Source organism: Enterobacter cloacae complex sp. IR5458 (assembly GCF_049238025.1).
Classification (GTDB): domain Bacteria; phylum Pseudomonadota; class Gammaproteobacteria; order Enterobacterales; family Enterobacteriaceae; genus Enterobacter; species Enterobacter kobei.
The window spans coordinates 1-45707 of sequence record NZ_JBMKIF010000030.1 but is presented as its reverse complement, the minus strand read 5'-3'; the positions used below and the strand labels follow the sequence as shown (position 1 = coordinate 45707).

The 45707-nt window shown below is 42.5% G+C and carries 42 protein-coding genes and 1 pseudogene; 34 read left to right on the top strand and 9 right to left on the bottom strand.

Translation table 11 applies throughout. The annotated features are described in order from the left end of the window. Nucleotides 1-404 precede the first annotated feature (404 nt). From hdtA to trhN, 8 genes are all read left to right on the top strand, one after another. Entirely contained in the window at nt 405-857 is a 453-nt protein-coding gene (gene hdtA, locus ACOTYN_RS20485) for a H transfer determinant A (protein WP_000952689.1), read from the top strand. Beyond that, on the top strand, nt 847-1272 hold the full coding sequence (locus ACOTYN_RS20480) for a hypothetical protein (protein ID WP_000836981.1): 426 nt from the start codon (nt 847-849) through the stop codon (nt 1270-1272). The genes hdtA and ACOTYN_RS20480 overlap by 11 nt, the downstream gene beginning before the upstream one ends. An 8-nt stretch (nt 1273-1280) precedes the next feature. Next, entirely contained in the window at nt 1281-1835 is a 555-nt protein-coding gene (locus ACOTYN_RS20475) for a plasmid transfer protein (protein WP_000235773.1), read from the top strand. A 119-nt stretch (nt 1836-1954) separates the two neighbouring features. Further along, complete coding sequence (rsp, locus tag ACOTYN_RS20470; protein ID WP_001232109.1) at nt 1955-6259, top strand: IncHI-type conjugal transfer protein RSP; 4305 nt, start codon at nt 1955-1957, stop codon at nt 6257-6259. A 277-nt stretch (nt 6260-6536) separates the two neighbouring features. Continuing rightward, on the top strand, nt 6537-7049 hold the full coding sequence (gene trhF, locus ACOTYN_RS20465) for an IncHI-type conjugal transfer protein TrhF (RefSeq protein ID WP_001286760.1): 513 nt from the start codon (nt 6537-6539) through the stop codon (nt 7047-7049). After that, nucleotides 7036-8547 (top strand): TrbC family F-type conjugative pilus assembly protein, encoded by a 1512-nt coding sequence (locus ACOTYN_RS20460; RefSeq protein WP_058685157.1) that lies wholly within the window; start codon nt 7036-7038, stop codon nt 8545-8547. Before trhF ends, ACOTYN_RS20460 begins: the two co-directional genes overlap by 14 nt. Nucleotides 8548-8691: 144 nt before the next feature. Next, on the top strand, nt 8692-9747 hold the full coding sequence (gene trhU, locus ACOTYN_RS20455; protein WP_181231580.1) for an IncHI-type conjugal transfer protein TrhU: 1056 nt from the start codon (nt 8692-8694) through the stop codon (nt 9745-9747). A gap of 18 nt (nt 9748-9765) precedes the next feature. Beyond that, a complete protein-coding gene (gene trhN / locus ACOTYN_RS20450) occupies nt 9766-12954 on the top strand; it encodes an IncHI-type conjugal transfer protein TrhN (protein WP_000776701.1) in 3189 nt (1062 codons plus the stop codon). 28 nt (nt 12955-12982) lie between these two features. Here the strand turns inward: trhN and ACOTYN_RS20445 are convergent, their stop codons facing one another. Next, entirely contained in the window at nt 12983-13855 is an 873-nt protein-coding gene (locus ACOTYN_RS20445; protein ID WP_000771834.1) for a hypothetical protein, read from the bottom strand. A gap of 179 nt (nt 13856-14034) precedes the next feature. On the opposite strand from ACOTYN_RS20445, the gene trhI reads away from it, so the two are divergent. From trhI to ACOTYN_RS20325, 24 genes are all read left to right on the top strand, one after another. After that, on the top strand, nt 14035-15819 hold the full coding sequence (gene trhI, locus ACOTYN_RS20440) for an IncHI-type conjugal transfer helicase TrhI (protein WP_000517885.1): 1785 nt from the start codon (nt 14035-14037) through the stop codon (nt 15817-15819). Between the two features lie 394 nt (nt 15820-16213). Next, nucleotides 16214-17086, top strand: a complete 873-nt coding sequence (locus ACOTYN_RS20435) for a hypothetical protein (RefSeq protein ID WP_000041927.1) — start codon at nt 16214-16216, stop codon at nt 17084-17086. 57 nt (nt 17087-17143) lie between these two features. Then, entirely contained in the window at nt 17144-17521 is a 378-nt protein-coding gene (locus tag ACOTYN_RS20430) for a hypothetical protein (protein ID WP_000120822.1), read from the top strand. A 60-nt stretch (nt 17522-17581) separates the two neighbouring features. Further along, nucleotides 17582-18559 carry a hypothetical protein gene (locus ACOTYN_RS20425; RefSeq protein ID WP_000810361.1) on the top strand — a complete coding sequence of 326 codons (978 nt, stop codon included), beginning with the start codon at nt 17582-17584 and terminating at the stop codon, nt 18557-18559. Nucleotides 18560-18616: 57 nt separating this feature from the next. Continuing rightward, on the top strand, nt 18617-19675 hold the full coding sequence (locus ACOTYN_RS20420) for an ATP-binding protein (protein ID WP_000063335.1): 1059 nt from the start codon (nt 18617-18619) through the stop codon (nt 19673-19675). Nucleotides 19676-19806: 131 nt separating this feature from the next. Further along, entirely contained in the window at nt 19807-19980 is a 174-nt protein-coding gene (locus ACOTYN_RS20415) for a hypothetical protein (RefSeq protein WP_001176645.1), read from the top strand. Nucleotides 19981-20043: 63 nt separating this feature from the next. After that, complete coding sequence (locus tag ACOTYN_RS20410; protein WP_000174396.1) at nt 20044-21171, top strand: DUF3150 domain-containing protein; 1128 nt, start codon at nt 20044-20046, stop codon at nt 21169-21171. 77 nt (nt 21172-21248) lie between these two features. Further along, nucleotides 21249-23255, top strand: a complete 2007-nt coding sequence (locus ACOTYN_RS20405; protein WP_000762700.1) for a VWA domain-containing protein — start codon at nt 21249-21251, stop codon at nt 23253-23255. Between the two features lie 72 nt (nt 23256-23327). Then, nucleotides 23328-23549 (top strand): hypothetical protein, encoded by a 222-nt coding sequence (locus ACOTYN_RS20400; protein WP_000192120.1) that lies wholly within the window; start codon nt 23328-23330, stop codon nt 23547-23549. A gap of 113 nt (nt 23550-23662) precedes the next feature. Then, nucleotides 23663-24895, top strand: coding sequence for a DUF7146 domain-containing protein (locus ACOTYN_RS20395; RefSeq protein WP_000220379.1), 1233 nt, complete (start codon nt 23663-23665; stop codon nt 24893-24895). A gap of 269 nt (nt 24896-25164) precedes the next feature. Next, the gene (locus ACOTYN_RS20390) at nt 25165-25686 is read left to right on the top strand and encodes a hypothetical protein (protein WP_001011130.1); all 522 of its coding nucleotides are present in this window, start codon (nt 25165-25167) and stop codon (nt 25684-25686) included. A gap of 78 nt (nt 25687-25764) precedes the next feature. Then, nucleotides 25765-26643: a hypothetical protein gene (locus ACOTYN_RS20385; protein WP_000762003.1), complete on the top strand. Its 879-nt coding sequence runs from the start codon at nt 25765-25767 to the stop codon at nt 26641-26643. Between the two features lie 69 nt (nt 26644-26712). After that, complete coding sequence (locus ACOTYN_RS20380; protein ID WP_000691119.1) at nt 26713-27648, top strand: hypothetical protein; 936 nt, start codon at nt 26713-26715, stop codon at nt 27646-27648. A gap of 68 nt (nt 27649-27716) precedes the next feature. After that, nucleotides 27717-28637 (top strand): hypothetical protein, encoded by a 921-nt coding sequence (locus ACOTYN_RS20375; protein ID WP_000991697.1) that lies wholly within the window; start codon nt 27717-27719, stop codon nt 28635-28637. A 66-nt stretch (nt 28638-28703) separates the two neighbouring features. Further along, on the top strand, nt 28704-29642 hold the full coding sequence (locus tag ACOTYN_RS20370; RefSeq protein ID WP_000472041.1) for a hypothetical protein: 939 nt from the start codon (nt 28704-28706) through the stop codon (nt 29640-29642). 171 nt (nt 29643-29813) lie between these two features. Continuing rightward, entirely contained in the window at nt 29814-30770 is a 957-nt protein-coding gene (locus tag ACOTYN_RS20365) for a hypothetical protein (protein WP_000149830.1), read from the top strand. A gap of 263 nt (nt 30771-31033) precedes the next feature. After that, on the top strand, nt 31034-31309 hold the full coding sequence (locus ACOTYN_RS20360; protein ID WP_001004201.1) for a hypothetical protein: 276 nt from the start codon (nt 31034-31036) through the stop codon (nt 31307-31309). 44 nt (nt 31310-31353) lie between these two features. Beyond that, nucleotides 31354-31944 (top strand): hypothetical protein, encoded by a 591-nt coding sequence (locus ACOTYN_RS20355; RefSeq protein WP_000578891.1) that lies wholly within the window; start codon nt 31354-31356, stop codon nt 31942-31944. Nucleotides 31945-31951: 7 nt separating this feature from the next. Next, nucleotides 31952-32209 carry a hypothetical protein gene (locus tag ACOTYN_RS20350; protein WP_001371933.1) on the top strand — a complete coding sequence of 86 codons (258 nt, stop codon included), beginning with the start codon at nt 31952-31954 and terminating at the stop codon, nt 32207-32209. A gap of 73 nt (nt 32210-32282) precedes the next feature. Then, a complete protein-coding gene (locus ACOTYN_RS20345; RefSeq protein WP_000107167.1) occupies nt 32283-32819 on the top strand; it encodes a hypothetical protein in 537 nt (178 codons plus the stop codon). A 16-nt stretch (nt 32820-32835) separates the two neighbouring features. Beyond that, nucleotides 32836-33282 (top strand): hypothetical protein, encoded by a 447-nt coding sequence (locus ACOTYN_RS20340; protein WP_259408563.1) that lies wholly within the window; start codon nt 32836-32838, stop codon nt 33280-33282. A gap of 90 nt (nt 33283-33372) precedes the next feature. Continuing rightward, a complete protein-coding gene (locus tag ACOTYN_RS20335) occupies nt 33373-34335 on the top strand; it encodes a DNA replication terminus site-binding protein (RefSeq protein WP_000119428.1) in 963 nt (320 codons plus the stop codon). A 9-nt stretch (nt 34336-34344) separates the two neighbouring features. Next, nucleotides 34345-35250 (top strand): hypothetical protein, encoded by a 906-nt coding sequence (locus ACOTYN_RS20330; protein WP_001198595.1) that lies wholly within the window; start codon nt 34345-34347, stop codon nt 35248-35250. Beyond that, nucleotides 35186-35530, top strand: a complete 345-nt coding sequence (locus ACOTYN_RS20325; protein WP_001805195.1) for a hypothetical protein — start codon at nt 35186-35188, stop codon at nt 35528-35530. Before ACOTYN_RS20330 ends, ACOTYN_RS20325 begins: the two co-directional genes overlap by 65 nt. A gap of 21 nt (nt 35531-35551) precedes the next feature. On the opposite strand, the gene ACOTYN_RS20320 is transcribed toward ACOTYN_RS20325, so the two are convergent. Beyond that, a complete protein-coding gene (locus ACOTYN_RS20320) occupies nt 35552-36727 on the bottom strand; it encodes a tyrosine-type recombinase/integrase (RefSeq protein ID WP_000795949.1) in 1176 nt (391 codons plus the stop codon). A 169-nt stretch (nt 36728-36896) separates the two neighbouring features. On the opposite strand from ACOTYN_RS20320, the gene ACOTYN_RS20315 reads away from it, so the two are divergent. Further along, nucleotides 36897-37109: an Hha/YmoA family nucleoid-associated regulatory protein gene (locus tag ACOTYN_RS20315; protein ID WP_001285422.1), complete on the top strand. Its 213-nt coding sequence runs from the start codon at nt 36897-36899 to the stop codon at nt 37107-37109. A 360-nt stretch (nt 37110-37469) separates the two neighbouring features. Continuing rightward, nucleotides 37470-38552, top strand: coding sequence for a hypothetical protein (locus tag ACOTYN_RS20310; protein WP_001232447.1), 1083 nt, complete (start codon nt 37470-37472; stop codon nt 38550-38552). A gap of 165 nt (nt 38553-38717) precedes the next feature. Here the strand turns inward: ACOTYN_RS20310 and ACOTYN_RS20305 are convergent, their stop codons facing one another. The 7 genes and pseudogenes from ACOTYN_RS20305 to terW form a co-directional block, all read right to left on the bottom strand. After that, entirely contained in the window at nt 38718-40217 is a 1500-nt protein-coding gene (locus ACOTYN_RS20305; RefSeq protein WP_001284318.1) for a helix-hairpin-helix domain-containing protein, read from the bottom strand. Nucleotides 40218-40242: 25 nt separating this feature from the next. Then, nucleotides 40243-41880: a PP2C family serine/threonine-protein phosphatase gene (locus ACOTYN_RS20300; RefSeq protein ID WP_000081060.1), complete on the bottom strand. Its 1638-nt coding sequence runs from the start codon at nt 41878-41880 to the stop codon at nt 40243-40245. After that, on the bottom strand, nt 41880-42920 hold the full coding sequence (locus ACOTYN_RS20295) for a TerY-C metal binding domain-containing protein (protein ID WP_001253656.1): 1041 nt from the start codon (nt 42918-42920) through the stop codon (nt 41880-41882). Before ACOTYN_RS20295 ends, ACOTYN_RS20300 begins: the two co-directional genes overlap by 1 nt. A gap of 84 nt (nt 42921-43004) precedes the next feature. Then, complete coding sequence (locus ACOTYN_RS20290; protein ID WP_001253658.1) at nt 43005-43643, bottom strand: vWA domain-containing protein; 639 nt, start codon at nt 43641-43643, stop codon at nt 43005-43007. Then, nucleotides 43643-44284 (bottom strand): TerD family protein, encoded by a 642-nt coding sequence (locus ACOTYN_RS20285; RefSeq protein ID WP_000116681.1) that lies wholly within the window; start codon nt 44282-44284, stop codon nt 43643-43645. Before ACOTYN_RS20285 ends, ACOTYN_RS20290 begins: the two co-directional genes overlap by 1 nt. A gap of 22 nt (nt 44285-44306) precedes the next feature. Beyond that, nucleotides 44307-44945: a vWA domain-containing protein gene (locus tag ACOTYN_RS20280; RefSeq protein WP_001253657.1), complete on the bottom strand. Its 639-nt coding sequence runs from the start codon at nt 44943-44945 to the stop codon at nt 44307-44309. Nucleotides 44946-45407: 462 nt separating this feature from the next. After that, nucleotides 45408-45707: pseudogene (gene terW / locus ACOTYN_RS20275) on the bottom strand (tellurium resistance protein TerW); the annotation flags it as partial.

The following is a 45707-nucleotide window of genomic DNA, read 5'->3' as shown; positions in this document are numbered from 1 at the left end:
AAAAGCAGATCCATCTGCTTTAGTACACTTTATACACGTTTAAGTTAACTGTATATAAATACTTGCTGGCCTTTTTTTTGTTATAATAAACTCAGGCTTCAGCTGAATCTGTAAAATTACTGTTAATGAAACGGTATTTTAGGTTAATTTGGATGCTGTTACAGGAAGTGCGGATTTTTCCTAAATTTGTAAAAAACCTAAGAATTATCTTAATAAATCTGGTACTTAATTATTATTTTACGTAAAAAGTCTTTGTGGTTTAATGGTTATGTAAGGATTTTTTGATACCCTTATACCCGATGGACCTAAGGTCACTGACAACGATGTTCATGTAGAATCTTCGTTTCTGTAATCCCTTTTGTCCTTGTCCCAAATGATTGATTATTATAATAAAGGCTGATCGAATGCTATCTCGCAACTCACTAATACATGGTTTACGCCGAGACCAGTTAATCGGAGTTCTGACTATTTCAGAGTTTCCGGTAGTTATGGTAGAAAGCCACTTCATTCAGTCTGAGGTTATGGGAATAAAACCCGTAATTTTTAATATTGATGAGCTTCTTGTTTCTATATCCCCAATTTCCTCTCTTAAGTTCGATTGGGAGTGGGCCCCAGTTGATACAATACTCATTGAAGTTATCATTCCACCTGTAGAGTCAGACCTTGTAAGTGCAGAAAATGACTTCCTCCGTGATTCTGGTATTGGCCATATCCAGTGCGAGCCTGGCGGAGCATCAATACGACGTACAGTTACCTTCGTTGGTGGAATAACCGCTGATAACTTACTGTATCAGTTGAGGCTTATGTGCGTAAGCGCGTTAAAACTTTTAGGAGAGGAACTGGGGGATGAAGTCTAAGATTAGATATGTTTTATCTGGTTTTGTTGTGTTATGTGCATTTGCTGGAGTTTATAAAATCCTAAACAATGTTCCGGTTAAACCTGACCTTTTGGACTTCACTGGAAACACATTTAAAAAGACATCACTCTTCCTGCCATGTGATAAAAGCTCGCCTTCTTTAAACATTAAAATTGCTGATAACGAGAAAATCGTGATCAACGGCATCGCTTCAAAAGTAACTTTTGTTGAAAAGGCTGACCCCGTCAAAAGCCCTGGTTTTTGTGATGATCTTGATCTAAACAATTCTCGCCTTGTACATACGGCATCTTACAGCCTGGTGATTTCTGAAACCAAAACAGGATTTACACTATCAAATTTCAAGCATCTTGCCGATGATGAATCATTAGGCGGTATGTGGTTTTATCAAAAGTGACTTTTTATATGGCAACTTCAGACTTCGCTCTTAAAAACCATAATGTTAAAGCATTTGGTCAGGATGCAGCCCTTGTCATTGAGATGAACAATGAAGATGTTAGCTCATCAAAACCTTCACCTTTTTCAAATGAGATTGATAATTATTATCTTACATTGCACGTCGCTCCAAGGAACGCAAAAAAAGATTATGACTGGGGCTCAAACCGTTCTGTACTTCTAAAATTGTCGACGAATGAAGTTATGCAGATGGCATCTGTATTTCTTAGAATCATGCATACTTTAAAGATTGATAAGAGGAAAACCTCACATCATGGCCACGTCGTATACAAAAATATAAGCGTTACCCCAAACGAGAGGGGCGGTTTGTTGTTATCCGCAGGGATAGTTCCAGTCGATAAAGATGGCTTAAAACCCTTCATGCACATGGTCCCCGTCTCACAAATGGATTGCGTTAAAATTGGCCTCTACATACTTGGATATCTTGCTCAAAAAACGCCCTGGGTAAGCTCCGAGTCTATAATTACCGCGCTTCGCTTATCTGAAGCCAAGAATTCAAAATAGCGCATTAACATACGGAATATACGGAAAAATACAGGTTTTTTTAAATGTTATACGAACGGATATTTCTGTTTTTCATCGTAAAGTGAGTTTAATTTTGCTCAGAAAAACAGGTATTCGTCATGAGAAAATCAGGTTTAGGTTTAGCCCTGTTGTTTTCTTTAATTGCTCCGATTAAAGCGGTCTATGCTGAAGCGATTATGATTTCAGGAAAGCTACAGGCTGATTTGCCAGCCGTATCCTTTGACCCGGGGCCGGGCGACTTTGTTGCATACGTTAATTCTAACACTATCACTGCCTCAGGTGCAGGCACAGCCTGTAATGTAACGGTTGATGATCGAGCGACTTCCTCTGTTGATAACCTCGTTTGTTTTTTTGAGTGGTTACCCAATACCTTGGGATTAACTTCTAACGGCTTCACTCTTTCAGGCGTTCCCAACACCACCGGTGATTTAAAACTACCTTACAAGATTTCTTACTTCTCTGGTTCTGAACGGAAAAAAGTTGAAATAGTAAAAGGTGAATATTCAATCAAAAGTGTGGCACCGGTAAAACCAACTATCACCGGTCTTAAATCATCCCTGAACGGATTAGTCTATGACGGCTTTTCTTTCAAATCGTATTTAAAGGATGAAGCGATCAAAGATATCGCTGTTTCTGTTGAACCCCGCAATTATATTCAATACATCTCAATAGGTTCAGGCTCCGCCTGTGAAGTACCTATTGGCGGAACTTCCTGTACCATTGAAGTTGGAAGCATTAAGGCCAGTGATACAGATGAACTTTTGGGTTCACGTGATATCACAATTACAGCAAACTCTAAGAATAATTATTTCGCACCTCCTGAATCCAAAAAGCTTGTTGTTAACTGGGATTATCGGCCTCCTGTAGTAGACCATACACTTTGGAATTTTACCGATGAGGCTAAAACAATCAAAGTAGGTGGCCAGGACATCTATACCGGAGCCAAAACCGTTGCTGTGGCCGTTAAGGTACCCCAGCAAGAAACAGAAGGTGAATGGTGGCTCCCAACAGCTATGTCGCTCACTATGACTCCGGATGGCGTGTTTAAGCCGACGACTAAAGTGACTTTAGATGATGGCACTGAGATTGATTTCAAACAGTCCTGGGCAACCCCTTTACGTAGAACTTTACAGCCGGTAAGTGGACCTCAAAAAGTCGGTGATGAGTACCTCTATATCTTTGACTTAACGGATCTTATAAACGGGTCCTACGCAGCGACTTTTACAGTAGAAAATACGAGCAAAAACTCTTCTACGTACACTGAGCCTGAAAGCAAACTGATGCTGTCTGATAACCCAACGCTTATGGTTCTCAAAGATGGGCAGGTATTAACTAAACGAGCACCCGTATACTTCCTGAACGAGATTATCGTTGCAGCTTTCCAGGGGCAGGCTGGGGTTGCTGACATAAAATCAGTAACAATAGACAACAAAGTAGTTTCGTTAACACCTACAAATTATAAAGGTATTTACTACCTGCCGGTTGGAGACGATTTAGCAGTTAATTCGGATCACGAGATTACTGTGGTGGCTGAAAACCTTTATGGAAAAAACGTAAATTTCAGTACCGTGTTCACTTATCAACCTACTGGATTCACTCTTAAGAATCTGGAAAAAAACGTAACTCTTTACTCGCGCGTACGTCAGTATACGGACCTGCTTAGTCAAACAGCTGGTGATAAATGCACTCTGTTTACCACAGAGGAAAATGCGAATGCTTACCTCGCCTGGTATGGGGAAAAATCAGATGTTACAGCATGCTACCCTCAGTGGAACAATGTCCCTGATGGGTTGGAGTTCTATTTTAAAGGACGTACCCCGGGTCTAACTGGATTCTTTAATAAAACAGGTGAGAATCTGCTCGACTATCAAGTCTATATGATTAACGGGAAGGGCTCTAAAGCGGTTTCCGCAAGGAATCGCCGTACTCTGACCACACAATTACCATACAACCCGATCATCTCTTACAAAAAGAATAAAGTCATAGCAGGCATCAATCCGAACACTGCTCTGGCTTATACGACCGGGGGGGAGGCCGCTCGAATATTAGCGAAGGTGGTACCAGCTGACGTTACGATGATCGTCTCTCAAAACGGCTCTGAGGCTGTCAAAACGTCATTTAAAAATCGTTCCTCAAACAACGATGCAACGACCTTTGTACAAAGGGTCAAGGTTGCTGCTGCACCATTGTGGACAAAGAACGTCTTTGACATAGCTGTAGAATACTCAAAGGATCCAGAATTAAGAACTACAGACACCCTCAACGTATATACGGTGCCTGATTTCAATATTCGAGCATCGATGGAAGTGGATGACAAAAAAACAGCCACATCTCTTGAAGTGCCCTTAAAGGTAACAGTGGGGCGTTATAACAACTCCACACGTAAAAGTGCATTTGACCGTAAAACAATGGGAGAATGGGACGTCACGATATACTCTCAAAAAAGTGTATACGGCAAAGATCCAGAAACAGGCCGTTATAAAACTACATACGAAAGAACTGCGCTGACTGAAGCATTGCCGGTCAATGATGCGGGCATTGTCGAAACCAAGATTAAAATTGAAAATATGGATCTGGGTAATATGCGTCTGGTTGGTGTGGCTAAGGTCAGATCGCCATTCTCTGATTTTGAAATGAAACGTGAGACCAGTGCTGTAGGCATTCGAATCTATAAAGGTGAGGAACTGGAGGGTAACCTGTCGAAAAGCCTTATTATCGGAAGGATCCCACTTAGTACTCTGGTAAGCTTCAAATCTGCCAGTACGGCTAACTCTGATGCACTCGCCCCCACCGAATGGCAGCAGTCCTCTGATAATGGTCAAACCTGGACCATGCTTTCCGACATGACCGGAAAGAGAAGTGTAAGTATCAAAAAGACAGAAGTAGGAAAGTGGCTTTATAGGGCAAAAATGACTAATAAATTCACATCCAAGATTTCCTACACAGATGCCTTAACGGTAGTTACCTACAAGCAGCCTAAGCTCAGTATAGATGTTACAGACATTCTTCAGGGCTCAGATATACCTGTAACCCTGCTTGATAACGATGAACCTATACCAGCAGGCACCGCTGAGGTTCTCTGGTCAGAGGATAAAGTCAACTGGGTGCAGGGAGATACAACTTACACTGTGGCTTCAGCTGATACCCTACCGTCTACGATTTATGCCCGGATGCGTTACCTTGATTCCGATGAACTGGCAGAGGAGTCTTCATGGAAGGAAACGTCTGCTCGGTTGGCAGCCGCAAAACCCAAGCGCCTTTCTGTCTCGGTAACGGGGGTTTCAAAGGTAGAGGTTGGTCAAAAAGTTACTTTGGAAGGTAAGTTCACGAACCCTAACAGTAAGTACCAGAATGGTAATAACGTAGTTGAAGAATGGAAAACACCGGATGGCCAGACATTTAAGGGCTCTTCACTGTCTGTTACCCTTACTGAGCAAATGTTGGATAAACAGGGATATGCTGCTTTTGAATACAGTGCATGGTTAGCGGACAATAAGGAGAATACGGTTTCTACCCGTAGAGTTTCTGTCAAATCGTGGGTTTATAAATTTCCCGAGATGAAAATAAGCTCCAAACTTAAATACGACATGGCACCGACCACCCTACGCGTTGCGTTGAGCGGTATTAAGGATGGAGACTATCCTGGTGTTACTTATTCCCGTGAATGGATCTACGACAAAGAGAATCTGGTAATCACTAAAGATGAAGGTGACACCAAAGAATTTACAATTGAAAATCCTGGCAAATATACATTGATGGTTGTTTTCAAAGATAACCGAAACAATGAACAGCGTATCGAAAATACCTTTGTTGTCGATGAACAAACGCCAATGAACGTTGAGATGACACCCAAGTTCTCTAACAAATATATGAGAGCTCCACTCGATGTAACCTTAAGGTCAAACATCAAGCTATCTCATTCGGCGGACTCGATAGATACGGTCACATACAAGGTGAACGGTGAAGTAATACCCAGCGGCAAAAATTATTGGGCTCAACTGATCTCGGGTTTAAAAGAAAAGAAATACGAGATTACAATTGATGTTGTTAGTAAACTTGGACAGAGAGGTTCAGCATCTGTTGAGTTTGATGTCGTTAAAAACGCAGTGCCTAATTGTACATTGAGCTACACGGAAACCAACCTAAGCTGGAGCTTTACCAATAAATGTGATGATACTGATGGAAAAATGGTTAGATATGAATGGTTCATCAACGGCGAATTAAGGAACGTTTTCGGTAGTACGGCTACACTTTCTAAAAACCTTAACCGTGGTAAGCAGGACATAAAAGTAATTGCTTATGATGATAGTGGAGACTTTGCAACACAGCACGTGACAGTTTTCGGACCGGCTGAAGAGGCAAGTAAGTCTGAAAACACTGTATCAATACCAAGCAGTGAGTAGTTAATTTTTAAATATAAAGCCGGGACATTATGTCCCGGCTTTTTTATACCCAATAATTGGACCTTTGAAAAATTAATGTCGGAAAGTAACTTTGCTCCAAAGGCATCTTTCATGGCCGCTAACAAAGCTGCGTATACATGCTGAGGAATTAACATTCTTATAGGTGAATATTAGGTTAGTTTGCAGACTTCCGAGCGTTGAAAAACATGGATAATAGTTACTTGGATAGAGGTGCATCTGCCTAGTAAAAATATTCTTCAGTGCCAGTGAGAAAAATATGAGCGACTACATACCTAAAAAGAGAGGGCTGCTTATACTGGATTGGTATGTCCCCCTTAATATTTTATTGCTGATTCTCGTTATGTGTGTCTTTTTCACCCGTTATACATTTGGATACGGTTTATTGAATGGGTGCCTGCCTGCTGATTTTTATATGATTGATCATTCGGATAAAAGTATTAAAACTGGTGAACTCATAGCATTTAACATGCCGAAATCGGTACGTTTTATCCCAGAAAATGAACGAGTCATAAAAATTGTTGCCGGTGTGGGCGGTGACAAACTTAAAGTAACAATGGATGGGGTTTATAACGGGGACAAATTTTTTGAAGCTAATGCACGTCGTATTTCGAAGAAATACAATATTCCGTCCATTTTGATTGAAAAAGAATTGATAATTCCTGAAGGCGAAGTTTTCCTAATTGGGCAAACCGATCACTCATGGGATTCCCGTTTTTGGGGAACAGTAAAGCTGAATTCAGTAATTGGGAAAACATATGCGATCTTTTAATGTAAATAAAAAATATTTACCAATACTTCCTGGACTTGCGTTATGTGCAGTTTTAAGTAATACAAATGCAAGCACTGAGTATCAACATGATGCTGACCTAATCGCTCAGCAAGCAAAAGGGCTTGGGGCACAGGCTAAAGGTGCACAGCAGCCAGATGGGGCTCTTAGCCTTGATGCTACGCTAAAATCACCAGATGTGCAGAAGTACATAGCGCAAGCTGAAGCACTCCAAAAAAACCAGGACCTGAGCAAGCAAATAAACCGTGGTTACGTCCCCGGTATGAATGCGGATAGTGTTCAAGCAGTTATAGACCATACCCAGGCTATCAGGGCCCAAAGTAATAACTCTGAAGCTGTCAACGATATAATTAGAAGACGTGATGAAATTCAAGAAAACGCCAGCCTTAATGAAGCGGCTCTGAAAGCTGCGGAAAATAAGCCGGAAGTCATGCGAGGACAATCTAAAAATATCGAAAAATTGTTTGGTTCCTCGGGCATCACAGCTGCTGACTTCGAAAGAAAAATGGATAGCACACGTGAAGAAGCACTATCAACTGAAAATGGAATAACGATCTTTGCTTCATTTAGCTTGCCGGATTATGTACTGGAAGACCTTCTACGTACGGCCTCAGAGCATAAAGCTCGTGTAGTTTTCAATGGTCTAAAGAAAGGAACTACTCGGCTACCAGAGACACAGGCAGCAATAAACCAAATGATTGTCAAAGGAAAATTTGAATCTCCTTTGATTACAATTGATCCTGATAGCTTCAGTCAGTATCAAGTAACTCAAGTACCGACAATTATTTCTAGGGAGCAAGCTCGTTTTGCAAAAATGGTAGGCTCCTTCAACGTTGAGTTTTTTCAGCGAGAACTTGCTAAAAAACCCGATCAGGATATTTTCCCGGTTGCTGGTACCACTTATCCCGTTGAAGAAAAGAGCATCATTAAAGAACTGGAAGAACGTGCACAAAAATATGACTGGGAAGGTGCAAAAAAAAGGGCCGTTTCTGACACATGGAAAAATCAATGGATGGTCGACCTCCCTCCTGCCCAGGAACACAAAGAATTTTTAATTGACCCTACAGTGAGGGTCACTCAGGACGTAAAAGATAAGCAGGGCCGTGTAATAGCTTCCGCCGGTGAGTTGATTAATCCACTTTCGAGATTTCCTCAAAACCTGACGATGATAATTTTCGATCCACTCAATCCGGGCCAGCTGGTATGGGCTGAGCAGCAGTATCGACAACGTCTGGGTAGTGGAAAAGTAATGCCAATGTTTACCCGTATCCAAAAAGATAATGGATGGGATCACCTAAATGATTTACGTGAAAAATTTAACGGTAAGGTGTTTAAAGTTAACGAACAGATCATCTCACGCTTTCAGATTAAAAACACACCTGCGCTTATAACTACTGACCAAGATAAATTCCGGATCACCCTGTTTAGCGAGGCAGAAGTCCGTGGTATCGGAGCCCCAAATCTTTCAGAGGAAAAATAAGATGAAACTCGGATTTATTATAGGCGCTCTCTTTGCAACATGGCTGACGCTAAATTATCCGGACCAGATGAGAAGTTATTTTACCAAAGCCGTCGACTATATCGAAAGTGTTGCAACATATATTACATCCAAGTGAGCATGATGGTGAAAAAATTCAAAAAGTTACTTTTAGAGTTCATTGTAGCAGTTATGCTTTCGCTTTCTATACCGGGTATGGCTATGGCAGCAGATGCTGGAGTCCCTGGGGCTATGTGTCAGTCAGCTGGAGTGTGGCAGGGCTTGATTAAGAATATCTGTTGGAGCTGCATTTTTCCCATGAGGATAATGGGCATAGGGGCAGCTCCAGAAGGCGCTGCTCCTTCACGTCCGGGTTGCTACTGCACAGATCAGAACGGCGTACCGGAAATAGGTTGGCAATTGAGCTTCTTTCAGCCGGTGAAGATTGTTGAAGTTGTAAAGAGCCCCTGGTGCAGCCCCTTTCTTGAAGGCACGATGCTTCAAAAATCGCAGTTTGATATTGGTAAAAGCAACACAAATCAGCCAATGACAGCAACTGAAGCCGGATTTTACGATGTTCATCTTTGGGAGTTCCCAATCATGACAATGCTCAAATTACTGATTATTGGCGAGTGCACTGCTGAACCCTATATAGATGCCAGCCTGACCTATATAAGCGAAGTGGACCCTATGTGGGAAAGTGATCTGCTTACACTCGTCCTGAATCCAGAGGCAGTAGTTTTTGCAAACCCAATTGCCTCAATGGTGTGCGCTGCTGACTGTGTAGCAGTAACAGCAGGAAAGGATAATCTCGCTGCATACTTTTGTGCCGGATGCGATGGCAACCTTTATCCATTAACCGGCCACATTTACGCAAATGATGACGCTGTAAGGACGAGTTCACTGATAACCCAGCGTCTTCTGACTAAACTACATCGCCAGGGAATGCTGATGCGAACGATGGGAGCAGACGCAATGTGTGAGAAAACGTGGGAATACTTTACACCTCGTTCCCAGTATCGGCTTTCAATGCTTTTCCCAACTCCTGAGGCGAAAGGGCCGGATTGCTGTCATCGTCTTGGTGATTCGGTACATGACTGGTCAACCCTTAAAGGTGGGCGCAAAAAAATAGGCAATGATAATTATGTCTATATGTTGTGGCGTTACAATGACTGTTGCGTCAGATATATACCAGGCGCTTGATTTCTAAGGGTAAAAATAATGAAACTTAGAAAAACGATAGCTTCAACTATTATTGCATCAATGATTGCCAATACTATGAGTTGGGCTTTTTATATCTCTCTCATAAATATGGTAATGACTCCTCGTATTTATGCGGCAGACGCTATATTTGACCAGCTCGAAAGTAACTTTAATCTTGCTAATCCTAACGCAAATCGCAATGCGACAACCAGTGCTCAGGACATTGTTGAGAAGTACAAGAATGCGGATTCAGGCGAGAATGTCAGTGGGAAGATCACCGAGAAATACGTGGGTAAAGCCGAATCCGCTAATCTTAATCTCGGAAAGTATGGGGCAGGGAACTCAAATGAAAGTGTCATGAAAAATGCCGCATCCGATGGAAAGTCCATTGGTAGCGCCGTACAACTGCCGAGTATGTCTGGAGGGACAATCAATTCAAACTATACCAAGGAAGGGGCAAAGCTGCTCTCTCGGGATGCTAATGGCAACATTGGTATAAGCAGTAATCCCAATACTACTCCTGGAACCAAAACAAATACCGGAGAGATTTTCAGCTCAGAGCAAAAGCACAGCGATATTAAGTTCAATGCCGCAGATCGTTATGGGGATGAGGATGGCTTTGTAAACGATATAAAGAATCGGAAAAGCCAGTTATTTGATGCTCAAAGTTATGATGGCGTTGCCTACCGCACCCTCGTAAATGCTAACAAGGACAACCCGGCATCATCTATAAAGCCTAACGATCCCATGTTTACTGCGGGGAGAAATGAGATAACAAATGCTGTTGCTGGTACTGGAAACTGGCTTCAGAACTGTAATGTTGAGACCTCTAAAAAAACAGTAACCACACACTATCCTGATTACAAAGAGTTCTACTGTAACTCGCCTAAGCAAGATAACTTCAGCAGCTGCACGATAACCCGTGATTTTTCAGTCCCTGTTTACATTTCAGGCGGAAACGGAGACATGTCGATGTGCGGCGATAATTGTGTGCGTATATGGTTTGGTCGCCGTGATGACAACTACTGGAGTGACGGGGTATATGATAACGAACTGACATTAAAATTCCATCCGGATGCAAAATTGGCCTCAGCAAAGATTGTTAACGCGGAGTGGGATGACCACATGCGGGTAACACTTGATGGCACGCAGATTTTTGCTCACATAGATGGTGCATATCGAGAAAGTGACTATCCGGCTCCTAAGGGATCTTGGGAGTTAAAAAAATCGTGGAAACTCGACAAGGTTTACGATGTGACTGATAAGGTCAGAAAATCGGTGTATGAGGAGCCTGATCGAGAAGTGACAATGGCATCCAGAGTATGGGTTGGTGGGAAGGGTGAAGGGTATTTTGAGGTTGAGCTGACTTTTGAAAATATGAAGCTCGAAGATAAGCACGTCCAGGAACCAGCTGGTTGTTACGATGCTGTACAAGCTCCGAATACATTCTGCCGTTTCGATCGGTTTAAAGATATGGATGTTGGCACAAAACGGCTTCCGGAAAGCGTGCTTTCATTGGCAAAGCCTCTGTATGAAGGTGATAAAGGATTTCTTACCTGGAAGACAAACCTTGAAGGCTACTTTTGTGATCCATTGGCCAAAGACAAAATTTGCTCTTATGACGCTAGTGGAAAAATTATGAAAGACGCTAATGGAAAGGACCTCTGTTACAACTATGAAGAAATAAAGAGTATGCCTGATGCATGTAGTGCTTATAAAAATGATGCAGCATGTGTACTCGATAAACAAACATGTGCAGAGGGTTGGTTCGATGAGGGCACTAACAGTTGCTACATGTATGAACAGAAATACACCTGTGACAGAGGGAAGGATGTAGTTCGGGAGGTTGAATCTTCTACAAATGCCTGTGTTGGCATGATCCCATGTTCAGGTGGAACATGCGAAACTGGGCCAAAGGAAGAGAACAACGATTTTGGAAAAGTTGCGGCTTATTCAAACATGGTTCAGTACATGCAGGGCGAAGCCAAATGCGAAGACCCTAACGATGCCAATTCATGTTCCGTCTTTGAAGGAAAACCTGAATGGTGTGGTCGTTCAGTAGGCTTTGTAAATGGCCTGGCAAAGACGGACTGCTGCGAAGCACCACAGGGAACCGCAGGAGCACTTGAAGGTATCATGCTTGCCGGATCTATGATCAGAAACACAAACTGGACCAGAGTTAATGCTCAGCTAATAAAATGGACCGGCGGTGATACAGGTACATGGGCTTCTATGTCTAATGCGGTCGGAGAGTGGACTGCATCAGCTGGTAAAACAGTAGGGCAAATGTGGAACAACGTCACGAGCTCCTTAACGAGCGTATATGAAAACGTCGCTGGTAATCTAAGCAGGGCAGTTGGGTCTTCCGCAACTTCTGGAGGGGCAGGAGGTGCTGGCCAGTTGGCACAGGAAACAATGTCCAGCTTCGGTATAGGTCAGCTTAAGCAGATGGCAATGAAGAAAGCCTACGAATTGCTACCAGATACAGTTCGTGACTTTGTCTTTAAGAACGTTGCTACTACCGGAGGAGAGGTTGTCTTCTCGGCTGCGGTTCAAAACTTTATGCTTGCATTAAACGTGATCGGTTGGATTTATACAGCCTATCAGGTCACTAAAATGCTTTTAGAAATGTTGGTAGCATGCGACCAGAAAGAGATGGAAGCTTCTATTCATAAGAATCAAAAATCCTGTTTTACATTAGATACGGAACGATGCGTCAAATATCTGAATGTTGGTTTCACAAAGAAATGCGTTAAAAAAGCAACAGACATGTGCTGTTATAATTCCATGTTGTCACGCGTTATTATGCAACAAGCTTATCCGCAATTAGGAATAGACCCTGTCGCCTCTAATTGCGTGGGGCTATCAATAAAGCAAATACAGCAACTGGATTTCGATAAAATTGATCTGACGGAGTGGATTAATGATGCAGTTCAGGTAGGAGAAGTTCCTGATCAATATTCAAAATTCTCCGAAGAATCAATTGTGGAAAACTTACCATTCCAGAATGAGAACTATCAACTTCCATCAGAACGTACCAAGGAAGCAATGGGCGGTGAAGAAAATATGATAAAGGCCAGACAAGAAAATGCTCAGGCTATAAAAGAGGAAAATGTAGATTGTAGCTATTTACCTCGACCGGCCATATGTGAGGTAGGTTCAACTACGCTGGATCCGGTTACGGGCAAGCAGTTGCCGAAATATTGAAGAAGGGGCCGTTAGGCCCCTTTTTTAATTACTTGGCTTTCAATGTTTTTTCTGGGAAGCCTTTTTTACCGTATTCACCGGTAAAGAGGTAATAATCTTTTCCGTTGATGGAGGCTGCAACACCCCCTGGAGTTGTTGTATTTGGGCTATCAGAACGGAAAATGATACCCGAAAAATCAGCGCTTGTTTCGTTTCCTTTAAATGGGATGAACACATAACGAATTACAGCGTAATCACCAGCGGGAAGGTTTAGCTCAGGAATTTCGGTTCCTGTTGCGGGGCGAATCGCCTGAAAGCTGTACATTGAATCTGTAGGGAAAACATCAGCATCAGGCTTAGAGGGCAGATCACAGGTACTCCATTTATTGACGACTGCCATATCAATTTTACATGTGGCCAGAGCTGCTTTCTGTTTTTCAGGGTTGTATCCAAATGAGGCCTGAGTTGCTTTTGTATGCTCAAAAACATACTTAGCTCCCTCACGTACCAAACTTTCATCATTGTAAGGCAATTTTTTTGGATTGGGGACGAACACTAGGTATTGATTGACCTGGATGTATTCGGCGTCAGAAGAACTGTACAAAGAGCTGAGGCTCATGATCCCAAAACCTTTTAGACCGCCTGTTACGTAGCCCATCGAACTATTGATGAGATACTTAGAAAGAAAGTTGTCGGCATCCCCTCCAGGAGTAACCTCTTGCTCCTTAAAATTAACGTCGAAACCAGCAAACGAATAGGCATTCTTGGCGACAGAATCATTTGCATTAGCATGCCAGTACTGGCCGTGACTGTACGCATTCAGAGCGGTGCCTGGCGTAGTGCCGGTGTCACCGGCACAACCCGATAGGGAAAAACCAATGACGACAGAAGAGACCAGAGATACTAAACGTAAAAGTTTCATTTAAAGCCCTTTTTGTAATGTCTTTTGGAGATGGAACCATTATTCCATAGTCACGCGTTTCACAAACAACCTGATTGCATAAAAAAGGAAAAAAAGTGATTTCCAGTAGAACCAGCAGTACACAAGAAAAGCGCTTTTATAAAAATGTATAATTATTAAAACGAAGTAATGAGGTTGAAATGGGTAAGCCAACAGAAGAGCAAAGACCTGTTATCGAGAATGCTAGCGCAAACAATATGGTGATAGCAGCGCCTGGATCAGGCAAATCGTTCACCATGATAGAAGCGGTTATATCGATTCTCAAAAAGTATCCATATGCAAGAATCGGGATGGTGACCTTTACTCGCGCTGCAACAAACGCACTTGCAGCAAAGTTACAAAAGCGATTGAGCAAGAAGGATCTTGACCGGGTGCTGGTGGATACTTTTCACGGACTCGTTAAGAAGCAACTGGACATGATTCGCTGGCCGGGAAAGATGTTGATAGGGCCAGCACAGAGATCTGTCATTCACCGGGCTTTGAAAGAATCCGGTGTAACGATGAAGTTTGCTGAAGCTGAATTCGTTATTGATGCTATCGGCAGAGAAATGGATACGGATGTGATTTCAGTTCGGCATAACAGACAACAGATCCATTTGTTTAATACCTATCAGGCGTTATGCCAGAAAGACCATGTGGCGGACCTCAATGCTCTTTCAAAATTTGTTGTCGGTCAAATGCATTCGGGAAAAATGCGCACGTTAGATTTGACACATTTGATAGTAGACGAAGTTCAGGATACTGACTCTATACAATTCTCATGGATAGCATTGCATACAAGAGCTGGAGTCTATACGAGTATAGTTGGAGACGATGATCAGGCCATCTACTCCTTCAGATCCTCAGGAGGAGTCAAAATATTTCAACAGTTTGAAAAACACTTCAGACCTAACATATTTTACTTAAACACATGCTTTAGGTGTGAACCTGAAATTTTAGAGGTGGCCGGAGCACTGATAGGAAAGAATGTTTACCGTTATGCCAAAGAGTTACGCTCGGCAAAAAAGGGAGGGGGAAAGGTCACTTTTCGTTCATATGTAGATATGGAGGAACAGATACAGGGTATTTTAAGCCTTATAAATCAGGATCCACATGGATGGGCAATTCTAAGCCGCAATAATGCTCACTTGGATGAGCTAGAAAGTTTGATCGAACAGCCAGTAATTCGTTACGGAGGTAAATCATTCTGGGATGAAAAAGAAACAAGCGATGTGTTAAGCCTTATGGCCTTTTTCCGACAATCAAATGATCCTCGCTTAATGAAGAGAGTATTGGCATTGTTTGGAGAACAGGAATCAGTTTTGGATGAAGTGGCATTGAGTATGAGAGGAAGAAAAGTTACTTTTGGCGACCTTGCCATCCCGGAGGACAGTTCTCTCGAAACAAAAACATTACATTCAAACTTCGTGCGCTTTACCCAGGAAAGTTCTGATAAAGTTGAGATAGCAAAACGTTTCGCCAACCTTACGAAATGGATGGAATCGTCGTCAATCAAGATGAGGAGTAATAAAGGTACAGCAACCTTAACAAAAATTGCTTTAGACACTTGTAAACAGTGGGCAGAAAAGACTGGTTGGATGAATATGATAAATCGTGCTGCTGCAATGTCATTAGGCCCTAGGAAGAAGGACGAGGAATACAGCCCAGAGAAAGTAGTCCTATCAACCTTGCATGGTTCAAAGGGTCTTGAGTGGAATAAAGTAATAATAATGAGTTGTAATGCGGATCAGATACCAAGTAAAAGATCAGTTGGGGAGGAGGCAATAGAAGAAGAAAGACGTTTGCTTTATGTTGGATTTACGCGTGCAGAAAAGCAACTTTTTGTAATGTGGTATGGTGATCCTTCTTTCTTTTTAAGAGAATGCAGTGAAGAAAAGATAAAAGAAGCAGCTAATATTCGAATTTCTCCACTTTATACAGAATAATTCGATATGGGCATTTACTTATGCTTAAAGCTATAGTATAAAAACAATGAGCTTAAATATCAGCTCCCAAATTTGAGTAACTTTGCTTAAAGTTACTTTCGCGTTAAGCGTTGATTTAGCCGTGAAAAGCGGCCAGCTTAAACAAGCTGTAAGACACCACCGGCAAAATGTCACCTTTGTCGCTGGTGCACTTCCCATGCCTGCAAAAGGCAATCTGAATTTACCAAACCGTAACTAATTTAGCTCCTCCTGGGGCTATTTTTGTTGCGTACTTCTAATGCCAGATAGTATAAATCAGGCGGTTCATAGCTTACGGGAGATGAATGACAGGCTTTGCCTTCGTGTTGAAACAAAAATTTGTTTCTTCCTTCTTACTATATATAGGTGACCCCAAATGTCTAAAAATAAAGCTCGCAGTAAAGCCCTTCATCAAACCTTTAGTGAAATTATTCCAGAGATGGATAAGGCGCTAAACAAACAGCTCTTAGAAGTTCTGATGAAATATACAGAACGTGATAATGAACTGATTGTTATTTTGAATGAGGACGGCCCAAATATCATTGAACTTAAGTCTCTTAAGCCTGTGTCTTTGTTGGCCGAAAAGCTTTCTGCTTATTCAAGCTATTATCATGTGGATGTTGTGGAGCTCGTGGTCAAGAAAATTGATTTCGAAGGAGCTTATAAGCTTCTTAAAGCTTCCCCAGATGTACCACTTTTTAAAAGCTTAACTGAACTGGATAAATATCTTGTTGAGGAGTTTGAAAAATACGGATTAAATTCATTTCTTGACGTGGATAATCTGGATTACTCACTTGAAAAAGCCAGTGAACTCAAAAATGAGCAGTTAATAAATTGGGTTTCGGACATCATTTGCAAACGTGAAAAATTAACTTTACGTAAGCGTTTTGATGTCGCAGTAAAGGCCCACTACGAAAATGTAGAAAAAATGTATGATACCATTCGTCCGTTAATGAAAAAACTGGGTTTCCCAGAAGATCTCATGACGCACACCTTTAGTGAGTTAAGCGTTTTTGAAACTAAAGGATGGGACCATGCAATAAAATCGAAAATTGAGACTCTCGCTAAGCGTGAAACTCAATATTTAGATGATGCGGCTAAAGCAGAGAATCGACGTCTTGTAACAGAGAAGTTGGAGAACTCTTTAGCGATTGCACCAACTAAACCAACAAGAAATTGGTTACATATTGCCGGAATTGCCTGTTTGGTAGTCTGCACGTTCATGTATGTAACTAATAAATTTATTTAATCCTGTTAAGGGGGAACCCTAACGGGGCTTCTCTTTGAACAAATCGAGGAGCGGAAAATGTCATATCTTGAATATATCAATGAAGTAAAAGTGTCCGGGATAGTTATCAGTGCTGTGGAGAAAAAAATGACTGACCAGAGTATAGGTTTGTTAATAAAGCTCAAAAATAGGATGAAGACAGAAGTTGATGGTGAAATCACTGAGAGAGAATTTTCAGTTCAAATCAAGGTGTCGCCTGAAATGTATTCAACCTGTTTCACTGGTATAAATCAGGGTGATGAGTTGATGGTCTCCGGTTATATTGTTGTCGATACTATTATGATTGAAGGGAGAGAACATCCTCTTGACTACATGAGAGTGGTAGCAACAAGTAAGTTGGCTCACATACCTAAACCTCTAAAAGGTTTTGGACAAAGTAGCTTTAATCAGATCTGACATTAAACCCACCCTAAAGGGGAGAAATCCCTTCATGGGATTTCTCCTTTTGGAGTCCCCATGAAACAAAAATTTAGGGCTACTGCAATAAGTAGTAATCAACTTAGTTTTTTTTCTATATTCGATATAGATGAAGATGAAATAACGCAAATAGTTGATTCACCCAAAGAGCATTTAAATGATGCATACACGTCCGGATTAAACTTTAAATCAGATGAAAGTAACATTTCTGAGATAAATTATGATTCTGAAAGGCGTGAAAATCACCTTTATGAAAAATCCAAATTACTTAAAAATCAGATTTTGCATACAATTAATTTTGCAGCAGAAACAGATTATCTATATTCGGTTGAAGAATATAACCCAGATTTGGGTGGTCTGGTAATAGAATGGACCCCTGAGGATGTGTATGTTGTTTTTCTATCCGCTATGGAAGAGTCTTTGGAAATCATTAAAGAACTAGTGTTGAGGAGAAAGTTATTCTTCAAAGATGACAATGGTAATATCACAGTGAATCCACTTTTAGAAGCTGAAACACGGTGGTATATGTCAAAATCATTTGAATACACTTGTTTATCTCATGGACTTGATGCATGTGAATTTAGAGCGGAATTAAAATCATGGCTCTATTATCATTCGCATCGTTCGATTAGTGAAAACACGAAATTAGCTGAATGCAGGAATGATGATGAAATCATTTTGCATGATTGCAATGACGATATGGGCTGGGACATCTTCTTTGATCAGGATTATTTAATGTCAGAAAAAAAACTGGCTGTTAAATGGACTGACAGGGAAATTATGGATGTTTACATAAAAGCTTTTAAATCCACATTAGAGTTGTTTGACGAGCTTGTTTCATGTGATCTGTTAACTAAACGAAACGCTTTTGGCAAGTTAGAAATAAATCCAATATTCGAAAATCATTTTGAATGGATCATGTCTGAAGCTTTTGAAATAGTGGGAAATCATCTTGGTTATAATGTGCCTCAAATCAGGAAACTGATGGCAACTATTTGCCAAATGAATCTCAAATAAAATGCCACTGGCAAACATCTGCCAGAGGGCGGTGTTTGCATTTTACCGGAGTTAAAAATGTCTAATGCCGCTATGAAGTTAAATGAAACATCTTCTGATGCTTATGAAAAATTAGAAGCTCTTCTTTCCCCGGATGTTATAAAGTTAAAACATTATGTGGATAAAGGTGAGTATCTTTTAGTTCTAGCAAAGGACCTTTTTGGTATTCCAGAAATGGATCCAAAGATGGCTGTGCCTGTTTTCAAAACTAAAACCTCGTATCGAGCTCCGCTGAACAAAGACTACATACCAAATCCCCGAATACTTGAACAAGTGGTTAAACTGCTTATCAGTCCGGATATAGATTTAAGTGTGTGTCTTAAAGGTGAGTCCGGTTCTGGCAAGACTGAAATGGTAATGTACATTAGCCACATGATGAATTGGCCGCTGACAATTAAGCAGATCAACAGCAATATTCGAGTTGATGAGCTTGAAGGTGAGCGCAGTCTTAATGGTGGTAATACAGGTTTTGTACACAGCGATTTGGTAACGGGATTTCGTAATGGTCACCTCATTCTTCTGGATGAAGTGGACAAAATCGATCCTGATACGGCAGCAAAACTTCACATGCCCATTGAACGTAAGCCCTGGTCACTCAGTGCTAATGGTGGTGAGGTTATAACTGCTAATGGCTACACGCGATTTATTGGTACTGCAAACACAAACATGAGTGGAGGCGCTCGCCGGTTCGTTTCTTCTCAACGTCAAGATGCAGCTTTTATAAAGCGGTTCTTGATAGTTGAAATGGAGAAGCCCGACAAAGTTGCTTTAACCAATGTGCTTACTAAACGATATAGCTCTTTGCCTTTTCAGGTCATTGAGAAGTTCGTAAGAGTAGCGATTGCAGTAAATGACTCTGGTACAGAAGACAGTGTGATGGATATTCGTCAATTAGTAGCTTGGGTTGGCACGTCGATGACGTTAAAAACCTTTAGTCTTCTTGACACTTTCAAAATAGCTTTTGCTTCTGCTTTACCTTTACATGTGGTCGATCTTGTTCTTCAAGCTATAGATCTTTCTCTTGGCGAAGACAAGGATAAATCGCTGGAGTATTTCACAGCAAAAAAGTCGAGTTAGATGGGATTTGTTATGAAACCTCTGATATTTGTATCTCAGAGTTATCCCATCTTGAATTTAGTGCGTTTTTAAGTACGGATGGTGCTGCTACCATTGCTATAGCAAAAAACGGAACTAATTTTACTGGACTTATGCAACTGAATAACGACTATTCTTTATTGTTTTATCATGATGGTAAAATAAATATGGAAGGTCTAATTAAAGAAATGGAATTAAAAGGTTATATGTATCAGGGAGCAATGGGCAATGATGATGTTGCCGCTGAGTTTCCCGGTATTCTTTTAATTGCACCAGAGAAGCTTTAATATCAACCCTATCGGGAAATCTTTCCCGTTGGGGAGGGTTTCCCCTTTTTTTTGGAGAAACCCATGACTTTAAATACTTCAATGCTTAACAAAGTATCTGCAAAACAAATCTCTGAGAATTTTGCAAAATCATATCCAGATTTACTGGAAGGTGCAGTTATAACAAAAATTGAAATAAGTGGCTGTCAAGGATCGCGTCGAACCGATAAAATCGATTTGTCTTATGATGGAGATGATATTACGGATCAAAAAAGCGTATCTAAAAGCGAAGTACGTTGGATTGACATAAAAGCCCTTAGCTTCAAAAGTACGATTACCAGCAGAATATCAACCCTTTGCTCACGCTTGTGCATCCGCTATAGCAATATGTGGATTTTACCAGTTTCCAGTATGGAAGAGTTTCTGGAAGGGGCCCAAGAGATTGAACGAGAGTTTCAGGCAGGTATTCAAAACGTTGTAGACAATTATGAGATGCATATTGAGGCTGAAAAAAATAGAAGCCCAAGAATGTCTTCTTTGATTGATCAGTTGAAATTAACTAAAGATGATTTCATAAAATCCTTTAGATTTAATATTGCTCACTTTATTCCTTTTACGCCTATTAGCGTTGAAGGTGATGAAACCCAGGACTACTATCAGGAACAATTGATAACAGATCTGGCAGAAGAAGCAATGAGGGTTTATGAAAAAATTAGTAAAAATAATAATTTGCGCTCAAGTACTATTGACCGACTGAAGCAAATGCAAAATAAGATCATTAGCTTCATGTTTATACATAAAGAGGCGGCAGTACTTGCAGAAGCTATAAAACACATAATGAATAATTTACCTAAAGGTGCCATTTCTGAACCTCGCGACGTTGCGGTGTTACAGCAGTGGTTTTATTTCATGAGTGATGCTTCAATGTTAAAGCGTATTATTTCAGGAGAGCAAAAGGTTACTGACTGGTTGGAATCTATTACCAGATCATTTAATCAAAGCTCACAAACAGAACCGAACGCGCTACAGAACACAGGTATTGAAGCTATTTTAGATTCAACAAATGTGTTTCAGGTTGAACCTGTCGTAGAGAACGATATAAAAAACAGCACGTTTTCAAACACTGATTCTGTAGCTGAACCTGAGAAATCAGTTTCGCAACAGGAAGACAATGCTGAAAATGGTTTTGATATCGAGCTCAAAGGCTGGTAACTGTTTGCTTTATTAAAAACCCCAGATGGGTACTTCACCATCTGGGTGAGTACCCCTTTTTTATAAAGAGGTATTCTATGAAATTAGATCTTAAATCATCGCCGCGCCATATTAAGCGTTTACAGAATATAGCAAAAGTCATTAGCGGCTTAGGCGATGTAAGAGTTGTAATAGACGACAATACCAAAGGACCGTATTTTGATCCTGTCAATAAAGTTTGTGTTTTACCAAACGGCGATTATAGCGATGATGACTTTGTCAGTCTGATTGAAGGTTTTACCTGTCATGAAGCTGGTCATGGTCGCTATACCGTCAGTGAGGTTTACAGTGACGCCTTTAATAGTGTTCTCATGTCATCTGAAGGGTTTACACGCTTCGATGACGGAATGAATGCAGAGTTTGAGAGCCTCGCTGAGAAACGTAAAGCTTATAGCAGGGCAAAACGTCTTACCGGGCTTATAAATCTGTTCGATGATGTACAGATGGAAGAGAAGGTTGGTAACGATTATCCGGATGCAAAGCGGCGGCTTGCAGCCACTTACGCACTGATGGTTAAAGCCGGAAGGATGACTCCTGATATATCTTCTCGTCCGGAAAATCCTGTCCTATTTATTGAGTGGTATCTGCTTAACTCATTGCGAGTAAAAGTCCTTCAGCAGGTAGGTCACAAAGAAACCCTCGATCCGTTTTTTGACTATGCCCAAAAGATACTTTCTCCAGTAATTTCTGATGTTGAGGAAATTTTTCATGATGCTCTTGGTTGTGAAAATACTCAGGGCTGTGAATCCCTTGCTCGTAAGACCCTGGCTCTTTTAGAGAGACTGCGGGATGAGGCAAAGGAACAACAGCAGCAGACAGAGCAGGAGGAGCAGGAGGCATATGATGAATCCGAGACCGATACCGATACCGAATCAGAAGATAAATCGCTTACGTCGACTGATAGTCGTGAGGATGATTCTGAGGACGATAGTGAAGGTCAGGCAGATACTTCCGATAACGCTGATCTTGCTCAAGAGGGATGTTCTGAGCCTTCAGAACTTGCTGAAGATAACGAGGGAAATAATGAACCCACCGGTGGCAATCCCACGGGTGATAACATTATTGAAGACGATACTGATGCGATTAACCCTTCCGAGAGTGAATCAGATGAAGCCAGTTCGACTAACGTTGAAGATGAAAGTAACTTTTCATCGGCTCAATGGGAGATACTGGCAGATTTGTTGGATGCCTTTCTTAGCAGTGATGAGGATAGCGAAGATTATCACGATGCTTTGGCTAAAGAGATTGAAGGTATTGCATCAAAAGTATCCGATGACGTGAAAGCCGAATTCGGTGCTTCTGAATGGGATATCCCTGATCTCCTTATCGATTTGAATGTTTACAATGAGGCTTTGTCTCTGAGTCATTCAATCGGTAGCGACTTGTCTGTTTTACAGCAGGTTAAAATGCGTGGCCGAAACAAAACTCATGAGCGTGGAATTACCTTCGATGGAAATCGATTAATTCTGTCACAAATGGGAGTTCGTGATGTCTTCAGAGCTCAAAGCGAATCTAAAAATAGAGGGCATGTTGGCCTCGTATTAGTTCGTGATATTTCAGCGTCAATGGCTAATGATGAAAGATATATTCATGCCATTAAGTCAGATCTTGCTTTATCGATGGCCGCTGAAAGTTTGTCAAAAATGCATGTCTCCAATATAGTTTTTCCCTTCAAGGAAAGTGAATTTGAGATTATCAAAACGTTTGATCAAAGCGTTGAGGAATCTCTATCGAAATTCACTCTTGGATGTAAGGGTTATTATACCCCTACGGGATCTGCTTTAATGGCAGCTGTTGATCTGTTACTTGACAGCCAATTCGATAGGAAAATAATTTTTCTTATAACTGATGGTTATCCGAATAAATCGGAATTTACTATCGTCGAAGTTATGGAAAAGGCTAAATGTAATGGAATAGAAATCGTTGGTGTTGGTATTAAGACTGATGAAATAATTGGTTTTGAAACGGACACTTTCGTAACAGTTGATGATACTTCTTTATTGTCTATTGAAGTCAGTAAGCTAGTTCATCAAATACTTTCTTAATAAACTCTACCCAATCGGGGCAAAAAGGCCCCGGTGGGTCTTTTTGCTCCATGAAGGAATAAGGAGCAAAATATGACTCAGATAAAAACTTACCGTGTAGAACATGAAAAAGTCGGTGCGATGCATAAAGTCCGTATTTTCGGACGTGTTGGTGAAGTTATAAGCAATGATAGCCCTCAGGAAAGAATCTTCCGCGAAGTCACTATAGCGGAGGGTAATAGCCAGCAGGCTGCGTTACTTGTAGATAACTACATACAGCGTCTTGAGAATAATGGCTTCACGACTGAAGCATAAATGTTGAGGGCCCCCGGGCCCTCTTTCTTAAATTCTGCGTTGTGGGTTTCTCCCTGTCTTCTGCACCGCAGAAGGCATTGAGAAACTCACAATGCCAGATAAGAGAGATCATCATGACTTATGCATCCCCGGCTCTTCGTCGTAAACCACAGGAAGTATCTGAACACTTTATTAAACTCGTTCATGCTCGAATTGCTGAAGTGTCTGGCTGGAAGTATATATTCGAAAGAATACCTGCTTTCAAAGACGCTTGTGCAAAAGCCCCGAGCCAGGTTCCTTGCCCGTTTACTGGCGCAGGGAAATCGAAGTTTCGTTTCCGGCAAAAAGACCTTTATACCGGATGTGCGATCCATAATGACTTTCCGGTAAATGAGTTTTGCGACGGAATTGATGTTCTGGCGAAATATTATGAATTAAGTAAAACGCAGACTTGCAAAAAGATTCTCTCAGATTTTTTCGGGATGGATCTGCATGCTCCGTTAACTGACGCCGACATTGAAAATGAACGACGCTATAAATCAGCAGTTCGTGCCACAGAAACTCTTGACCGAGAGGAAGTGGCAAAGCGAATGCGAAAACTTGATGTGATGTATCACTATACCGGTGAAATAAAGCCTAATACTCCTGTTGCTTTGTACCTCCGTAATCGTGGGATCTCCCGCTTACTGAGTCACTTACCAAAGGATTTAGGCTTTAATAACCGGATCTACTATTGGGATAAAGATAAGCAGAAATCGATTATCTATCCGGGAATGATTGCAATCTATCGTGACACCCGAGGTCGGCCTCTGACTATCCATAGAACATACGTAGACAAAAACGGTGATAAGGCACCTGTAGAAAATCCAAAGCTGATGATGAAGCCTCCTGCCGATATGACAGGTGGCTCAATTCAGTTGTTTGACCCTCACTATGATTCAGGTAGTTCGACCTGGACACTGGGAGTGGCTGAAGGGATCGAGAATGCGCTTTCTGTTGTAGAAGCGACTTCAACACCATGCTGGGCAGCCAGCTCCGCATGGTGCCTTGAAAACGTTACTGTTCCTGATTTTTTACTGCCTCCGCCGGATGTAAAATATATAAACTTTTATATCTGGGCGGATAAGGATATTGCTAACTCACAAGGCACTCGTGCCGGTATCGAAGCTGCTCAGCGACTTCAAAGCCGCATGGTTGAGTTTTTGGCTAAACGATATCCCGCATCAAAGCTGACAATTGAAGTCTTCGAACCAGCACAAGATATTCCTGATGGGAAAAAGGGTATCGACTGGAACGATGTTCTCCAGTTAACAGGGCAGGATGGATTCCCGATTCACTGGGCTCCTGAATGTCTTAATCAGCTGTAACAACGATAACTCCCCCGCATTTTGCGGGGGGGGTTATCTTATCAATATTATTTTTTAAATTGTATTGATAAGATAACCGCTTTCCTTCGTGATAATTACCTGCCTTTAAGGTCTTTTCACGGCTGAGATGCTTGCTCAGTTAAATAAATGTGCGGTACTACTGGCTATGGTCGGTTGTATGACATGGTTATTCCATAAACTATTAAAACCCATAACGGGAGTATTACCGTTATGGTGATGCTCGTCGTTTTACATCGGAGAGCATTTTAATGAATTTTCAAACTAACGAAGTTTTTAATAAATTTGCTGCTGTTATAAAATCGCGCATCGTCAATGAACCATCGTCATGCTATTTGCTGCATGATAATGAGATAGATATAACGATTTTGAAACATGGCATATTAGAAAATGACAGAAACCTGTTGTACGTAGTTCGTCCTTCAGGAACGTGTTTGTTGCGTTGTGACAAATATTTCTATCCGAAATATTATCTTCGTTGCCGTGGAGATTATAAGTCATTCATATATGTCCATCTTGATCTACATAGTGGTGAAGCTAAAGAAATCACATGGGAGCAAGCAGACGATATGCTGTCTAGTCCAGGAAAACCCCCATTAAAAGGAAATCTTGGACGATTTGAGTATATAAAAGTTGTGGTTGAGGACCTTCGTATTCGAGGTTACGCTGATTATCTTCCTGCGTATAATCTTGATGACCTTCGCCGTTTTGCCTTACAGGACGACCGCCCATCCCTTGTCAGATACATTGACAATGTAATGGCAACGGTCTGATTGGTTGCTAATTGATTTACATATTTTCCCTGATGGCCAACCTGCATCAGGGAGGCCTCAATAACGACTGGAGGCTGTATGAAGTTAGCTACGGACCTGGTAAAAGCTATTTTGATTAGAAATGGTGTTGAACCAGTAAATATAAGCGAATCATCTAAATTATCTTTGAAACAACCACTGACAGAACTTAAATTCAGTTTATATTTGCGAACTGAGCATTTATCTCACTTCCTACCCGGTTATGTTTATTCTATAAAAGAATGTCCACTGTCATATGACATCGGGATCGAAATTCAGAAAATCTTCGAAAGTTTACATTTGTTAAACGAAGAATTTGAATCCCTCGGTTTTGTTTCTGTATGGATAGAAATGCATCAAAGCATTTTTGAACAAAGTCGGTTTAAGAAAAGTAACTTTACTTTTCGGGAGGAAGAGGTCGAGCTTGCTAAAGGGCTTGTTTGTTCTCACAATTCACAAATAAGTAATGCGGCTTATTTCTGGCTTCAGCACTTTGAGGAGTTTATGATTTATGTTCGTAATAAGCTTATCGACCTCTTTCGAGAGGCCTATGACCTGATCCTTGGAATGCAGCAAGTATTTTTCATTCGGGAAAAGGAAGAGCTGTTGAAAACTATAAGTTATGGGGATGACCTGTATGAGGTGAAATTAATGGCGGCTGAGCTTTACTCTATCGAACAGAACTTAAAGTGTTCTGAATCGATAAGTACAAAATCTCAAGCTTCGGCATATATTAACCGCATCCGTGAGTTTGTGCGTTCGGGGTGGAGGCAGGGCTATATAGTCTGCCATCATAAGCGAAGTAATCAAATCTCATCATTGTCATTACCGATGTACTTGAAAGATACGTCAGGCCGAAGTGCTCGAAAGCGAGTAAAACGTCTTATATCTTCTACAGTTTGTGGTAGAAATAAAGATTTAGGTCTTACAGATTTTTAATTAAATTATACCCATGTGGGGATCACACCCCATATGGGAGTGATCCCTTTTTTATTGAGAGAGGATCACATGAAAATTATCGAAAAAATCATTAATGCCTTTTTGGTTGTTCAACATAAAAAAATACAGGTTAAAAACATTACATTTTTAGACAATGGGCAGGGCATGTTCTCTGGTATGTCTTTTGATGCTGATGTTTCACTGGAGTTTATGTATGAATCAGCAAAAGCATATAGTTCTTGTTTCTGTGATATTCCCTTTCCAGGTTTTGAAGATGCAAATCTGGAGGAAATTACGAAATTTCAATTAGATGCTTTGAAGCAAAGAAAGAATCATTCTTTCATTGTTAACCATTTGAGGTTTCCTATAGTTTTAAGGGAAGGGTGCAAAATCGAAAGAGGAGAAGTCTATTCAATTTCGAATTGCACTTATAATAAAGAAAGATTGCAGTATCTTTTTTCTCAGGATATTTACGGTAAGTTGTATAATTCCTTAGAGAAAGAATTAAGCTCGTTTTTCTCATTTATCAATGTTGAGGTGCACGAGTTGTTAAAAGATGCTGTATGCTTTGCATTAAAAATCCTGAATAAGATATCTTTGGATACACCTGAAAGACTTATTAAAGCTTTTAATTATCGTGACTGGTATTGTAGTTACGATGTTGAGCTTTTTAGGAAAGGCTTACCTGGTCATATTCTGGAAGAGCTCATTGCTCCAGATATCTTACTTTCAGACCTTAACGGTTGTAGAAAAATACTTAGAAATGCAAAACGATTTCTAAATGGACATACAAAAACCAATTGTGTTTATATTAAATATGAATGGTGGTTGGGGCCTGTGGATACCTCACACTCAGCTAAGTTGATGTCTGACAAAGAAATTAACAACCGAAGTGACTTGAAGAATTTTTCAAAGGTCTTTTTCAAAGAGTGTTTAAGTTCTGGTAAGTCGGAATATGAAAACCATCTTAGTGAAAAAGAACATGCGCTTCGCTACAATTATTAATTAAAATTATTTTCTCCCATAGGGATTTCTCCCTTTGGGAGAAATCCCTCTATTAAGAGGGTATTTAAATGAATGCGATACAAAAGTTAGTTGAATCTATTCTTGTTAAAATGGGTTTTGTTGGCGCTGTAGTGGAAAATATATATTTGGATTCAAAACCATTTCGGCATATTCGATTTGTGGCTGATATTCCAGTAATATCTTTTCTACCTCATTTGGTGAAATATCTTAAGGGCGCAGACCATCTTTACTGTGGTAACGATGATTTGCATCCTCTTTTCATTTATTTTTCCGAAGCGGCTACATTAAAAGCAGGCCCTGTAAATCTCGCGAACTTTCGTTTTGAAGTTTCTATAGCTTCAACTCATTTACGACTGGTCTCAGAGCAGCCTGATTTGCTTATCAAAGGATTTAACCGGGATAATCTAGAATACGTTTATTACCGCTCAGATTTGGCCTCTAAGGATCTTATACTAGGCCTTGTTGAACACGGTTCTCCTTTCATAAAACATCTACATGGACTTATACAAAAGCGAATTTTAAACGAGTTCTCTCTGATTTTTTCTGTTCTTGAAAAGATTTTAGAAAGCGCGAAGCCACAAATTCTTGCTTGCTTCCATAGTGTTGATTATGAAATGAACGTAAAAATAATAGCCGAAGCTATACCTGAAACTGTATCTAATCAGATAGTCACATCTGATTATATAGTTAATTCTATATCAGATGCGGACAAGTTTATAAATCATGTTCGTCGCTATTTAGCAGGCAGGGTAATGAAGAGGCGGATATACGCTGAATTAGATGTTTGTGAAGAAACATCAAATATTTCACTAGTGAACTTAGGATGCTTTACGTCTCCTCTGCTCGTTACGGAATATCAAATGTTTAAGCCACACTCTTCAGGGTTATATCGAAAAGCTATAAACAACTCCTTAAAACAGTTCAAACCAGAAATGCATGTACCTTCTGAAGAACTCTTTTATAATTAATCTAACCCATCCGGGAACTTGCTTCCCGGTGGGAAGCACTTCCTTTTTAGTCATGAGGTAGTGTAAATGTTTAAAGAATCTGACCACGTGGAATTTGTTAGTGCCTTTCTTTATCAAAATTTAGGCCTTAATGTTCCCGCTGACGATATAACCGTTCAATTATCTGATACTTCGTTCGACAAAGTAACCTTTGATTACGATGTAGATATCGATAATTTAAATTGTATGTTGGATCTCTACATATCTGAACTAATAAAGCACAACGCATCTTACTCCGATTCTATTCTTTTGAAACAAAAAATAATTTATTTTCTTGGAGTATTTAAGAATTTCGGATTTTTTACGTTTGATATTCGCGGATATAGTAATACTTTAAGCCCAGTTAAAGTTATTGATATTGTTTCAATGATTATTAATGACTGTGAAGAGTTATCTAAAGCTAATTCTTCTACTGATGCTATAAGAAATCTTTATCTCGATAAAATGAAGGTGGATGGGAAAGTGTTAGTTGCGAAATTTGCACTTAAACAGTTTTTTCATTCCGACTTTGGTGACTTTATCTCATTTGTCGAGAAAAGAATTACAGATTGTCTTAATGAAACTTTAAGGATTATCAAAGCTGTTGAACATGGCTTTGTACGTGTTGGGCAGCATAAGATTAATCGCCGTATTAATGATGACTTAAAGTTATGCATTGATTTCAATACTGATGATTATCCGGCAAATATGCCAGATATATATATTAAGTTTAACGATACATTTGATGGGAACGGGGCGTTATATTGTGACAATGATGCCCTCATATCCCTCTATACCGATGTTGCTTCAATTATCAATGTGCCGGTGATGATGGAAGTAAGATTGATCAATAAAAGAGGGCGTGTTGTCTGTGATTCTTCGCATTCAACTTACGTATCTCTCGAAAGTAATGACCGATACAGAGTAACTGATCGCACATTACTAATAACTGAAGCTTTTGACGATTTTCGTAACGCGTCTCAATGATCCTTTTGCTTCAGTCCAAAAAAGTAACTTTGGTTGGCTGAAGACACTTGTCTATGACAATGTAAAATCTGTCGCTGGCATCTTCTTTTAGCTTAACCAAACTTTTATCTAACCCAGTGGGGAAGTCGCTTCCCTTCTGGGGCACTTCCTCTCAAATTTGAGGTAGTGTATATGACACATTCATCTGATGATAAAAACTATGTCCGAGCAGTTCTGAGCTATCTTGGCATAGATTTTGATGAGGCGGATATAGTATTAAGTGTTTGCCATTGTCAAAGTGACGAGCTTTCTTTTACCTGTAATATCAAAGCTATTGAACTCAAGAATGCTGTTGATTTATATGTCGATAGTATCTCTGAGAATGAAATAGAAGCTTTAAACAGAGAATCTTTAAAATCTCGACTCTGTTACTTTCTTGAGGTGTTTGACGCAGTCTCTGGTCAGTACCTTGAGATTTCAGGAAAACACTTTGCAACTAGCCGTTTTGAATATGATGATGTTTGTAGTGAAGTTCTTAGCATGTCTAATGATGTTTCTCAGTCGAAAGGTTATGACCGGGATGAATATAACAGACTGATGCAGGTTGATGGTCAGGTTATGATTGCCCGTTTTGCTTTGCAACAGTTCTGGGATACTCATTTTATTGGACTAATAACATTTGTATCTGAGTCTATAACATCGAGCCTCTATAAAGCTTATGAAACTTTTAGTGATATAAGTTTGGCTTGCTATAAACTGAGTGAATATTCTTATTCACGCTCTATCAACAGTGAATTGACCCTTAATATTTCACTTAAAGAAAATGACTTCTGTGAGGACCTATCTGATTGCTATATGGAAGATGAGGCTTTACCTTCTGGTAGGGTAATTTCTCGACGCAACAATGACTCCATAATAAGTATTTATGAGAGCTATGCTGCGGCTTCTTATATTCCGATGATTGCATCTTTGGAAGTCGTTGATGAATACGGCGAAGTGGTTACTGACCTCTGCCATACCGTTTATGTTTCAGAGTTAACCGGTGGGCGGATTAAAATCCACGACCGTAATGACTTAGTATCTGAAGTTTTCGATAACCTAAGAAATTTAAATCTTGCAGTTGGAGATTCAGTTTCACAAGCTGCTTGATTCTTTCCCTGATTTTGATTTTTTCTCACATACTCTTATGGCACGGTTTCCGTGCCTTTTTTTTGCCTCGCTTACAAGCGTCTACTCCTCTTCTACCTATCCCACCTTACATCACCACTTAAAATCTATCTTTCTAATTCCATTATCCTTTTCGTAGCCTCTAATGCTCTGGTATGAACATACTCTTTAAACTCAAAAAAGTGCTATTAACGAAAAAAAATCCCTAAAGAGATTTGTATACTGTTCTCAACCAAGGAGAGCTCATGAATGAACTAAAATCCAAAAACGAGAACAGTACCAAAAGCAACTTTCCCCCGGTTGATAATCAGTTTTGCTTTTACCATGTTGATTTCAGCATAGAACGACTACTTTCAACGGCCGAGGATCTCCAGCTTGAGTACATCTTCCAGAAACCTGGAAGTGAAGTAAGAAAGGATTTGGTTGAGCGATTCGAACGTGGAGAGCGCTTTGTTACAGCTTCACACTGTGACAATTTCTGTGAAATCCTTGGTTGTCAAGGCCATCAGGAAAATGCATAAACCCATAAACCTACATTTCCACTTTTAAGGATGTTCACTAAAGAATGATTGGAGAAAGTATTTTTGACTGGGTAATTTACGGAATATCCATTTTGATATTTGCCTCAGCACTAATTGAAGGAAAGACAACTCGCTACCCAGCACTTTTTTTCTATGGGAGTTTAATTTTAATGTTAATCCTGATAGTTGCTGGAGGCCTTAACTGGTGGTTCTACAGGTCAAAATATGGCGCAGTAATCGTTATCTTCACAGTGGTCTCTTTACTGATGACTCGATTCCGCCTGGTCATATATAAATTAAGATTAAGAAAGTTAGTTTCAGAAATCAGATTTCGTATAAAAACGGGTTTTCGTATAATTCTTGTTTTGTCGGATAATGAGGATGAGCGTAATGTTCTGCTGTCTATGCTTAGCAACGTATTGCCAGAGCAAACGCTTATTCACACGCGTGATGCTCTCGGACCTCATTCAGAGCCTATCCTAAAAGCTCTTGAGCTACATCATCAACAGGGAACAGGTTACATACTCGTCTGTGAACAACAAATCTCAGCGCGTACGTGGTTGAGTATCGTAGAAAATGGGAAACCTGATACATCTATAGCTGTTAATTTTCATTCGATCCCAGAAATGGAGTGATTTTTCAATGAGTAGAACCGTTTCACAAAGTGTCACAGAAGATTGTCTTTTTGATACCCGCACACAAGTCAGATTACAACTAAGTCGAAGCGTTCATAAAACGCTGGCATCTGCTAAAGAAATTTTACAGGGAAGGGGGGTTGATTCGGTCTCTATTGAAGATCTTGTGCGAGCCTGTCTTGAAGAGAACCAGCCAATTGATCTAGCCTCACTTTACCTTGAAAATCTCTTAAAACAGAAAGGTACCAGCATTTGCGATTTTTAGTGTTTTCAAACCTATTAGATAAAATGCCGGTTGTGTTTATATAACATCAATAATTTCATGCAACAGGTAAAACATGAGTACTCAAAAGCAACTTTCCAGAACTACCGGCACTGAACGTATGTTTAAGGAAGAGCTGGCGTTATCCTTAATTTGTTGGGTTTTCACCAGTCCTTTTACCAACTGGACCGATAAAGTCTTCAGTGGTATTGAAGTTCCGTCTGAAGGACCGTCATCATTACGGGGTGAGACAGAAAAATTCTTTCGTTTTGTCGTTAATGAAGAAGGCTACGACGCAGGAAGGGCTGCTATTGGTCTTGACCTATGTTGTTTTTCACTTCCGTTGTGTTTGTTCCCGGACGCTGCCCTGTCTGAGGAAGAGGTTATGAGTAAGTTAACCGGAGAAGTTATCCATGGAATTCTTCTTTCCTTACCTGAGTTTATTGATATGCCAGAAGTGCTCGCTTACCAGGTCAGGGATGAAATTCTTGCTTTTAACACTCGCTGTGGAGACGGGATCTTTCATGGTTGGAACACGGCTTCAGAATTGTGGAAGTTTGAAATCTTTCCCCGCACCACCATCATGATGCAGCATACTTCGGCAATACATTAAAATTAGGCGGGGCAGAATGCATAAAAAACTTTTTCTTCTCGAATGGAAACCCTGTCAGAGCCGCGTATGGGCCGGTTGGATGGCCCTGTGGTTGACTATCAGTTTTCTGATGTTATCTGCCTTGCTTATGACAGATCATCTCCTGAACAAAGTCATCCTGTCGCCAACATGGTTGTTGATCTGGTTTTCGCCAATGCTGGGGTTTTTGATAAAAGTTCGCGTCGTCGAAACTCAACATTTCCTGGAGCATGACCTCTGTGTTGCAGGTTTCTCTTTTTACCGCTGGAAGAGGTTAGTTTCTCCCGGGCTTTGGTCAGTTGACTGTATAAATGGTCGTTTTCGCCTCAATCGGATCACCCAGGTGGGTAAGACTATCCACTATCCATGGCGTCTCCATTATCATCCTTTGTTCATGAGCCCTATCGAACATAAATCGCATGCTGTGAAAGCTGTTTCAAAATGACTTCTTTAGAGGTTTACATGACATTTATGTTCTGCAAGGTCAGCCTGGGCAGCAAAATTGATTGGAAATAACATGAGCCTGGAGAAACGTATGAGTTATGACGATTTGCCCTATTTTCGTGACCAGATTCTGGAACGCATCGACTCGCTCAAGTGTTTTCTTTCGAACACCCCCCCGATGATGGCAAACCTGATGACTGTCTCCACCGTATCTAGAACAGAAGAGCGCTTGAAGCAGGTTAAACCCATCAGGGTTAGTATTAAAGACGATGCTTCGGTTGAGGAAATTATTCAGGCACTTACTGACATCTGTGTGGATGACATAGAGTCATTAAGTCATGATTCCACCAAAGTAACCACTAAATACCCGGGTCTAATCATTGTCCCCGAAAGAGCAGATCTTCTCGAAAGCTTGATCACTTCTATAAACGAAGCAAAAAATGATTTTGCTGCGGCAATGAGGCGTATCGATAATAAAAAGAATGTCCGTTTTGATAAAGTGCACAAGAAGCTCCCGGGCCTTGTCGCTATGCACTCAACAAGAAATATCCTTTTCATCAAGTCCCAGCTTAAAAAAGTTACTTTTTCATGGCGGCTAAACCGAAACCAGGAAGTTAAAACAGCAGAGCAACTTGTGAGTTTGTTGGAGCGCAGGAGAGCCTCAGAAGTAAAAAATGTAGCAACTACCAATTTGAATGTCGTGTCTAATATCGATAAGGCTTTACACCGTCTTGAATTTCACCCACTGAAGCAGGGCGAATCTTATCGCCTTTGTCGAACTAACTCTTTCCCTGTTCCGATTGCTCACATTTTTGCATTTAGGCCTGAAGGGCAGGAACGAAACGGGAATAAATATGCTGAGACTGATTATTCAGTAGTAAAAGCATCCTTGCCCATTTTCGCAGCAGGCAACATACCTCAATTAAAAACGCTCTCTGACTGGGCTCCTGAAAACAGCCAGGGTCCGTCCAACCAACGGAAGCTGAGCCTGAAATATACAGAACTCGTGCCGGGGGCTGAGCTGGGCATTTTCATTGTCAGCCCCGAAAATTAAGGAACAACAATGCAATGGATTTCCACAGCCAGCCAGAAAATCGATGAGCGTCTCTATCGTGTCTGCGTCTGGGTAAAAAAATATCACGCTGATGCGATTAACCGCGTTGTGCTAACCGTTGATCTAAGTAAAGCCCGACATGACCCTGACGAGGACCAGGTAAGAGCAGAGCTGCTGTGCGGCCATTATTTTTTGCTTCGTAAGGAAAACGCTTCGAACTCTGCGCCTGACGATCAAAAGTTTGCTTTCCTGCCTGACGGGCGCAATCTGTGTTGGCAGACCGCAACCCCGGTGCTTCAGCATCTCCTACTCAATAAAAACGTTCCTGAGTCGCTGAGGTTGCTTACGGACTACATACATATGCGTCTGGCCAGGCTGACAATGGTACCTATGTCCGGAACCATCATGAACGAGGCTCTGCTGGACAGCATCAGCTGGGTTAAGGTGGATTTGACCTACTTCTGGCAGTACGAACAGCTCAGCTCTCATCTGGGACCCATCCAGATAACCCACAAGGCACTTGTACGCTTCGGGCACCTGGCAAAGAATGATGAAAACTCCAGTGCCATAAGAATTCTGCGTCAGCGTCTGTCTTCAGAATTCTTACAAGAATTTCAGATGGCTGAGGATGAGCTAAAGCGCAAACAGTCGTTGATGGGCACCATGGACGTGAAAATGCTGTTTCATGCTCATTACCCCAGCCAGAAGATGCTGGTGGCTCGATATAAAAATGGTTGGGTAATGGTGGATTGTTTTCTGTTTCACCATACCAAACCTAAGAAAAAAGCAAAAAACAAAACTACTGTGGCTAAGCCTCAACTTAAACAGACTAAAAGAGAAGGGAGTGAAAATGGAACTGGGCATTATGGTGTGCATCGTGTTGTTACTCTCAGTGGCGGCGGCGTGGATCAGTAATAAGACAGTTGATTTGCTCGAAAGATTCTATTTCAAGCGTCCGCTGAGCATGGAGTACGCGGCATGGCTACGTGTAATGTGTGCAGGCTTGTTATTAGTTTTTATTCAGGTTGCTCCCCAATTTACACTCCTGTATACCCTTAAACTTGTCACGCTTATTAATCTTGGAATCCAGACAATGAAATTAAATGGCGTGTACAAATATAAAAGGACGGGAATTTTGCCTCCGGGAGGGGCACTCTCTAATCTCACCAGACTTAACCCGTTCAAGAAAAAATAAAGTTATGCGCCCGTGAGGGCGCTATTCATCAAAGGCATTTCGCATAAGCTTGATCATGGCTTTTTTACCAGCTTCAATATTGCGAATGTAGCGCATAACCATTTCTTCATTCGACCAGTTCCCCATTTCCATAATCTGTGGTAGCGAGTAACCTTCAATATCCAGCTGTATCGCACCGCCTACACGAACGCTGTGCCCTGTCCAGTAACGGGTTTTAGTCTCATTTGGATAAAGCTCATTCCACATTTCTTTAAATGCCCGTAAAAGGGAATTTTTGCTGAGCATACCGGCATCGTCCACAGTGTCTTCCTCATCTTCATCGTTCAGAAGACTTTGTTTAGCACGGTAGGGCAGGTTATGCCGTTTAAGAAGCTCAGATAGCTCATTCCCTTTACTCCGAAGCTTCCAGCCGGGTGGCATATAGCCTGTATCATGGAAATTTACGGCCTGGAAAAGGTATTCATCCGGATGACTGTGCTGATCCATTTTCACAAGGTTCATCAATCTCAAGAGGCAGTTAGTTAACTGACGTGTCAGCCGGTAGGTAAGAAGTGTACTGATGTTCGTTTTTGTACGGTATACCGTCAGGTTAAATTCACCGGTCATACTATCCAGAGACAGATCTTTCAGACGTATACGGCGAATTTCGGATGAACGGAGCAGTGTTTCAAAGCCTGTCCAGATCAGGCACAGGTCACGAAGCTTACGAACTGAGTTTGTAGTACTGCGTAACTTTATCAGAGCCTTGAGATCGCCAATAAGAAAGGGAGTTGCCTGTTTAGTCGTCTTTCGCTTCCGGGCTTCCGATTGTTTTAAGGCTTCCAGCATGTACCATGCTTCAGACGTAATAATCCCGGGCAGGTTAAGCCCTTTTTTATGGATACTGTTTAAGGCCTGAAGACAGCTGTTTATGCTGCTTCGTGACAATTTGCCTTCAAGATGCCCCATAAACGCCAGCAGAGCTTCCTCAGACACGGGGAGCGAACTTACTGGCCAGTCTGTATGCAACCGGGCATTCGCCTGATACCATTCGTTCCATACTCGTAGCCAGTGCAGATAGGTTTTAGCTGTGTTGTATCTCAGATGGGAAAAGTAACGGATCAAGCGTGAAAGCTGTTTATCATGGTTGCCGAACGTTTCCAGCTGCTGATGCAATTCGCTTTCCGAAAACTGTCTGATCACTGATTGATTCTTCATCCTGCTCACCGGGATACACTGGTTTTATTTACAGTCATTTTAGCACTCATGTACCTGGTTATGAACAGGGTGGAAACAACGAAAAAGGTTGTGAAATCGTTAGGCTTAAGTGAAAAATGATATTAAGATTATCCCTGGCCAGTTGAGGCCTGTCTAAAGAAGGTTGATTATGTCTGACACAAAGCAGTCTTATTTAATGAAATTCCGTAAGTGTAGTTCGTTCGAAACGCTCGAAAAAGTATTTGAAAGGTTATGTGAAAAAAACTCGGGTGTCGCCTCTCTTGAAATTTCTGGTGCTTATGATCATCGTAAAGCTGAACTGACAATGAAAAAGTTATATGACAAAGTTCCTGCGAGTGTGTGGACCTTTGTTCGCGAGTAATTATTGATATTGGCACAACAAAAAGACTGTGTCTGGATTTGAAAATAGTTTATGCCCCTTTCGGGGCTAAAGGCACTGTAATAGCCTGTCTTTTTAACTTTCTTATTAAGTTCGGAGAAAGACTTTAATCATAAGCCAAGCCCACTGCTAAATACATCCGATATTCTCCTTAATTTTAGAAGTTGTGATAAAAGTTACTTTACCTAAACTTCTCTCTCCATATTTGTAAGGCTCTCATTTGATTCTTGTCAAACATTAATCTGGAAAACTAAAAAATCATTTCTTTTAATTCGTTTTACAGAAATCCTCCTCCGTTATTTCGGATATAGTTTGAATAATTATCAAAAACGGGGTGCAGCCATGCGTAAGAGTTACACATTTGGTATTCCATTTGGACTCCAGAGAGAATCAGGACTCTTTTTAGATATTACAGAGGTCAGCCGGGGTATCGACTGTAACTGCATCTGCCCCGCTTGCAAAACTGATCTGTTAGCAAAGCAGGGGGAGGTCAAGCTTTGGCATTTCTCACACAGTACTGCTGTAGCCGGTGACTGTGATGGTCTGATGGAAGCCATCCGGGGAAAAATTATTGAAGTCATCAACGAGCACCAGGTTCTTGGTTTCCCAAATCTTCTCGCTGGCGACGATGGTGGGCCGGTTTCACTGAATGAGGTTATTGGAAGCGGCAGTATGTTCGGAGGCACAGCTGATCTGTTCGTAAAGGTTAATGATTTATGTGTGGCCGTCTTTCTGGACAGGGATCGTAGCATTTCTGCGAAGTTAACCTTTGACCACCTTCATCCTTCCGAAAGAGTTGCCGCATTGCGTATCGATCTTCCAGATATTGAATATGAAATCAGTCAGGTGCAGCTCGGGCGACGTAAAACAACATACAGTGAGTGCATTGAAAGCCTGATCATTGATGAGACCAGTTCCCGGGAATGGCTATATCATCCATTAATGCATGAACTTGAATCTGAACCTCTTCAGGAGTATCGGGGACGGGAGCCTTCAGAGGAAGGGCCTCTTCTTCAGCGCCTTGCTGACTGTAAGATGAAATTGCCTGATATCCTTCCGGGCAGTCATAACGCGTTAGTCAGGTTACAGCAGGATACGATTGTATGTCTGTGTCGGTTAACGGTTCGGGCTTATGACATCGCTCAGACCGATGAATTTCCTTTGTTCCTTCGCTATTTCAGGTTGCACTGCCTGGAAAACAGCGAACATGTCAGTTACGAAAGACTGATCTGCTGGCAGGAAATGATTTCAAAAACCCAGGAAGGCCAGTCCTTGACACAAAACGAACTTGAATATCTTCATGAGATTGTCCGCATCGCCTTATACAATCACCGGCTTAACAATGTCAGTATTTCAGATGTTAAAAACCATGACACAGGAAAGGAGAGCGGCAGGGTAGAGCCACAAAACTATTCACTCTTATAAATAAATTGGGCTTTGCGCATTAAACCCTTGCCGCAGGAGGTGTACCGCATATCCGGCACAGACAGTCAGTTTTTCTGGCAGCTTAAATTTGACACAGCTTAATATAGTGATTCATTAAACAGGTTCAGTATGCTGCCAGAACGTTTTAGTCGTTATGGGCGTCCGTTAGTTTTCTACTAACTGAACGACGACCAGCCTGCCGCCTTCCTCCTTTGACAGAACAAACTGAGCGTTATTCGTCAGTTCAATTTTTTCCCCAATGGCAATCTGTCGTTTATCCGGTAATGACATAAGCCCATTTATGCCTTCATTTACTAACCACCACTGATCGTTATGGAAAACAAAATACCCAACTCGTTTCCTTTGCAAATCGGTTGTACGCTCATTTGGCGCAATGAGGCGATTCACATGCCACGCATAGATTGACTGCCCGCTCCACACCATCAACCGGTGGTCGTCAGGACGATAACTGCCTTCCTTTCGGGAAGAATATAAATTTAGAACCGGTAATTTACCCTTGTATGGCGTACCGCAGTAGGGACAAACCGGCTTTGTCTTACCCGAGAAAACGTACCATTTCTGTTCACACGCCTTGTTCTGGCAGGGCTGTATCAGATCGACTGTTTTAACCAGGGCGCTTTCCCACTCATCGGCGGTCGGGCGTTTAGTGGCATCGTGTAAGCCATCTATAAAGGCGCGCTCAAACAAAGGTGTCAGATAAGGGCCCATGATGGTGTAAGGAATTTTCTCCGGGTCAGCCCAGGGCAGTGAAAAGGACGATAGCTGACTGACTTTGACTGCATTGCTTTTGTCTGTCGGATGTTCAATGAAGAGTGCCTTCTCACCCATAGATAAGGTCTCATCACGTACTTCATCCGACATGTCATGTATTTTTCCGCCACGTAGCGGATGACGGAAGAACAGATACATGTAGATAAGCACCGACAGCGCATGACGGTCAGTAGTAATGCTTGGCAATACGCGGTTCGGATCCTCTTTGGAAAGATGACTGGTTTTCACCACTTCCGGAGCGATAAAATCCGGGGTGCCCACCACGTCGGGAGGATACTTTCCAGGGACAACCAGGCCGTCTACGTCAATGATGCAGGCATGTCCCATTTCTGGATCGATAAGCACGTTTTTATAGCTTAGATCGCTGTGACAGAGACCTGCCGCATGCATCCTTCTGACGGCTCTTGTCAGCAGCAGACAGACCTTGAGATAGGTAAGCGTATTGCCTCGTTCACGTGGGTCGAGAAATTTGTTCTGGTTGCTGGCGCTGGCAAACCATTTGCCTTCCTTTTCACGACCTTTTATGCCAAGAAAATCATCGTTTTTAGAGCCGTATTTAAAGAAAAAGTAGCTTTTGTAGGTTGGAACCACGATGCCGATTTTATGCCCATGCTCAACAACATGGGTCGGCCAGCAAAACAGGTCCTTCCAGTATTCACCTCCGGACTGGCCAAAAATGTTTTGCCTGTAGCGTCCGGTGATCATATCAATCCGATCCCGGGCCTGCTCGTTCTGCGGTTTATGATAAAAAGCGACGACGTATGATTTATCAGGCGAAAAGTAAACATCCTTCATCGAGCCCGAACCAATTACCTCGTCAACATACTGGACTGTTTCGCCGTCCTTTGTTTTGCACGTAACGATATTTGCCATATTGATCACCGAAAAAGCGTATCCCTTACCACAACACCGCAATAGTGCGGTCATCATGGTTCCCTGTGGAGAAAAAGTTAAGCCAGTCGCCTAACCTCTCAGGCGCAATACTGGCGTCTGTAAGGACAGGGTTGAGCTCATCAACGAGACGGGTCCATTTTTCGTCACTGCGAAGCCCATTATCCGTCTCAAACAGAGGGTCTGAGACGCCGTCTGTCATGAGGATCAAGTGAGATACATCATTCCATTTACCCACGCTGATGCGGCCGCTAAACGAGGGGTCTGCGATAATGCTCTGGTCAAGGAAACGGGTTTGTCCTGCGTATTCTCCGCTATCGGGATTTCCCAGTATCCTGACTTTACCGGAAGGGCTGTATGCACCTATCGCACCATCACCAAGCCAGAATGCAGTCGCAAACAGCTCGTTATCAGTTCGTAGCGCTACAGTTGCCAGAAGGGTTGTTGAATAGGATTTCACAGGTTGTTCTGCACAAATGGCTTCGTTCTGGATACTGTTGACCGCGAGCGTAGCTGCCTGTTTAAAATGATGAAGCATGGCGTTTATTGTTGCCTGCTGATCGCTCCCTTCCCACGCCGTGATGTGCTGCTTTAAATGGACGCCTTTCACACCACTGAGCTGATTTAAAAGGTAATCGCCAGCCGTTTTGACTGCAATCCGGGAGCCTTCCCGGGAATTTACCGCACTACCGGCTCCGTCTGCGACCAGCATGACAGACCATCCTGTTTCCTGGCAGTGGTTGATGTAGAAGTCGTCATCTCTGAAGCTTCCGGCATGCTCATGAGAGCGTCCCCGGCGACTGGCGGCAGCAATACGTATATCACCCCTGACCAGGCCAGCAGCGTCCAGATGGGACTTAGGGTAGGGAGCGTCTGCTGGTGGCTCTACCACCTTCCACAGGCTTCTCGGATCGGGATTGATTATAAATAGCTGTTTTGTTTCACATTCGTCGTGCGACGTGCATGACCAGATTACTGAAAGCTCTATATCGCCGCTTTCGGTGGGAGTACCTGTCAGCAACTCCTGTTCTTTGTCAAAAGACAGGCCAATGTTCCGGGGAAAGACAACGTCCCTGACAGTAGCCTGCTGGCCCTCACCCAGAACGATAGCAACCGGCGAAGAGAAACGTTCGCCTGCGCGGGCGTTGGGGATCGTTATTTTAGCTCTCGGGGGAACGGCAGGTGGCACAGCTAAGCTGGCCCGCTGCTGGCCTGTCGGTATCTGCCCGGGTTTTAATACCAGGGAAGACAGGTTTTCGTCTTCCCTCTGTGCTGGTTTATCAAATTCGTAATAAGGCATCAGCTTCCAGAACGGAGGATGAGGCTCATTTTCTGGCAGGGGTTGCAGTGCTGATGTATCGGTAGCGTCAATGCCCGGGTTATCAGCAACACTTACGACCGTTTGTTGCTGATCGGAAAGACTGGATGCTGACGAGGCGGCAATCTCTGCGTCGTTATCACCTTCGCTAACCCGCGCAGATAAACCCTGTGCAAGGCTCTCAATCCGCTCTTTAAGCCGCATAATTTCTTCGGTAAGGGATGGGTCCTGCGATAGAAGTAAAAGCCGCTCACCTTCAACAGGGTGGCCCAGCTCAGACAGAACTAAGCGGATAATCTTCTCTTCAAGTAAAGCATTTTGCGACATCAACCTCTCCCTCTGTTTACGTCGAAGTTAGTGTTTCCGCCATCATTGCTGAATGACAGGCCTGTTTCACACCACGGGCAGATCACGTCATCCGGGCCGTCAATACACAGCAACTTTCCGCATGAGCACAGGGCAAACGCACTGGCATTACCGCAGTGGGGGCAACCCGGTACGCCATGCAGTTCGCTGGTATTTACCTGCAAACCGGTAGCGGTGGCATCTGACCACGCAAAATAGTCCTCATCGATGGGATAGCATCCGGCAATATTAAAGCTGTTCAGGTTCAGACTGAAATCGAGCCCGGAAACCCTTGCTGGTGGCCGTTCATACTTCATCAGGTACGGACGACGGGTCTTGCTGCAACGGCCGGTAAGCGTAACGCAGTTTTCGTCGTACGCTTTTACTGGCTCGTCCTTGGCCAGCCGGACTATGTATTCAGTCTGGCTGAGCTCAGGTTGTTTGTCGTCCCCGACGCTGCGGCTGTGCGCCGTAACCGAGGCCGTGATCCATTTGATGAAGCGGGTAAAGTCCCCTTCCTGAGATTCGGTGAACAGCATGACATTCTCTGTCAGTTGCCGCAGGATATTCAGGTCCGCTGACGGCCCCAGGCCAACGGCAATGAGATTCACTTTACTCGCGTAGTGATCCTTCCAGCGCTTCACTTCTGCGGTTGTGTCGTCAGTCGGACGTCCGTCGGTAAGGAGATACACGACGGGTTTCCAGTCGCCTTTAGCCTCATGAGTGGTTTTTCTGACCTGGGTATCAATTTGCACGGTCAGCTCACGCAATGCAGCTCCAAGGCTCGTACCGCCGCCAACGGGAAGGCGGGGAGGGTAGAACGAGGCAATTTCGTGAAGAGGTACAATCGTACGGGCTACACCGGCAAATGCGATTACCGAGACCCAGGCTGTTTCAAGTGCGTGTGGATCCTTTCTTAAATCTCCGACGATCATTTGCAGACCATCAGTCATTTTTTTCAGGTTTTCACCAATCATGGACTCTGAACAGTCCAGGACAAAAAACACGGGAAGGCGTCTCATAATTTTCCTCGTACGGCTGGTACGGCCAGCAGAAAACGTTGCTGTACAGAAAGGTGCTGCCCGGAAACAGCACCTTTCTGTCTGTCAGAGCACCAGCTGGATTTCTGGTGGAGGAGGGGGAAGGGTATCAGTTCCGTTATTAATCCCCGCGCTTGTGCTGCCGGAAGACACGCTGGCCGATACCCATTTAAAGAAACCTGCAAACGCGGTTGAATCTAGCGTCTCCAGAGACACAACCTTATCGGTGAGCTGTTTTAAGTGCTCATGGCCTGCTTTAGGACCAACGGCGCAGGCAATGATGGATCCGAATCCCCGGCCGCGAATCGCTTTTACCGCTTCACCGTACGCCAGGGCATCAGAAGGGGTTCCATCAGTCATCAGGAATACCAGAGGACGCCAGTCTCCTTTGGTATCACCATCTGAGCGACGTACATCCCGTTCAACACACTGCATCAGACATTCAAGGGCAGCACCGGTGAACGTCCCGCCTGCGCTTGGCACAACGATGTCAGAAAACTGGAAGTCTTCCAGCGGCGTGAGAGGAATGAACTCACGCGCCTCATTGTCATAGGTGATAATGGAGATATGAACGCTTTCGAGGGCGTAGGGATCCTGGCGAAGAGCGCTAAGCATCGCCTGAATTCCAACGTTAACGGAATGGATTGACTCACCGCGCATCGAGCCGGATGTGTCGATAACAAGGTAAACAGGCAGGCGGCGCATCACATGTAATTCCTCAGGTGCGAGACAAACGAATCTGATTCTGAAGGCTCACCAATTGCCCTGAGTTTCCAGCCTGTAGCCTCGCGTATCAGCTCGGCAAAGACCATGGAGCGCTGGCTGGCGAAGGCGGGTCCGCCAGAAAGATCGAATCGTGCCATTTCAATATTACGGGCATCTACTGCCCGGATGAAGGCATTCTGAACTTTACCAAAGTGCTGCTGGAGCTTTTCACCATTGTAGATCTGAACGATGAACACAATTTTCTCGTACTGAGCGTCAAGGGAATTCAGGCGCACAATAATTTGCTCATCGTCACCGTCACCGGCTCCGGTTCGGTTATCGCCCGTCAGCCAGATATTGCCTGACTTATGGCGAAGGCTGTTGAAAAAGATGATATCGCCATTCACAAGCGTTGGTTTACCATTTTCCACATTGCCGAGATCGGTCACCTTTCCGGCTGAATTACACAGGAAAGCGATCACATCAAGGTCGTATTCTTCTTCTTTTTTACCAAAGATCCCGCCGAGAAAACCTTTCTTTTCCTCATTAATATCCCAACCGAGGCCGATAGTAACGGACGAGAGATCGTATTCATTTTTTTTCAGGCTTACGCCCTGGCCTTTGCTCAGACTGACAGACATGATATCCCCTTAATCAATAAAATTATAAGACCACATTTACTTCTGGCGGCGGCGGTGGCAGGTCTTCAAGACCGATCACTTCTTTTTTGCTGGACTCCACTTTCTGACTGCCTACCGAAATGCTCGCACTGACCCATTTAAAGAAAGCTTTAATCGTCGAACTGTCAGCTGTATCGAGCTGAACCACGATTTCAGTGATTTCTTTGAGGACGCTGGTATCGGCATCATGCCCGGCTGCACATGCCACAACAACGCCGGTTCTGGCCGCTTTAAAGTCATTCAGGCCTTTACGCCAGTCATCATTCGGACTTCCATCCGTCATCAGGAATACAAGGGGACGCCAGTCACCTTTAGTGTCAGCCGTCGTTTTCTGTACTTCTTTGGCAATGGAGCTGGCCGTGAGGGAAAGCGCTTCGCCAAGAGACGTGGTGCCGCTGGCTGTTAGTGCTGGCATCTGGAAACTCAGGAGGTCTGTCAGGGGGACTGCCTGTCGGGCTGAAGAATCAAAGGTGATCACTGACACGTGAGCCGTTTCGAGTGCATACGGATCCTGTTTCAGCGTGGTAAGCAGCGTCTGAACGCCATTTTTAACCGCTTCGATAGGCTCTCCGTGCATAGAGCCGGACGTGTCGAGTAGCAGATATACGGGTAAGCGTCTCAAATGTAATTCCTTCTTAAGAGATCGGAAGAGGAGAGTAGTTTCAGGAAGAGGCCAGGGTTTGTTGATTTGATAAAACGGCACGACATCTGTCGGGTGGAGATTAAATACTCAGAAGCGGCATTAAAGAAATAAGTTAACCACCATAGAATTACCGACATGTGAATGGCCTCTTATCAACAGAAAAATAATTCAGACCGGACTGGAATATAAGATTTCTGAAAAAACTCGGACAAATAAACTGTCTTATGTATGAAATTCATCATACATCACAGATCTGCATGAATGGAGTGTAAAACGCCCAAAGATTGATGTGTAGCACAAGAGGATGTCAAGACACCAGGTTTTGTAGTCAGTAAGGCGCTGCTGGCATTGCGGGAGGAGAATAGATCAAAACTACGTCACGCCAATACAGAGGTAAAATATGACAAAACCGGGGTTTTCACCCCGGTCTGAGATTTAGCGTCAGGACTTTTTAGCGCTGTATTCTTTTATCAGTTCGTCAACGGAGTGCAGAGCCAGCTTCTCTACCGCTTCACTTCGGGTCGAGCCACTCAGCGCAGCCAGACGGTCAATTTTTCTTAAGATCCGCATGCGTAGCGATAAGGACACGGCTGTTTTTTTATCCTTATCGAGTACGACCTTCCCTGTAGACTCACCGGTTTTCAGTTCAGCATTCTGTGCGAGCGCTTCATTCATCCGGCGAAGGGTCTTTTTATCCAGCTGGCCCGGATTAACGAGATGGTAGGAATGACCTGCCTTGCT

Bases quoted from the DNA above. Each gene is read 5' to 3' on its own strand.
- hdtA (WP_000952689.1), top strand. From the start codon at position 405: ATGCTATCTCGCAACTCACTAATACATGGTTTACGCCGAGACCAGTTA.
- ACOTYN_RS20480 (WP_000836981.1), top strand. From the start codon at position 847: ATGAAGTCTAAGATTAGATATGTTTTATCTGGTTTTGTTGTGTTATGT.
- ACOTYN_RS20475 (WP_000235773.1), top strand. From the start codon at position 1,281: ATGGCAACTTCAGACTTCGCTCTTAAAAACCATAATGTTAAAGCATTT.
- rsp (WP_001232109.1), top strand. From the start codon at position 1,955: ATGAGAAAATCAGGTTTAGGTTTAGCCCTGTTGTTTTCTTTAATTGCT.
- trhF (WP_001286760.1), top strand. From the start codon at position 6,537: ATGAGCGACTACATACCTAAAAAGAGAGGGCTGCTTATACTGGATTGG.
- ACOTYN_RS20460 (WP_058685157.1), top strand. From the start codon at position 7,036: ATGCGATCTTTTAATGTAAATAAAAAATATTTACCAATACTTCCTGGA.
- trhN (WP_000776701.1), top strand. From the start codon at position 9,766: ATGAAACTTAGAAAAACGATAGCTTCAACTATTATTGCATCAATGATT.
- ACOTYN_RS20445 (WP_000771834.1), bottom strand. From the start codon at position 13,855: ATGAAACTTTTACGTTTAGTATCTCTGGTCTCTTCTGTCGTCATTGGT.
- trhI (WP_000517885.1), top strand. From the start codon at position 14,035: ATGGGTAAGCCAACAGAAGAGCAAAGACCTGTTATCGAGAATGCTAGC.
- ACOTYN_RS20435 (WP_000041927.1), top strand. From the start codon at position 16,214: ATGTCTAAAAATAAAGCTCGCAGTAAAGCCCTTCATCAAACCTTTAGT.
- ACOTYN_RS20430 (WP_000120822.1), top strand. From the start codon at position 17,144: ATGTCATATCTTGAATATATCAATGAAGTAAAAGTGTCCGGGATAGTT.
- ACOTYN_RS20425 (WP_000810361.1), top strand. From the start codon at position 17,582: ATGAAACAAAAATTTAGGGCTACTGCAATAAGTAGTAATCAACTTAGT.
- ACOTYN_RS20420 (WP_000063335.1), top strand. From the start codon at position 18,617: ATGTCTAATGCCGCTATGAAGTTAAATGAAACATCTTCTGATGCTTAT.
- ACOTYN_RS20415 (WP_001176645.1), top strand. From the start codon at position 19,807: ATGCAACTGAATAACGACTATTCTTTATTGTTTTATCATGATGGTAAA.
- ACOTYN_RS20410 (WP_000174396.1), top strand. From the start codon at position 20,044: ATGACTTTAAATACTTCAATGCTTAACAAAGTATCTGCAAAACAAATC.
- ACOTYN_RS20405 (WP_000762700.1), top strand. From the start codon at position 21,249: ATGAAATTAGATCTTAAATCATCGCCGCGCCATATTAAGCGTTTACAG.
- ACOTYN_RS20400 (WP_000192120.1), top strand. From the start codon at position 23,328: ATGACTCAGATAAAAACTTACCGTGTAGAACATGAAAAAGTCGGTGCG.
- ACOTYN_RS20395 (WP_000220379.1), top strand. From the start codon at position 23,663: ATGACTTATGCATCCCCGGCTCTTCGTCGTAAACCACAGGAAGTATCT.
- ACOTYN_RS20390 (WP_001011130.1), top strand. From the start codon at position 25,165: ATGAATTTTCAAACTAACGAAGTTTTTAATAAATTTGCTGCTGTTATA.
- ACOTYN_RS20385 (WP_000762003.1), top strand. From the start codon at position 25,765: ATGAAGTTAGCTACGGACCTGGTAAAAGCTATTTTGATTAGAAATGGT.
- ACOTYN_RS20380 (WP_000691119.1), top strand. From the start codon at position 26,713: ATGAAAATTATCGAAAAAATCATTAATGCCTTTTTGGTTGTTCAACAT.
- ACOTYN_RS20375 (WP_000991697.1), top strand. From the start codon at position 27,717: ATGAATGCGATACAAAAGTTAGTTGAATCTATTCTTGTTAAAATGGGT.
- ACOTYN_RS20370 (WP_000472041.1), top strand. From the start codon at position 28,704: ATGTTTAAAGAATCTGACCACGTGGAATTTGTTAGTGCCTTTCTTTAT.
- ACOTYN_RS20365 (WP_000149830.1), top strand. From the start codon at position 29,814: ATGACACATTCATCTGATGATAAAAACTATGTCCGAGCAGTTCTGAGC.
- ACOTYN_RS20360 (WP_001004201.1), top strand. From the start codon at position 31,034: ATGAATGAACTAAAATCCAAAAACGAGAACAGTACCAAAAGCAACTTT.
- ACOTYN_RS20355 (WP_000578891.1), top strand. From the start codon at position 31,354: ATGATTGGAGAAAGTATTTTTGACTGGGTAATTTACGGAATATCCATT.
- ACOTYN_RS20350 (WP_001371933.1), top strand. From the start codon at position 31,952: ATGAGTAGAACCGTTTCACAAAGTGTCACAGAAGATTGTCTTTTTGAT.
- ACOTYN_RS20345 (WP_000107167.1), top strand. From the start codon at position 32,283: ATGAGTACTCAAAAGCAACTTTCCAGAACTACCGGCACTGAACGTATG.
- ACOTYN_RS20340 (WP_259408563.1), top strand. From the start codon at position 32,836: ATGCATAAAAAACTTTTTCTTCTCGAATGGAAACCCTGTCAGAGCCGC.
- ACOTYN_RS20335 (WP_000119428.1), top strand. From the start codon at position 33,373: ATGAGTTATGACGATTTGCCCTATTTTCGTGACCAGATTCTGGAACGC.
- ACOTYN_RS20330 (WP_001198595.1), top strand. From the start codon at position 34,345: ATGCAATGGATTTCCACAGCCAGCCAGAAAATCGATGAGCGTCTCTAT.
- ACOTYN_RS20325 (WP_001805195.1), top strand. From the start codon at position 35,186: ATGGAACTGGGCATTATGGTGTGCATCGTGTTGTTACTCTCAGTGGCG.
- ACOTYN_RS20320 (WP_000795949.1), bottom strand. From the start codon at position 36,727: ATGAAGAATCAATCAGTGATCAGACAGTTTTCGGAAAGCGAATTGCAT.
- ACOTYN_RS20315 (WP_001285422.1), top strand. From the start codon at position 36,897: ATGTCTGACACAAAGCAGTCTTATTTAATGAAATTCCGTAAGTGTAGT.
- ACOTYN_RS20310 (WP_001232447.1), top strand. From the start codon at position 37,470: ATGCGTAAGAGTTACACATTTGGTATTCCATTTGGACTCCAGAGAGAA.
- ACOTYN_RS20305 (WP_001284318.1), bottom strand. From the start codon at position 40,217: ATGGCAAATATCGTTACGTGCAAAACAAAGGACGGCGAAACAGTCCAG.
- ACOTYN_RS20300 (WP_000081060.1), bottom strand. From the start codon at position 41,880: ATGTCGCAAAATGCTTTACTTGAAGAGAAGATTATCCGCTTAGTTCTG.
- ACOTYN_RS20295 (WP_001253656.1), bottom strand. From the start codon at position 42,920: ATGAGACGCCTTCCCGTGTTTTTTGTCCTGGACTGTTCAGAGTCCATG.
- ACOTYN_RS20290 (WP_001253658.1), bottom strand. From the start codon at position 43,643: ATGCGCCGCCTGCCTGTTTACCTTGTTATCGACACATCCGGCTCGATG.
- ACOTYN_RS20285 (WP_000116681.1), bottom strand. From the start codon at position 44,284: ATGTCTGTCAGTCTGAGCAAAGGCCAGGGCGTAAGCCTGAAAAAAAAT.